Origin of the sequence: Pantoea phytostimulans (assembly GCF_046118715.1) — a bacterium.
Lineage (GTDB): Bacteria > Pseudomonadota > Gammaproteobacteria > Enterobacterales > Enterobacteriaceae > Pantoea > Pantoea phytostimulans.
Genome location: NZ_CP173699.1, coordinates 343126 through 400796 on the forward strand (window position 1 = coordinate 343126; position 57671 = coordinate 400796).

The following is a 57671-nucleotide window of genomic DNA, read 5'->3' on the forward strand; positions in this document are numbered from 1 at the left end:
GCCAGACGATTGCTGTTAACAGGTTGATGATAAATATCAAAATTGGGCTGAAAACTTAAAAGGTAAGTGGGCCAATAAACGTAAATTTTCCTTATGTCTCTTCATGTCATTTTTAACCATAAAAACGCATTTGCATGAATGAACGTTATGCTTAATTAAGATGTTTGTCTCGTTTAATCGGTGCGGGGTTTAATTTTATTTACATGAAGTTAAAGAGTCGGGCGTAGCTTCATTGCTTAACTGAAAATAATTTAATTTGTCGGTGCTGTATGGGGCGGGCATTTTTCGATAGGCGTATTTTGTAAATAAATAACGTCTACATTTAAGTAACTAAGTATTTTATTCGAGGCGGGTATGTTTCTTAACTACTTTGCGCTAGGCGTTCTGGTGGTTGTTTTTCTGATCATCTTTTATGGAATTATCATTCTTCATGATATTCCCTACCTGATTGCTAAATCGCGTAATCATCCCCATGCCGATGCTATTCACGTTGCGGGCTGGGTTAGCTTGTTTACCTTGCATGTCATTTGGCCCTTTTTGTGGATTTGGGCCACTCTTTATCGGGCGGATCGTGGCTGGGGAATGCAAAAACAAGAGGCGTCACTGGAACAACTGCAGCAGCGGGTGGCGGAACTGGAGCACAAATTAAGCGGTATCAAGGCGCGTTCACGGGAGTAACCCTATGGATTTACTCATTATCCTCACCTATGTTGCTTTCGCCTGGGCTGTCTTCAAAATATTCAAAATCCCGGTAAATAAATGGACAATACCCACTGCCGCATTAGGGGGTGTTTTTCTGGTTAGCGCACTGATCTTGTTGATGAATTATAACCATCCTTACACCGCGTTGGCGCAAAAGGCGGTAATTGCTATACCTGTCACGCCTCAGGTGACAGGGATCGTTACGCAAGTCACTGATAAACAAAACGTGCGAATCAGCAAAGGCGAAATGCTGTTTAGTTTAGATCGAACCCGTTTTCAGGCCAGAGTCGACAGGCTCAAGGCCGATCTGATGACGGCTGTTCATAACATACAAGCGTTAAAAGGCCAGCTAGAAGAAGCCATCGCGAATACTTCACACGTTTCGGCTGAAAGAGACCGCTTATTCAAAGATTACCAGCGCTATGTGGCGGGAAGTAAAGCCAAGGTAAACCCTTTTTCTGAAAGAGATATTGATAATGCGCGTCAGGATTTCTTAGCGCAGGATGCCTTGGTGAAAGGCTCGGTGGCGGAGCAGGGCCAGATTAAAAGTCAGTTGGAGAGCGTGGTCAACGGAGAGCAATCGCAAATTGTCAGCCTGCGGTCCCAGTTGACCGAAGCGCAATATAATTTGGAACAAACAGTGGTTCGCGCCCCAAGTGACGGCTATGTCACACAGGTATTGATTCGGCCCGGAACCTATGCGGCAGCGCTTCCTCTGCGTCCGGTAATGATTTTTATACCGGAGCAAAAACGGCTGATCATTGCGCAGTTCAGGCAAAATTCGCTGCTGCGCTTAAAGGCAGACGATGAAGCTGAAGTTGTTTTTAATGCATTACCGGGTCAGGTTTTTTCCGGCAAGCTTGTTAGCGTATTACCGGTGGTGCCGGGCGGTACTTATCAGGCTCAGGGTGTACTGCAATCGTTGAATATCGTGCCCGGCTCTGACGGGGTCCTGACGGTGATTGAATTAGATCCAAACCATGATGTAGACGCGCTCCCCGATGGAATATTTGCGCAAGTGGCTGTTTATTCCGATCACTTTAGCCATGTTTCCGTTATGCGAAAGGTTTTGCTGCGCATGACCAGCTGGATGCATTATCTCTATCTTGATCATTAATGATAGAGACCCGTTATCCTTCAAGCTTCACTTGTTCACTCCTTTCATTGACCACGGTAAGCTGCGTGGGACTTACCTGCTTGTCGTCTTTATGAAACTCGAATAATTAGGGTATATGCACGTAATAAATGATATGCCTTCATATTAAATAGCATGAAAGACGGCGTGCTCAGCGCTGAGTGAGACGAATACAGAATGAGCCATAGAGAGTGATTTATATTTAGCGACGGGGATAAAGAGAGAAAAAAACTATTCTCTAAAAAAATAAACGGCCCTAAAGCCGTTTGTTGTATTGTATGGACCCGCTTATTTCTTGGTTTTCGCTGCACCGAGGCAGCGGGCAAGGTAATTATCTACCAGCCACTCCACCACTTGGCTACGATTCATGCCTTCTTTATTGCCATAAGATTCTATTTTGCGTATCACGGACAAACGCAAAGATAATGAAACAGGTTTTTTTGCCTCTTTGTCCAAAATAACAGAAGAGGTGCTACCAATAGGGGCCGATTTCTCATAAACAGCCAGCGCTTCACGCGTATAACGCACCACTTTTGGGGTAATGTCGCCCAGTGTGGTGAGTTGATACTTGTTGGTGCTCTTCAGGAAGCGTACTTCAGCTTTATATTCATCCCGTAAATTTCGCAAATCGCGGTTAAAAGTGGGTTCGGAACAATCCAGTTCCTTGATAAGCGTCTCCTTACCTACTGGCTTTCCGGTATGCAATAAGACAATCAGCTTAAATTGTCTGTATTGTTTTGCGCTCAGGGACATTTCACACCATTTCTCAAAAGACGCTCACGGTTTACTGGCGTGAGGCGTAAAGGACATTGTTAAACTGCTTAGCGATGCCGCAATATTTTGACCGCTCCAGCACATTGACAGCCCAGCTGCGATGGGTGGCAGGTTCGCACATTGCTCCCTGAGACTTAAACACCGCCTGGGTAGAGTTGAGGATACGTAACGCGTCTTCATACTCGTCAGGTTGAACCTCAAGCGCGCGGTGAATAACATCTAAATGGGTAGGATGGATGGCAGTTTTACCCACAAGCCCATGCGCAATATCAAGTGTGAGTTCACGTTGCAGTAACTCAACATTGTCTATTTGCTCACAGACGGGGGCGGTCAAAGCAAATCCACGTGATGCAAAGACGGCTACCAGCATTTTCACTACATATCCCATCGGGCCATCGTAAAGTGTCATATTTCGCGGATGGCGCAATGAGATAACACTCATAAGATCGTTACCGCCAATTCGTAATGCAATGATGCGGGCACGACAAGCGTGTTTTGTGAGTTCGTTTGCCAGCGCTGTCATGGCATTCACATCAAACACATCCTGTGTTTCTAAGGTAGGCATCATATGCAGATCAGTACCGGAGATGATGTCCCACCAGCAGGATAAATTAGCCAAGGTAAACTTCGGTAAAACAAACCCGTCGATGCCTTCAAGCGAGTGATCGCTGATCAGCTTTGCGGCCATTGTTTCATTACGTGGGCGAATAAAAACCAGCGGACGCCTCTGTTCTTGTGGTTCTGACGCGGTGCAGGCTAATTCAGCCAAAAGCTGGTGTAAATTCTGTAACGCATACTCAACTTCTGAATCGCTCACGGCATCTTCAAGACAGACGACCAGCGAGCGCAGCTCAGGAATTTTATCGTTGAGGATGATATCAGCCAGATCTGTGCGAGTCGCTGGCATATAAAGCGTGGCACCCAGCATGTAGGGTGAAAGAGCTGTTTTCATCTCAGGCCACCTTTTTGATAATAGTCACAGCCCTGTATTGATCGAGCGCGTCGCCGACTTCCATGATTTCAATCCCTTTTTTCTCAGCAAGATAGACCAGCAGAGAAACATCAGGATCAGATTTATGTCTCACCAAGACATAATCGGGGACACGTCTGAGCACGGCGCGCGTCGCTTCAGCGATGCCGGGTTTAATGCGATTAATCGAACTTATTTCAAATTGCGCGGCAAGATTTGCAACCACTTGCTGGCTCCGTTTCCGCTGTTCTGCCTGTTGTGTGAAGAGGGGAGAGGCGGGTTTGATTTCGGCAATACTGAGCCGTCGACGCCATGCGTCCACCGCATCTACCAGCATCACACTGCATTCAAATTCTTTTAAATGATCGCAGTGAACGCAGCCGTGATAACCCTGCTCAGTCCAAATCGAACGGGAAACCAAACCCGATACGGGCGCACCCATAATGCCGAACGGAATTAACCAGTCATCGTCTGATGCAGCAAGCCAGGCACAACCGGCCGGATCAGCCAAAACCACCAGCCTTGGGCTTTCAGGGTAATCCGGACGACCTGCAAGGCTTTGAATCAGCTGACCCGTGATTGCGCCTTTACCGGTCCAGCCATCAACAAACACGATGTTTTCCGCACCATGTCGGCGTTCAATGTAATTGAGTGCTTCAGTGTCGATACCCCGGTCGCGGATGATACTGATGCCATAATGGTGCGATTCAACACCCATATCCTGCAGCGCACGCTGTAACATCACACCAAGTGGCACGCCAGCGCGAACCAGGCTGACCAGCACAATGGCTTTATCGCGCAATTCAGTAGCAAGCCCTTTCGCCAGCATCACAACTTCGCGGGCCAAACGTGGCCCTTCGATATCAAGCGCTTTATGAAAAAGTTCCAGATGCTGCTCTGTTGGCGCAGGTTCCTGGCTCAACATATCGGAGTAGTGTTTCTGTCCAGACTGGATCAGTAGCTCCTTCTCCTCAACCGGTGTCATTTCAATCTCAACTGGCGTCAAAAGAAATTCAATGTCTGAAGGAGAGTATGAGCCGCTAAAGTGGCTTTCTTTTTGAATTGTCATGCCCACTTCTCCTAAAACAGCTTTTGTTGAATGGCTTCGGAAAACTGGCTACGCGATGGCATGCCGAACCAGTGACAATGCTTCATGAAGGTGTAATCACTCAAGCTGTCTCCCAGCCCCATCACTGGGAAAGCGCCACGATCGCTACGCAGTTTTTTCAACAGCCAGTCCACCGCTAATCCTTTTTGGATACAAAGCGGAAGCCAGGCAACATTGTTGCCGTTCTGGTGAATATAGAAATCGGAGGTATCCAGCACTGCCATCATCTGCTGGTTAAATCGGTAAAGCTCTTCAATGCGGGTGCTGTCGCGATGTTTCATCACGAAATAGACCGACGTGCCGTCATATTCATGATTCATGCGACACCAGGCATCAATGCCACTCTGCTCAAGTGCATCGCTGATTTGCTGGCGGTAATTGATCAAACGTTTCTGTAAAGGCCCAAGATTGCTCAGCACGTGCGCAGCCCATTCAGGATCAAGGCTGCCATCCGGGCGGGTGATCACCGCACCGTGAGTCATGACTTTCCAGGAGGTAAACGGCACCGCAACGCGGCTTGTCTCCTCTGTTCCGCGAGCAGTAACCGGGATCAATTCAGCGGTGGCCATCATCCAATCCACCAGCATCGCTTGCTCTTGCGACATGAAGCTTCGCGGCTCCATTTGTCGATCAAATGCCCCTACGCGAACCGGCTCCTGATGTGTTTCATCTTTCATTTTACGCAGCGTTTGAAACAGCGTGTCATCCAGATCGCAAAGTACAACCGGCAGATTCACAGGCTTATTCATAAGTCAGCACCTCAACGTGTGGTGCAACGTTTGCGAGCTGCTTAAGCAGCGCAGGGCAAACCGTTTCAGCCGGGGTTTCAACACAGACAATAATGCGATCAAATTTTTGATGAGCCACGTTGTAGACGTAATTAGGAATGCCAAGCCCATAATTATCACTGAAGGCGATCACGGACTCGATAGCCATTCCTGTTGCAATCGGAGAACGCGTTAGCGAACTGAAGCGGACATCTGAACCCTGCTGCTCAAGTCTCTCTGCCAGCAGAAAGGGTTGCCAGACAAACTCACCCGATCCCAACACCAGCACTTTTTCACCTGGTTCAGCCACAATATGGGTACCAATACGGCATTCGGTTTCATCCATACCGAGACGGCCCCAATCCTGATACGGAGAAAGGCGAGAAGTACCTGATGCGGTGACATTGACAGAAGGCATGACCGGAACAGGCGCGTCAGGGCGCGGGGTCCAACTCCAGCGACCTTTAACCAAGGCGACTTCATCGACGGGCAAAGGGCTACGGTTCGCAATGTCACCGTTGCTCCAGTCGGTTATCGTCACCGTCACCACCCGTTCAACTTCATCAAGGCCAGCTTCACGCAAAGCCTGCAAAAGGTTGAGGAAGGTGTTACCGGTTGTCGCTTCGTCATCAACAAGCACCAGTGTTCGGGCGTTAAGCGCCCGGCTGCGCAGTTCAGCATCTTCTGGTTGATAGATCAGGTGATCCGTTGCGTGGCTGTGATTCTCTTTGAATTCACAAAGCAGTTCACCTGACACTGGGTGGCGCGTGCTGGTAAGAAAGACCGGTTGAGCCAGTTGCTTTTTGGCTTCCTGGAAAACGCCTGCGGCAAGGCCAACCGCGGTTTCAGCCATCCCAATAAAGAGCACTGGCTCGGGTAAATCCTGCGGAATCTGTGCGGCTAACTGGCAATAGGTTTGGCGCATGGTCGCAGGGGCAATCGGGATATGACGACCCAGCACTTTGCTTACAAAGAGAAAGGCCCGCTTAGGGTTTTTACGCTCCGCTACGCCAAAGAGTGACGTGAGCGGAAGTGTGTCATGGGTGACAACAGACAGCGTGCCGCCAGCCATTTCAAAGCCAGCGGTTTGGGGAGGATTATTAGTCATTATTATATGCTCTCAGTTTTCGCCGAAATCTCATGAATGATGTTGACCGTGCAGGCCGGAATCGGCTTAACAGCATGGGTCGGTGTAACCTGAACGCGGGTGAAGCGGGCTGCGTGAACAGCAATGTCGTGCTCATTGATAAGATCGAGCTGACGTAACGCAAAAATACCGGGAAGATTCACCCCAGAATGAAGCGTGAAGCCAATTCCCCCCGAAGGGCGCAGGTTAGCCTCAAGCAAGACAGGTTCACCGCTGTCATTGGTTCGCGTCTGAACATTGATAAGTCCATCTGCTTTCATGGTCTGCGCACATTGGCAAGCAAGGTCAAAAGCCGCGCCGCTGTTTTCCAGCGTCTGAACCGATCCACTTTTACTGCGTGATACGGCCAAAAGTACGTTTCCCTTCTCAACCAGCATGTCCACTGAACATTCGGGTGAAGAGAGGAAAGGCATAACGATTTGCTTCGGCAGGCTTTCACCTGCGGCTTCGGCCATTTTCAACGTATTGATCAAGACCGAAGGATGAACGATGCGTGAATCCGGGTGATTTAAAATCTGCATAATTGGCGCGGTTTTCTTAAGGATCCAGAACCCCATGCCGTATATACCCCTTACGGGTTTAATACAGGGAAGCTTACCCGCGTGTTCCAAACGGGAAAGGGCTGCCAAAACTTCTTCAGATGACGCGACAACCTCTGAAGGCACAGCAGCAAGGCCTTGCGCAAGCATCTGCTCACTGAACGCAGCTTTATCATCGGCCAGTAAAAAGGTTGCTGGATGACTGGCACCGGTGATTAAACGCACGCCCAACGCTTCGATTTCCTGTCGCAACCCTTCATACAGCGCGCCGCGTTTGCCCGCATGAATGGCAACAACGTTGTGTTTCTCGATCACCGCTTTCATGAACGGGATCAGCGCGTCGGGATTCTCTGGCTCAATGTAAGCATGGTCAGCTTCAGAGAGTATTTCCGGGCGGTGAGATCGATGCGAAGCTACCGTGACAAAGTTATATCCACCTGCCGCACGCATTTCACTCACTGCATTCAAGATATCTTTTTGCGAAGACACGCCTTCCATAAACCATACGGATTTGGTTTTGACCATTTTTTTTGAGCCCTGAAAAGTTTGCCGGAGGACGAGAAAATGCAGTGTAAGCACCCGCTTAAAATAATTCAATCATAACATGATATTATTGACTATAATTTGAACAGGCTCTGTTTTGGTATAGTATTTTTTGTAATTCAAAACGGTAATTTTGATTATTTGTCTTTAAAAACATGTAAATAATAACTTTACAATATCATACGATGATTTTTATGTTGTAGGGAAAAATCTCATGTTATGATTGCCGGGCTTTCAAATTGATCGCCTTTTTTTACTGCAGCAAAACACCAATCAGTAAGGAGATATGATGGTATCTTTAAGTAAGAATCAGACGATTTCGCTGGCTAAATCCAGCAGCGCAATTTCCCAAATTCAGTTCGGCCTCGGCTGGGATCCTGCCAAGAAAAAGGGATTTCTGGGTGGGCTTCTGGGTGGAAACAGCTCAAGCATCGATCTTGACGCAAGCTGCATTCTTCTCGACAGCGCCGGTAACGTTCTGGACACCGTCTGGTTTCGCCAACTGAGTTCAAAAGAGGGTTCCATCCGCCACAGTGGTGACAACCGCACCGGTGAAGGCGATGGCGATGACGAAGTCATCAGCGCGGATCTCTCTCGCTTGCCGTCTAACGTTGAACATCTGGTATTGACCGTTAACAGCTTTACCGGTCAGACCTTCAAAGATGTTGATAATGCATTCTGTCGCGTGGTCGATCAGCAAGGTAAAGAACTTGCCCGCTACAAACTGGCTGAGCAAGGCTCACATACAGCCGTAGTGATCGCGTCTCTACGCCGCAGCGGCGGAGAGTGGAATTTCACTGCACACGGAAACATCTCCCGTGGCAGCACCATTAACGACATGATCCCCGACATCAAAGCCGCGGTAGGTTGCTAATGAACCTGACGCCAGGGGGCAATGCCCCCGTTCCTAATCAATCGCTGGTGGTTCGTGTCTCTTCCGGCATACCGGTCGATGTTTCATCATTCCGACTTCACGAAAACGGAAAAGTACGCGGTGATGCGGATATGGTTTTTTATGGCCAGCGTGAGAATGACGATAAAACCATTCGTCTCTCCTCTTCTGGTAACGAAACCATGTTCACGGTGAACGTGCCCCAGCTGCGTCAGGACGTGCAAAAAGTCGCTTTTACGGTGACGTGTGAGGCAGGTAAAACTGTCGCACAACTTCAGCGTCTCACGATTCAGGTCGAATCAGTCGGCAATGTCTTGCTGACCTGCGACGTCGATGTTGCGGGACGTAGCGAAGCCGCATTGATTTTGGGTGAGCTTTATCGCCGTAACAACGAATGGAAATTCCGCTTCGTTTCGCAAGGCTTCAACGGAGGTCTGCAACCGCTTGCTGAGCACTTTGGTATTGATGTGGCTGATGAGGCATCACCGGCTCAGGCTCCTACGCCAGCGCCAGCGCCAGCGCCAGCGCCAGCACCAGCACCAGCGGTGAATCTGAGCAAAGTCAGCCTGACTAAAGAAAAGCCCGCCATCAGCCTGAAAAAGAAAGATGATTACGGTCTGATCCGCATCAACCTGAACTGGAATAAACGCTCCAGCGAGCCCAGCAAAAAAGGCTTTTTCAGCGGCGTGTTCAATAACAATAAAGGCATCGATCTCGATCTTGCCGCCTATGTTGAACTTGCCGATGGGCAGCGCACCATTATTCAGGCGCTGGGTAATAACTTCGGCAATTTAGACGGTTCGCCCTATGTAAAATTGCAGGGTGACGATCGCACCGGTGCTGTCAGCGACGGGGAATGGATCCACATCAACGGCGCTGAGTGGAAAAACGTGCGTGAGGTGTTGGTGTTCGCCTTTATTTTTGAAGGTGTACCAAGCTGGGAAAACACAGATGGCATCGTCACGATGCATGTGCCTGGCCAGCCACCTATCGAGACGTTGCTGACCGAAGGCAATAATCGCCAAACCATGTGCGCCATTGCGCGCCTGGTCAACGAATCCGGTGCAATCCGCGTTGAACGCATCAATCGCTATTTTGGTGGTCATCAGGATATGGATCAGGCTTTCGGCTGGGGATTCCGCTGGAAGTCAGGCTCTAAGTAACTAAGAGGGTATTTTAATGAGCTTTTTCAACAAGCTGAAAGAGAGTTTTAACTCTGGCCGCGCCGAACTGACCAAGCAGGTTGGCCGCTATAAGAACCGCGCTTTCCTTGAAGGTACGGTAGCCGTATGTGCCCGAATTGCGATAGCAAGCGACGGCGTCAGCCCGGAAGAAAAACAGAAAATGATCGGTTTCCTGCGTGAGTCGCCAGAGCTGAGCATCTTCGATACCACGGAAGTCATCGACTTTTTCAACAAGCTGGTTACCTCTTTCAGTTTCGATATCGAAATTGGCAAAGGCGAAACCATGAAGTACATCCTTGCGTTAAAAAACAAGCCCGAGCAGGCGCAACTTGCTGTCCGCGTGGGCATTGCTGTGGCTAAAAGCGATGGCGACTTTGATGAAACCGAAAAAACCAACGCGCGCGAAATCATTGAAGCCCTGGGCTTCAAGACCAGCGAATTTGGTCTGTAACGGTTACTGATTTTCAATCCCTGGAGTTAAATGCATGCAATCCACCCACATTGGCTTTCCGATTGAGACGGTAGCAGTATTCCTGCTGTTGTCTGTCGGTGCCATTTTTATTGACCTGTTCATGCACCGTCATGACAAGCCAATCTCATTGAAAAGCGCGGCCGCATGGTCTGTTTTCTGGATATTTATGGCGCTGGCCTTTGCGGGCTTCCTGTACATTCATCACGGCCCCGAAGTCGCTAGCCTGTTTGTTACCGGTTACGCCCTTGAGAAGGTGCTGTCCGTTGATAACCTGTTCGTGATGATGGCTATCTTCTCCTGGTTTGCTATCCCCGATCGCTACCGCCATCGCGTGCTTTATTGGGGCATCATCGGTGCAATCGTCTTCCGTGGCGTGTTCGTTGCCATCGGTACCGGTCTGCTGGCGTTAGGCCCGTGGGTGGAAGTTGTGTTTGCCATCATTGTAGGCTGGACAGCAGTAATGATGCTTAAAGGTGGCGGTAACGATGATGAGATCGAAGATTACTCTCAGCACCTCGCCTACCGTATGGTGAAACGTTTTTATCCTATCTGGCCGAAACTCAAAGGCAATGCGTTTGTCATAAGCCAGAAGGAAGTGGATGAAGAGCTGGCAAAACCTGAGAACGCAGATGTTCAAATAGGTCGTGTGGCCAAAGCAGCCCGCTATGCAACACCAATGCTGTTGTGTCTGGCTGTCGTTGAACTTTCAGATGTTATGTTTGCTTTCGACTCGGTACCGGCGGTGATCGCGGTAAGCCGTGAGCCATTGATTGTTTACAGTGCGATGATGTTCGCCATTCTGGGGCTTCGTACCCTGTACTTCGTGCTTGAAGGCCTGAAGCAGTATCTGGTGCATTTGGAAAAAGCCGTTATTGTTCTGCTGTTCTTTATTGCAGTGAAACTGGGCTTGAATGCAACAGAACACTTCTTCCATCACGGCTATTCGATCGGCGCAACCGCCAGTCTGTATGTCGTCATGGGCGTACTGGCGTTGGGTATCATTGCAAGTCTGCTTTTCCCAGGAAAAGAAGAAGAGAAAGAAGAAGGGCGCGAGTAAGTCGCGCCTCTAACAGAAGCATACGCAGTATGCACAATGAATTGATGAGGAAAACAACATGGCAGTGACTCTCTCTAAAGGCGGAAACGTCTCTCTGGCAAAAGTCGATCCTTCACTGAAAAACGTGAAAATCGGCCTCGGCTGGGATACCCGTTCCACTGATGGTCAGGATTTCGACCTTGATGCTTCCGCATTCCTGTTAACTGATGCGGGCAAAGTCCGCGGCGATCAGGACTTCATTTTCTATAACAACTTACGTTCTTCTGACGGCTCAGTGACCCACACCGGCGACAACCGTACCGGTGAAGGCGACGGCGATGACGAATCACTGATCATCGAACTGAATAAAGTCCCGGCTGAAGTGACCAAAGTCGTGTTTGTTGTGACCATCCATGACGCCACCACGCGCCGTCAATCTTTTGGTCAGGTTGCTAACGCCTTCATCCGTTTGGTCAATAACGACACCAACGTTGAAGCCGCACGCTATGACCTGTCTGAAGATGCGAGCACCGAAACCGCAATGCTGTTTGGTGAGCTTTACCGCCACAACGGTGACTGGAAGTTCCGCGCGGTAGGCCAAGGTTATGCCGGTGGTCTGGCTTCTGTCTGTGCTCAATATGGTATTAACGCATCCTAACATTAGGGTGTTTTAAGCAGTTAAATCCTGCCCGGAGAGTGACTCCGGGCCTAAGTGAAAAGCAAAGAGGAATAACACAATGGCAGTGAATCTCTCGAAAGGCGGTAACGTTAACCTGTCCAAAGAAGCCCCAACCATGACCAAAGCGATCGCGGGTCTTGGCTGGGATGCTCGTGTGACTGACGGACAGGCATTCGACCTCGATGCATCAGTATTTCTGGTCGGTGATGACGGTAAAGTACTGTCCGATCAACACTTCGTGTTCTTCAACAACGCGACCAGCCCAGATGGCTCAGTTGCGCACCAAGGCGACAACCGCACCGGTGAAGGCGAAGGCGATGATGAGCAGGTTAAAATTGCACTGAACAACGTCCCTGCAGAAGTGAAGAAAGCGGTTTTTGCCGTCACTATTTATGATGCAGAAACGCGTAAGCAGAACTTCGGTATGGTTTCCAATGCCTATATCCGCATTGTTAACGAAGACAACAACGCCGAAATCGCGCGTTATGACCTCTCTGAAGACGCCAGCACTGAAACGGCAATGGTGTTTGGCGAACTCTATCGCCACAACGGTGAGTGGAAATTTAAAGCGGTTGGTCAAGGTTTTGCGGGTGGCTTGTCAGCACTGGCATCACAGCACGGTGTCTCTGTTTAAGTCATCTTTTGTATCAGGCCCTGTCCAATAGGACAGGGCTTTTTTATATCTACATCCTGCAAAAGTGGATTCTGCGTTAAACAGACAACCGGCCTCAGGGCCGGTTTTTTATGTTTATAAGGGAAGCTATTTTTTAGAATCCTTTGATAAATCGCATAGCATTGCGTTCCAAAAACACTGCATATTATTGTTTTTAAACATACTAACAGTGAAGAGTAAGGTTTTAACTCACACTTTCAATTAGCCACGCTTCCAGCTGATCAAGTTCATTGTGTTGTTCTGGAAACTCAGCTTTTAATTGCAGCATCTGTTCGGATAAAGCGTCTCGACGATACATCACGCCTTGTAGCCGCACCGCCAGCGTTTCAAGCGGCGTAGGATTGAGGCTATCGGAAAATATCTGGCACCGACTGACAACCCCACGTTCCACATCAAAGTGAATTTCCACGCCGCCCCAGCTAAAACGCGTATCTAACAAATGAGAAAAGTTCGGGGCGTTGCCAAAATTCCATTCCCAGCTGCTTTGTTTGGCGAACTGCTGTTCAAAACCAGGCAAGTCAGGCAATGCATCGGGTGAAATATATTCGGGTGCGCATTGCTCACCAAAATGTTCAAAATAGGCATCAATGATGGAGGAACAGATCTGTTCATAACTGATGCCGGGCGCCAACTCCTCAAGGTTCGCTACGCGAGAGCGTACAGAAGTGATGCCTTTGGCCTGTAATTTTTTGATATCAGGATTAAGGTAATCCGCCAGGCGCGAAAGATCGGCATTCATCAAAATTGTGCCATGGTGAAAACCGCGATCGGGGGTTTCACGATAGGCAGAACCTGAAATTTTACGCATCCCATCCAGTGTGTTAACCACTAAATCGTTACGACCAGAGGCTTCCGCAGGCACACCCAGCGTTGTCAAAGCACGTAAAATGATGGCGGTAGAAACGCTTTTATCGTACTCCGGCTTGCCCGCCATAAAAGTAAAACAGCAGTTACCCAAATCGTGAAACACCGCGCCCCCGCCGCTGCTGCGACGCGCTAGCTTGATATTGTCTTCCGCCATTCGTCGGGTGTTGCACTCTTTCCACGGATTATGCGAGCGACCAATCACCACGGTCATAGCAACCAAATCACACATGATAATGAATATCATTTATATTGGTTTGTCTGCTTCGCTTATTGATTTTGAGCAAAGATAAAAGAGTGGAGTACGCTTCAGAAAACCAAGCTCTCATTAGTTTTTTACAAAGGATATTCGAGTTAAGGTGATTTCTAATAAGTCTTTTTTAGCAGTAAAAGAGACTAATTGCACTTTTAGATAGTAGCTTTTTGATAAATCATTTCCAGTACTTATTACCTTTTAGATAAAGTCTGAACTGTTGAAAGAAATATCGACTTATTTTAATTTTGATATTCTGAAAATAGTTGCAACTTTTCTTGATCTAGGCTTATTCGAGCCTGTAGGATGTTTTCACCGCAACGAACGGAGACGCGAAAATGAGATGAGTTAAATTTTAATTAAGACCAACAGGAAATGAAAATGACAAACCAATTTATTAATGCCAACCCTATAGCTTTGATTCATCCTGAAGATTTTGAAAGTTATTATGAAGAATTATCAGAACTTCAACCCGGTGACTCAGTAGAAATTAGTACTGATCAGGGAAAACTTTGGGTGATTATCACTAAGGTTAGGGGGGAAGAATTCAAAGGTACAGTTAATAGCTATCTCTCAATGATTGACCTAGATATAGGAGATGAAGTAAGTTTCAAGGTGTCTAACATCTTCGACTATACACAATCATTTGCGAATCAATAACTTCCTCTTTTATTAAATAAAAAGTAAATAACTATATAAAGAGAGGTGTTAACTATGTTCGACTATCTAATTACAGCATTATTTCTAATAATGGCATTTTACCTAATGATTAAGTGGCCTATTACCTTCTTTACTATCTTTAGCACCTTCGTAGTGTTAGTTATAGTAGCGAAAATACTAAAGCGTTTAGGCTGTCTGAACTCAGATGATAGTGAGGAAGATGATAAATAAAGTACCAGTTAGATTTGTGAAACGATAAATAATAACATGGTATAATATAATATATACAAAGGTTGGTCACTGCCTAAACGTGACAAAATTATAACCTCCAATCTTTTTAACCCCTAAATCTTTAGGGGTTTTTCTCTTATTGGATTTTTACGGAAATTATTACAAATGAAAAAGGAAAAGAAAAATAACGTTGCGACAGTACGGTTCACCGACACGCAGCACGATTTCTTACAGAAGCTAATAGCAGATGGGAAAGCCACAAGTACGGCACAAGCTCTACAGTACTTGATTAACGCAGCAATGATAAAAGGGGCTTGATCATTCCACCTTAGAGAATGATTAGAACAGGCAGGAAGCCAATACAAGTAAATGGAATTACGAAATGGAACAAAACTATCAAAATATTACCCTACAAGGTTGTGAGGGTTATCAAGTCAATCAATTAGGTCAGGTACGCAACGCTAAAACAGGACGCGTACTAACAGCTACAATTCGAAGTGGTGGATACTATGCGGTTAACATTCGTGGGAAAGCATACCACATACATGAAATAGTATGTGTAACGTACCACGGACAGAAACCCAGTACTGATCACCAGGTTGATCACATTGACCGTGATGAATTGAATAACCATTCAAGTAACCTAAGATGGGTAACTAAAGAAGAGAACAGAGCGAACAAAGATAAGCCTACAGAGTACCGTAAACATTTAACTTATTCAGAATGGGTTGAAATAATTGAGTACTTCAAATCAGGCGATTATTCGAAGAATGCCATATCAAAAATTGTAGGTGTCAGTCGCTGTAGTATTATCAATATTTTATATGGTAAGACATACAGTAAATGGTTTAACTCATACCTAAGCGAATCAGACCGCGTACTTATTCAGTACTCGCATAGCAAATGGGGGCATAACAACTAATAAAAAAAGCCCGGTAAATGTCACGGTACCGGGCTTTAACTATAAGGAAATTACATATGAAAACTATAACTATAATCTTCAAGGGTATTTATCATGGTAAATAAGGAACGGACTCACGACAACACAGCAGTACAGGCAGCATTACGCAACCTATCAACAGTGGGTGCTCTATCAGACGAAGCAAAAACAGTGCTACGCAATTTAATTCAGAATGCTACATATCTTGGCAAAAACAGAGTAGATGAATCGGACGTATACGCGATTGTGCGTAACAGTGATGAAATCAGTTTAGAGGAAACCCGGCGGTGCTTGTACGTTGCGAGGGGAGGTCTGGAGAGCAATACACCATCAAGTAGATCTTCTATCGAAAAGTACAAACGCATAGCTTTAGAGGTGTCTACGGGGTTTCAGGAACTCATAGCGAGCGGTACACCAATGTCATTCACTGCTAAGTTAAAGCCTAAACATCACATGAATGAAGAACAGAAGTTGATGATGGTTGAGTTAATCAACGCAGGAACAGCTACGCAAGAACTTATCGACTTACTCGCAGAAATGAAGAAAGGAAAATGATTAGCGTAATGGGAGAATACGCTAATTATAACTTGTTGATTTAATTGCTATTGATTAGCGTATTTTTTAGTGTGCTAATACGCTAATGGTGATTCAATACGTTATTTTAACTATTGTAACTAGCTGTTTTATAGGTTTTTTGGACGGTTAATGTACGATTAAACCATTAGCGTAACTTAATATAATATAACCCATACCCATTAACTTTAAGTATATCTGACTTACTGACAATTTAGTCTCAGAGAGCCTAACTTCGCTTTGCTCGTTAGTCTCTACAAAACTCAATGGTTAGATCAGAACTCGCGTTTTCTCGGCAGTAAACTACCTCAAAGAACGCCGTATTCGTTGCTCGCTTTGCTCGGACACTCATTAGTACTTAATAAGGAACAACTGGCACAAAGTAATTTGCAAGTAATCGACGAGTTGAGCCACGCCGCACCAGTCCAATACGCCAGTCGGTAAGAACATGAACCCGCCGATTGCCAACTCGAGCTACAAAATGATCATTTTATAAGTTTCATAATCAATGCCTAGTTGGACATATTCAGCAGAACCTCCTGTATCATTATTCATACAGTTGATTATTTCTTTCAACTCTTCGCGATTCTCAGATGAGATTTGTATACCTCCATACACTTTACCTATTTGGATTCTATCAAATTTAACGACACCATCTTTTCCTTGAACATCTCTTACTTCTTGTTCGTATTCCCAGTGTTTAGTCTTGTGGAATAGTATGTCATATGATTGTACTGCTCCATCTACTCTTGGCATATCCCCTTCATGATAGTATTCAACTTTACGCGGATGAATCTTTTTGTATTCATTGTTGGTGTGCGTTTCAATAGGAAGATCATCTGTAGGTTTGAACTCTATAACAACACCCATATGTTGAGAGGCATAGTGATACCACATGGGTGGATTGAAGGGATCTAAACTAAAACACGTTACGCCTAAATTTGAGCAAGCCATTTCTCTAAGTAAACCTTGCTGTAGAATAGGAACCATATTAATACTTCTGCTTGCATGGTCTGAATCAATATCCTGATTACCATATTGTTTAAAAGATGCTTGTACATCTTTTATAAGTTGCTCTGGGGTGTAAACTGGATTACAGTCAAATGGGTCATTAAAATTAAGGGGGTTGTTATAATAGACTGTACCTCCCGTTAATATTCTCTTTGCAATATCAATGGAACCATATTTATAAAATGAGAAGTCTGTTCTACTCATGTCTTTAACCTTTATGCTGAGATTGGGATTTTTAATTATTTTTATATCTAAAGTAATTCTTTAAATGTTGACCGGAGCTCAAGTATAAATTAACCGCATCGATAGTTTGATCGTATGTAGTACTCTCTTGTGGATTATATAGTTTTCTTTGAAAGGACACTAATTTTTTAACCAAAAATTCAATATCTTGATAGCATGGTGGGGAAGATGGTTTGACTGGATCGTGAAAATTTATAAAATCATTATCAATTCTGGGGCTAAAATCAGGACGCTCTCTACTCATGATCTCTGATAAGTAAATTACAATATTATGTATATCTGTAAATAGCCGATCTCCAATATTCAACGCATTAATTATTTGTTTTTTTTGTGAGGTAAAATCTCCCATCCATAAGTTTCAATGTTTGTCATGGTTCTAATTATTTCATTTTTTAAGCGACGATTTTCTTTCAATCGTTTTTCTAAATCATTTAGATCGACTAGCAGAGTCTGTGGAAGGTAGCTCTGTTCATCTTCATCTTGAAAAACTCCCGGGCCTCCTGCTATATACGATGGTACTTCAATATCAAGTAAGTTAATAGAAGATAAATTAAGATTGTATTTATATTTTGGAATTAGATCCAATTGAAGGATCTTTATCTGTTCATAACCATCTTTCTTAATTACATCGGTGAAATAATCTTTAGCAAAAACAAATGCTCTATACGCAGCATAAGCCATAATAATATTGCATGAAGCACTAACCCAATCCGATAAGTTACCTATATCTTTTTTGGATGCTGCACCGATCACAAGCCACAATGAAAGTACTAAAAGTACTGTTATTGCTAATTTAACAAAGACGTCATAAAGCTTAAGAATCATGGTCTTATCCCTTAACCCAAAACATGATAAATACCATAAAATTCAGAGGAATAACACTATGAAAATCGATAAATTCACAATAGGCCGTTTTGGGCTTACCAATACTGATGGAACAATTCGGTACTTCATCGATGGTGAGGAAGTACAGTTTGCGGAACTTGAATATGGTTCGCCAGAGCGGATAACTATAGAAGTACTCTGAGAGAAGTACGATCATGAATGCCGTGATAATGGTTTGAAGTGGGAATGACTTAGTTGAGATTTTTTTGGGATATGAGTATTCTATATTGACCACTTTTAGAAGGAAATCCGTATGGATGGATTCATTAATAAAATACCATTCCTCACAGTCTTAACATTTTTATCTTACATAACATACTTTTCATATAAGGCGGGAGAGTCATATTTTTACGGATATCCAATATCATTAATTCAAGTTGATTTTAGTACTTTGATTTTTACTCTTATGAGAGTGTCGATTTTCCTGTTGTTTTTCGCCGGTATTATGTGGTTTTTTATAGCATCAAAAAGTACTTTTTGGGATTCTTTAGTTTTTTCAACGTTTAGCTATGTTTTTGTGCAAGTGATGGACTATTTTGCAAGGGGAGAGTTTAACTTTAAATCCATGGTTGTTTCTTTATCACTTTTTGTTGTGGTATTTGCATTATGTCATTTCAACAAAACGTTACTAAATAAAGAAATAGCCACAAGTCAGAAGAAAGGTGCGGCTATCGGTTCTCTTTTAGGATTGGTTGCGATTTCCTTTTTTACTGGTAATTATTTTGGGCCGCTTTTGAGTGTTATGGAAGATAATGAGGGCAACGTGATAATATCAGAATTCAAGGACGGATTTCTAACGCTAAAATGTCATAATAACCTTTCGAAAAGTTTTACAGTGATAGATATCAAAGATAAGAAACTCAGCAATATTAATCACGAGTATCTGGTGAGACGATTTATGGCGGGAGAATGCAACCCAACTTTGAAATATGATTAGTTATGTTAAAATAGATTTTCTCGCCCTGAACCGTCACTACGAGAATTGTTCTGCAAAACTTTTCGTGGTTCAGGGCGTATCTATCAAAACGGCAATTGACCCTGCATATCACAGAACTCATCAAGATTACCGTCATGTGCATTGATCATCGCTTGCTGATGCCTGTACCAGCTATCAACATCATAGATTGATACTGGCTCTTCCAGTACAAACCAATAGGCAGTTTTAGTAACCCTTCCAAACCAAAACATACGTTGACCATCGACGGGTTTTGTCTCAATTAACAGTACTTCACTTGGTTCAATATGCGGCAAATAAGCCCCATTTCGATGAAGCACTGTTACTCGTTCATTAGTCCAGAAGTATTGAACCCCAGAAGTTTGAGCGGGATTAAACGTGTTTTTATTTCCCATAGTGAGCACCTCACCAAATTATTAGTACTGTAAGGATATACAGTGATAGTAAGGCTAACAAGAGGTGTTACTTAAAATTAGATAAAATAATTATTTTCAACAAGTTACCTTGATAATTTGGTGCTATAGACTCTTTTATAGATATCGAAAACGATCAATTACTGATCACCAATTCATTTTGGATATCAAGTAATGGATGCTTTTTTGACAGTACTGCACACAGAAGACGGCAAGATCATTAGGCTGCAATATCAGGGTCAAATTGAGAATACTGATCAGTTCATAAGTCTTTTGCATTCTATTGAAGGTAAGGCCAGATACATTGAGCGGCATAATCTCTTACTGGTACTGCCTATAGGTTTTGTTATTGGTTCAGTACTCAGCTATGAAACGAACATCAGCAAATTACTCGACACATATCCCTTCATACGCTTGATGATCAGTAAGGAGTTCCCAATCTGATTGATGGACGTAAGAACCGGCTTCTCGATCAACTTTGCCAGTATGGCTTGGCAATCTTGGCAATCTTGGCAGCGGTGCACGTACAAACCTGATTGCTGTTATGGAAGGGTGCTTTGACGGTTTGATACTCGATGAGCGATTTACTCAAGGGAATAGGGACAAAGTAATCTTTTCGGCAGTACTGAACGAAATGAGCAAATACACAAACAACCTGATTGTGCCTGGTTTCAACACTGGCAGGTACAGACCTGTACGTCTGTCGCACATAGAATAATTAATGTAGGAATAATAAAAATGAAAAAACTATCAATCGCCGCACTGTTTGCCTTTACCACTGGTTGTAGCTCACACCATACATGGATGGACAAAGCCTATGTTGGCTATGTAGATAATCAGGCTGTAGTGATGTTTGATGAAGGCACACGTAACGGTGCTAATTATTACCGTCCACAGTTTCAAAGCCAATGCCATTACAACAAGGCGTACTTTGATGAACAGTCCAGTACTGGTTGTGTGATCAATGAAGCTCGAATTGCAGACCTTCACCCTTACAGTGAACATGTAGAGCGTGTGCGGAAGGGTGGTAGTACTCAGATCAGTCATGAGTTCTTGGAAGGGGTGAATAGTACGATTCAGATTACAGATGGGTCTTAAAAAGATTGTGAGTTATTCACCATCATCGATTTCATTTAGATACTGTGCCAGTACATCGCTATGACAAGCATAAGGTTTGCAATGACATCCTAAAATATGGCCTCTTAATGCCTTCAGCTTTTCTTTAAACTCTATGCCACCTTTAAGATAATCGCGGTCAAAGTCATACTTGAACTTTCTTATTACTTCATCACGATCACCATCAGCACCTATAGCGTAGGGATTGCCCCAAAGAGTACCTCTACCGCAATATGTGTCGAAATGCTCACCTCTATCTTTGTTTGATACGTAAGTGATTTTGTCTTTGATATATCGAACTGGTATCTTTTCAGATAGGACTTCGTGAGGAACAATAAATTCAGGTTTTAATGCAGAATCAAAGATGACAGCATGAGTTAAGTCAACAGAGAAAGGGTCAGCTAAAACTTCAGGAGCAAGCTTGTTCAACACATCAGCAGTAAAAAACTGACTGATCAGATTATGATGGTCTTCAAAATAAAATACTTGATAGTCATTTGACTTAGAGAAAATGCGAGAAAGTTTACGCTCAAACTTTCCCCTTGATGCAAAGTCAAGATGATACATTATCAGTACTTTCATCATATCAAGTGCTTAACCTCAAAATCAGTATCCCAATGGCTGTTCAAGTACTCTATCACAAGACGACGATGACAGTGATGGGGTTTGTGTTCACTACATAGCAAGCAGCTATCTTCAATGACTAATTTGTCAATACGTTCAATGTTTCTTTTTGCCATCAAGTTCAAGAAGTTACCTTCATAAACTTCCCATGAAACATTGCCTTTTTTATAGGGGTCTAGCATTTCCTTAGTTGGGGCGAGGTCAGGCATATGAACATAATCTACATTGCATAGTTCCTTTAAGAAGTACTTCAGATCATTCTTCTTTGCGAAGCCAGCAAGCTGAGAGACATTATTAAGCCTCACATCAACTAAAGTTCTCAGGTCTGGCTGCGATTTTATTAAGTTAAAAAACTTTTCAGCAGGTTTTTCAGTGAAGCCAATTGAAAATACTTTCATTAATCGACCCTTATGATAGCTGCTGCAATTTTCCAATAATGTTGTAAGTATTCACCCGCTAAACTGACAGTCATGTATGCATTGAGGATTTCATATTCACCATTTTCATGATCTTTAAACTCTTCAAGAATACCAGCATCAGTAAGTGAAAATATGTATTCAACACTATTATAAAAGAAACGTGCTCTTACTTTCCTACGAGGATTACCAAAAGCCTCACCTTCGGTTGCTATATGGATAAAAAGTCGCGTAGGTCGAATAAAATAAAGTGACTGCCTAGCGTGTCGGACAGTATTGACTGGTACTTTATCATTTAATCCTTCAGTACTATGCGTACCATTTTCCCACAAAGAAGCAGGCGTTTCTAAGAAAGGGGCTAAGTATTCATGCGATTTAGGATATGGTGATATGTACTTCCATTTAATCCCATGATTAAAAAAGATATTCTCTCGTTGCATGGGATGATTTTGATTTTCACCCAATTCAATCTCTACTATTGATAGCTTAACTGCTGTCTTACTATTATCACAAATGCGATCAGAGTCGTGTACTTGTCCTTGACCAGAGGAACATACGGGCCTAACCCATCCGCTACATACATTGTCAACTAACTCAATGCCAGCTACGCAACGCCCATCAGGGCGATAGGAACATGCCAAAAGTACCAAACGCCTAATCATAGGAAAATCATTTTGCAAACGAAATTAGGATTTATCTTAACTAAAAACTTACGTTATCAAAATGAAATAATTTCATGGTTCCTCATAGGCACCACATCAATCGAGGAGTTTCGCAGCGGGCTTTATAATTTGTGTGTGATGTTTTTGAACGTACCCGCACCGCACAACCTTAGATGACCGCAAAACCTAGCTTGTTATCTTCACAGCCACAATCAACATCATCTGAGCAATCACAGAGTTTGATTACTTCATGGTATCCATAATCCCATTTTTTGACGTAATCATTGATTTGCGAAACACTTCGTTCAGTACAGTTTCTATGAAAGCCTACACACCAAAAGGATCTTTGCTCATAAATGCAGGCTTTGAGAGCATTTATTTTGGTAATATCTCTTTCAAAGCCTCTTATTAAATACGGAACACTGTTAGTACATTTTAATTCTAAAAAAATAAATGAGTTTTGTCTGGTTCTTTTCTTGCGAAAAGCCAAATCAATATACATCTTATAGCGATCCTTAAGCATTCTATTATCAGGGAATGCTTCTATTTCTCTATCAACTTCTATACCGTCTAAGTTACACATGAAATATTCAAGTTCTAACTGTAACCATTTTTCCCAATCATTTCTTTCCTTTTCACAAATAAAACGCAACTTCTTTTTTACCGTCTCATCTTTTACGAATTGATCCATTATGCCTCTAACTGTAATGGCATCGGCTTTTAGTGTCATTGTTACATCCAGAAGATTAACTGATAGTTGATAGCGTTATCGGCAGGAAAAATAAATACTTTAAACTATGAGAGGTGGTGAAAATGATAAACATAAGAGCGATAGCAAACCAGTACGGATACGATGAAAGTACTATCCGGCAATCATGGATACTGAAAGGGCTTGATATGTCTTGGACAGAAGAAAAGATATGAACCTGGATAGTACAGAAAGTACTAAAACCACTACGAGATACCGATCTACGCGAACAGATGGATCGCGAGAAGCTACGCAAACTACAGGCAGAAGCGAGTCAGGCAGAATTAGAACTTGATCGCCAGCTTGGGCAAGTAATTGATGTTGAATACCTTGAGGCCAGCCTTAGTGAGTACTTCAGCCAGCTCAAAAACTACTTACGCACAATCCCACAGAAGCATTACTAAATGGAAGCTTGGCACTTGCGGGTGTTCAACCATTAATGAATAGCTATATGTATCACCCAACAGAAATTGCACCAGAGTTCCACACAGGTGATCATAAGGTTAACCCTAATGCGGGAATGTGTATGAATATCGCATTCATGGACGGTACTGAACCAAATGATTTAAAACTAGGTCATTTCATTACCTGGACGCGATACGATGAGGAATGGCCTTGCAGGGTCTTACGTAAAAGAAAAGTATTCATAAAAGGCGTTTGGGTTCAGTTATTCGTTATTCAATTAAAGGAGCTAGTTTAAATTTTTGGATCAGGGACAATCATAGATTTAGTGAAAACCGCAGTGGATTACTTCAATAAGAAGCAGGAAAGCAAAGAAGAGTTAGAAGCAAAGAACTCAGAACAACAAAATGAGAACACACTAGATGAAACACGTAAGGGCTTTACATGGGGTCAGGCATTGGGCTATGGGCTAACGTTCATCGTCGCATGGAACTATATAGCGATTCCAGTACTGCCATTGTTTGGTGTACTACTTCCCATAATCCCACTTGCTTATGTGTGGAGAGTATTGTTAATCTTGCTTGGTAATTAATACTTTTAATCCGAAAGGCTCCGGTTATGCAAAAATGGGTTGCTAGACAAAAACGACGCTTTGATAACGATTCCCAAAATAAAAAATATGCTAATCACAATTGGATTGTTCATAAAAGTATAATTAAGTCTCATTTGGATGAGTTTAATAGAATTGCTCATGGTCTAGGTTTTAATCTTATCGTTGATGATTATTCAATCGAGAAGTCAGGGTTAGGATATGATGGTTTGTCTATTCAATTTCAAACAAGTTTTACTGGGAATATGATTGAATTAAAGGAAGAGAACTCTAGGGTATTTAATTATCATAAGCAGAAAGGAGCCATTCTTCATGTTACTTTTAGTGGAACAGGAACGGTTCAGGTTTTTTTGGAACCATCAACTTCTGAAGATTCTATGGCAATTCATAATGCCTTACTGTTGTATTATACCCCAAATGCAAAAAGTATAACTCCAGAGATGATTGATCGTTGGTTAAAATTTTTATTTGCATATCAACGAGTGACGGGAGTTCTACACACTCCTTCATTAATGGATAAGGTGACGGTATTTTGGTGTAAGGGTAAATCTTTTTTTATGATGTATGATACGCCAAAAACCAAGTTCAAAAGATATGCGGGGATTTACATTCCTGGGGTTACATTGCTGGTTTCTTTATTAGTTTTGATTCTCACAATATACACTTTAACTCTGCAACCACAGTGCTAACATATCGAGAAAGCCTCAAGAGAGGCTTTTTGATCAATCTAAATTTTAAGGTAACATATTATCAAAAAATGGTAACATTTCACGTAGTGCTAAAATAGGATCACCTTGTTTCAGTAATAATCTTTCCTGATTATGTAGTGCATTATTTAGTTGTTCTTGGTTATACATATCTGTTCTGATAAGTGAACTGATATAGTTTTTTTCAGCACTCTGGATTTTTTCAATATTTATGCATCTCTCTATTTCATCGACTGAAGTTGTTTTGCTTTTAATTTTAGAGAATATTTCTGGTTTCTTTATTTTTAAATAAACTAGGATGGCTGTTGCGTATTGATATACCCTAGCTGGTGAACCGCCGCTAGCAGCTATGATTAAAAGAGTTGAATAACACCTTTCAGCGTCTCTTAAAGAGCAATTGTTTAAAGTCAAAATTTCAGCCAATAATGGCAATGATTCATTGTAATCACCATTAGGAGGAGTCGTCTTATTGATGTGATTAATGAAAGTAGAAATTGTTTGAGATCTGGATTGATTATCATAATGATTAGGAAGGCTGAACCAAAAATGTATGAACTTACTTAGATATGTCTCAGCATCAATATTGCCATATCTTTTTTTTATTACGTTGATAAATTGCGATTTGTTGATTGCCAAGATGAAAAATATATTTTTTGACTTGAAGACATGTTTTATCTTTTCTATCAGGTCTAAGGAAAAATCTGGTCTAGCTCTATCAAGCTCATCAATTATAAATATTATTTTTTTGTTCTCGGCTGCTTTAGTGATTGCGGTTTTAAAATGATTTAATACTTCAACTTCTTTTTCAGCATTCAATAGTTTTTCTTCAATAAAATTTTCGATAGGTTCATTTAAAGAATCTTTTATCTCGTTGGCTGCTTCTTCATAACCGATTTCTTTTACTGCTCCAAATGTTAATGCACTGATTGCAACTTTCGCAGTGGTTTTAAATAAAAAAGCCCCAGCCTTTTTGGTTGCTGCTAAATAATTTATTTTTTGTTCTTTACTTTCAATTGACGGATAAATGGCTGACGATAATGCAATAAAAGCATCCTCTTGATAATCATTTTTAAAAGCATCAAAATAAATGACTTTTAGATTACTTTCATTATCGTTTTCTATTTGAGCTTGCCAAAGTTTGAGGAAAGTACTTTTACCTGTTCCCCATTCATCATTGATAGCTAAAACCAAACTGTCATCACTAGATCTTTGAACAATACTTTCTAGTTGTTTACTAAGCGGTTGTCTTAAAAATATATCATTATTAACTGAAAAACCCTCTGAGTAATCTATCTCAGGAAGAATTAACCTCATCATTAACCCCCTAACGGATTTCATTTAAGAAAATATTAAATTAAAACAAAGATTTACTAATTAATCACATTTCCAAATCATATTTTTGGGCACTTTGTCCGGCTGGTAACTGAGGATTCATATTCGCACTATGTTGATAAGTTACTCTGGACTTTCCATATTGAGTACATGCAGCATTCAACGTTTTCTGAAGACTATCTAAGCCGTACCATGCATCAGATTGTATGCTTACCTTTCACCAACGTTATACTCTAATTGAGCACATCCTGCTAGGAGAAGGGCAAGTTCAAAATGAGAGATTTTTTCATTATTAATAGGCTATTTGCTTAATTTATGATGGATGTGGTTGAACCATAACATTTAAAATAGTGTTCTTGACCAGCTAAAGTTAGTTGTTTTAAGGATGGAAGGAGCATCGTATATCTAAGAGTAATGGCATGGTACAAACGTAGTCTGTGAAGTCGTAACTGTTGAGTACTGTCGGTAAAGCCAGCCCATGTCGGGCTGGCTTTACTAATTTGATGCAACTATGTTGAAGTTTTCTTTTTGGTACATTAATTCTACAATCCACTGTTTCCCTTTTACTGTACTTAGGTAGTTGGCGAGTAGGGCATAATCTTTTATCTCAGCATTATATATGTCCGAGAAAGTGCAGGTTCCATCATCAAGATTTTCACTTATAGAAAAACTTTTAGTCGTGTAATCGATTTTGTTTCCGTTGGACTGAATGACAATTTCATGCTTAAACTCATTTAACTTCTTATTGGAAATTAAAATGTGCTTATAGATATCATTCTTATATAATATTTCAATTAGGTTGTTTTCACCAATGCTCTGGAATGTTATTTTATCAACAATCTGAAGCAAGTGCTTTCTTAAGCTCATTCGAAGTTCAACGTTGGTTGAGTCCATTAGTTTATCAATGTCATACATTTCTATTCTTACTAATGGCTCATCTATTTCTAAACCTTTTAGATTTTTTTGTAGTTCAGAAATTCTATCTTCAATATCAGTAAGAGAACTTTCAAGTCTGAATGATGGCGTTTTTTTTGTTTCTTACGTGCATCAATTTCAGCAATATAATTCTCAGCCTCATTTTCTAAGGCGAAAAGTTCACTTTTTATTAAATTTGCCTTCAACGCGTCAACCTTTTGAAAAGTAAATATTTTTTCTAAATCTATTTGCTTGATGTGGTTAATGATTACTTTTTCAAGAAGCTCTAACATTTTGCTGCTTTGTCCACAGATTCTGAAGTTTAATCTGTTACGGCACACTACATACCTTACCCCTCGTGAATTCTTAGATGTTGTGACTTTTGAGCCGCATTTACCACATCTAATCAAGCCAGTAAGTATATTATGTACTTCGCGGTTTACATTATTTTCTCTTGGACGTCCTTTAGTACCTGATGCGTTTACTTCTAATATTCTATTAGCTATCTCAAAAAGTCCATTTTCTATTACTATCGGAAATACGTTAGGTATCAGTGTTTGACCATTGTTACGTTTAAGATTACCTCTTAACCTCTCGTCCTTGATCAGCTTTGTGACAGTATTGGGCCTCCACAAAGAATCACCTGTAGATTTAATACCTTCTTCATTTAACCGTCTGGCTATCATGGGACTCGTAAGTCCGTTTGTATACTCTTTAAAGATACGTTTTATTATCTCAACTTGATCGGGAATGACTTGATAACCATTTTCATCGGCAGATAACCAACGTGGCAACTTTCGTGTAAAAACCGTTCCCTGTTCAACTGTTTCCCTTAATCGCTTTTCCCAACCTGCAACAGATCGTTCTGCCTTGATTTTACTTTCGTTATTCCCTCGGGTTACGAGCAGCTCCATTATGATTTTCGAAAATGGATCATCACGACTCAAGAAAACCGGAGTTGAAACGTCATGGATGTTAACGCCATTTTTCACCACTTTCTGAATCGTATCTTCATCCCAAGATGAACGTCGTGATAAGCGATCTAAGCTATAGATCACGAGGGCATGGCCTTGACCAATTTCACTTGATTCAACCAATTTTACAAACTCACCTAACTGACCATCAAGAATGTTTTTGTTCCTGTAAGCACTAAGGCCAATGTCTTGCCAGTATGTGATGTTTTCATCTTATAGTTCGGGCTTCGTTTCTATGTACGACTTTATACGAGCAAGTTGCTCATCAATACCGCTTCCTTCCTGCTGTGAACTTTTTGAAATTCTTGTGCATACGTGAACTTTGTACGCTGCCACCACTTCACCTATTGATAACTGTTCTCATGTGTGGGTTATAACAGTTAACCACGGTATCTGCATTTCGCCATAAAAACAGAACCCGTTGCGTCGCGGGCATCTGGCGGAATATGCACTCTTCAACGGCCAGGTTGAACCAGGGATCATTCGACTCCGATAACAGTAAACGCAATGTGGACATATATCACTCCAGTTCCTTGAGAGAGTAAGTGTTGCAGAACGCACGGATGAGTCCGGCGTGCCGCCATTATCATGCTTCACCCCTTTTGGCCGCGAATAATTTTTCAAAAGAGATCGCTGCTCAACAACTTGGTGCAAATTTGTGAAGTAAATCGACTGAAAACCCTCCATAAAATAATCGCGCAGCTAACTGCATTGGATTAAAAAACGGTCGGCCATGTACCGCTGCGCTTTTCGTGTGCCAGAAATAACGGGGCTTCTGCTGCTCTTGCACGCTTTGTGAAGCACATCCCAAAAAACAACACCTGCACATAATTACGCTTGCTTATTATTTGGGTAAAGGTAGATTTTATATAACTTCACGGGATGTCGTGAACTTGGAAAGTACATCACAATCTAATTTTGAAGGGTTAATCCTTATGTCGGAACTGAAATTTGCTACACGCCTTAACTCGTTTGCCTCTGGAGCAAACCTTTACTGGCCAGACCTACAGGGAAAGCCATCAGTCCTGCAGATGATTGCTCGCGCCGGTAAGGTCAAAGGATTAACACATCTCGACCTGAATTATCCGCAACATATGACCACCGATATCAAAACCATGCGACAGGCAATCGAAGATGCAGGCCTGGCAGTGAATGGCATGCAGATGCGTTGGGATGCGCCGCAGTTCAAAATTGGTGCATTCACTAACCCGAACCCGGCAATTCGTCGTGAAGCGATTGAACTGACCAAGCGTGGCATTGATGCGGGACGTGAATTTGGCTCAACGCTAATGACCTTGTGGATGGGGCAAGATGGTTTCGACTACTGCTTCCAGGCGGATTACAAAAAAATCTGGGAAGACGCGGTCAGTGCAGTACGTGAAATCGCTGAATATGCGCCAGATGTTGATGTCAGTATCGAATACAAACCCAACGAGCCGCGCGCCTACAGTATCTTCCCGAATGCCACCACCTGTTTGCTGGCGGTGGAAGAAGCGGGCTGCCCGAACCTCGGTATTACCCTGGATTTCGCCCACGTGCTGTTCGCTAATGAAATCCCTGCTTATGCCGCTGCGATGGTTGCCCGTCGTTCACGACTGTTAGGCCTGGATCTCAACGATGGCTGGGGCAAACGTGATGATGGCCTGATGGCGGGTTCTGTAAATCCACGCGCCACGCTGGAATTCCTCTGGCAGATGCAGCGCGATGGTTATAAAGGCGCTTACTACTTTGACACCTTCCCGGATGCCAGCGGTCTGGATCCAATCCGTGAAGCGGAAACCAATATCACCACGGTGCTTCATTTGCTGAAGTTGTGTGAAAAACTGCACGATAACCCGGCGCTGCTAGACGCTATCAGCCGTCAGGATGCCGTCGCCTCGCAACAGATCGTTAATGACATTATGTTCGCCAAATAAACATGCTCTGCTCGTCATAAAGAGAAAAGCTGTACCCCACATGCTGAGACTAAAAGGCTGAAAAATGAAGAAATTATTACTCTCTGTACTTGCCTCATCACTGCTCTGCTCAACAGTTTATGCTGCTGAGTTGGCACCCTTAAAATCAGACACCGAACCGGATCGCACAGACTGGTCGCAACTTGAAAGCAAATATGGCGCGCTGCCGAAAGCAGATAAGACATTGAAAATTGGTGGCGTATCAAAAACGCTGACCAATGAATATTGGCGCTCGCTGGGTCAGGGTTATCAGAACGAAGCCAAAAAACAGGGATTTACCGTGGCGTATCAGGCGGCCGCGAATGAAGACGATCAGATGGGACAGTTATCCATTGCGGAAACGCTGATTTCTCAGGGCTTCAATGGATTGCTGGTTTCGCCGCAAACAGACATCAACCTCGAACCCGCACTGGAAACGGCCAAAAGTAAAAATATTCCGGTGATAAACGTCAACGATGCCGTGATGCCAAATGCACAGCACTACGTCGGTAACGTGCAAAAAGACAATGGCGTTCGCGTGGCAAAGTGGTTTATTCAACACCATCCGCAAGGCGGCAAAGTGGCGGTGATTGAAGGGCAGCCGGGCGTGTATGCGGCTGGCCAGCGCACCGGCGGTTTCAAAGAAACGCTACAAGCTAATGGCAAATTCAACATTGTTGCCAGCGTCCCCGCCAACTGGAGTCGTGAGCAGGCTTACAACGCCGCGTCCACCCTTTTGCAGCAGCATCCTGATCTGATTGGTTTTTACGCAAACAACGACACCATGGCGCTTGGCGTAGTGGAAGCCGTGCGTTCGCTGAGCAAATCTGAGCAGGTTGCGGTATTTGGTACCGATGGTATCTCAGACGCCTATGCATCCATCAAACGCGGTGAGCTAACCGGCACCGTCGACAGCTTCCCGGTATTAACGGGTGAAGTGGCAATGGACGTCATGATTCGTCTGATCAACGGTCAGAAAATCTCTCGCGTTGTCTCTACGCCTCAGGCGCTGATCACCAAAGAGAATGTTGAGGCGTTTTCGACCAAAGATAACAACACGTTGCGCCAGCTTCTGGCCCAGCAATAAGTCAGGCGGAGAGGGTATGGAACAGTATCGCTTAATGATGCGCGGCATTACCAAAACCTATGGCAGTGCTGCTGCTTTACAAAATGTGGATTTTTCTGTGAAGCCCGGTGAAGTGCATGCACTGATTGGTGAAAACGGCGCGGGGAAATCAACGCTGCTGAATATTCTTTCTGGCGTTCGTGCGGCTGACGGTGGCGAGATCAGCGTTAACGGCCAAACGGTACAAATGAAGAATCCGCTCAGCGCCCGTCATGCTGGCATCGCCATGATTCATCAGGAGTTACAGCATGTTCCAGAACTCTCTGTTGCCCAGAATATGTTTCTTGGCCGCCCGTTGACCAAAGCAAAAGGTTTATGGGTTGATAAAAAAGCGCAGCTGGCGCGCGCCAAACTGATTTTGAAGCAGTTGGATCCGAGCATCGATCCCAACGAGCCAATCAAAAATCTCAAGGTATCGCAGCAGCAGATCGTAGAAATAGCCCGCGCTATGCTGGATGACGCCAAAATCATCGCGATGGATGAACCGACATCGAGCCTGACACCCCGTGAGTTTGATCGCCTGGCGGAGCTGATTGCCGATTTAAAAGCGATGGGCGTGTCGCTGATTTACGTCTCGCATAAGATGAACGAGATTTTCAAAGTCTGCGATCGCGCTACCATCATGCGTGATGGCAAGCAGGTTGGCGTGGTGAATATTTGCGATGAAGATGAAGAGAGCATTGTCGCCAAAATGGTGGGACGCAAGATTGAGAGGCTCGATCACAACTCCTACGTGACCGATCAGGAAGTGTTGCGCGTTGAGAACCTGGCACGCGGCCATGATGTTTTGTCGGCCAACTTCAGCGTTAAAGCGGGTGAAGTGCTTGGCATTGCCGGTTTAGTGGGCGCAGGCCGTACCGAACTGTTGAAGCTGATCGCCGGCATTGATAAGCGCAGCAGCGGCAGCGTGCTGGTGAATGGCAATGCGGTGCGCAATCACAACGTCAGTGCCGCCATCAAAGCGGGTATTGGATTAGTACCGGAAGATCGTAAGAAAGAGGGCATCATCAAAGAGCGCGCCGTAAAAATGAATATGGCGTTACCGTCAATGGGTAATTTCACGCTGGCGGGCCTGATTAATAAAAGCAAACTGAACCGTGTGGCGCATGAGGTCATGAATGATCTGAAACTGCGTCCTATGGATATTGAAAAAACCATCGGTACGCTCAGTGGCGGCAACCAGCAAAAAGTGATTATTGGACGGTGGGTCGCCGCCGATGCAAAAGTCTTTTTATTTGATGAACCCACCCGGGGAATTGATATTGGTGCCAAGTCCGAAATCTATAACCTGATTGAGAAGCTGGCGAAAGCGGGTAAGGCGATAGTTGTTGTTTCCTCGGAAATGACCGAAATCATCCGTATTTCTGACCGCGTTCTGGTGATGAGAGAAGGGAAAATCACGAAAGAATTACAGGGTGATGCAATAACGGAAGATAACATTGCCCGTTTTGCGATTAAAGATGTAGACCAAACTGCCTGAGTTTTTCACCTGCATTTATTTAAAGGCCATGAACATGATGACACAAACAAATAACCGGGCTGTTCCGCACTCATCGTCGCTGTTTAAGTTTAATGTGCGCGATGCCGGTACCTTGATTGGATTATTAATTATTATTGTTACGTTCTCATTTTTGTCACCGGTATTTTTTACGGTGCCAAACTTGCTCAATATTTTACAACAATCCTCGATCAACGCCTTAATTGCATTGGGCATGACGCTGGTGATTATTTCGGGCGGAATCGACTTATCCGTCGGGCCAACGGCGGCACTTTCTGCCGTATTAGGCGCAACCTTGATGGTAGCAGGCGTGCCAGTGCCGCTGGCCGTTATGGCCACCTTGGGAATTGGTGCAATCTGCGGGATCTTTAGCGGCACACTGATCGCTTACGCCGGTTTGCAGCCTTTTATCGTAACATTAGGCGGCTTGTCGCTGTTCCGTGCTATCGCCTTGATTTATACCGGCGGCAGCCCGATTTTCGGCATTCCGATGGAATTTCGTAGCATTATCAACAGTACGCTGTTGGGTGTGCCGACGCCGATTGTGATTGTTGCGGTGATTGCGCTGGTGCTGTGGACCGTGATGAACAAAACCCCGCTGGGTGAATATATTCTGGCAATTGGTGGCAATGAAGAAGCGGCGCGTGTTGCGGGTGTGCCGGTTAAACGCACCAAAGTCACGGTGTATATTATCTCTGGCGTGCTGGCTTCGTTGGCCTCGCTGATTCTAATTGGACGTTTAGGTGCAGCCGAACCAACGATTGGTAATTTATGGGAATTGGATGCGATTGCCGCTGCGGCCATTGGTGGCGCATCTTTGATGGGCGGCAAAGGCAGTGTGTTTGGCACCATCATCGGCGTCATTATTTTGGGTGCGTTACGTAATGGATTGACTCTGCTAAATATTCAGGCCTTTTACCAATTGCTCGCGACTGGCCTTATTATTATCATAGCGATGTTGATTGACCGAGCGACCCGAGGCAAATAATGAAGCAAGATCCGCGAGCCATTGGTGCTCAAATCCGTATGCGTTTGCCCCAACTCACGCCCTTAGAACGACGAGTGGTTGAGGCAATTACTGCCCGAACTGACATTACTGAGCAAACATCTTTAAAAGAGATCGCGCAGGAAAATAATGTCTCGGAAGCGATGATTGTTAAGATTACTAAAAAACTTAACTTCACCGGTTTTAGAAACTTCAGAAGCAGTCTGGTTTATTACAACGAATCTGAAGTGGCAGGATTGCATGCTGAAATTGAGCCTGATGATTCTTCGGAGCAATTGCTGGCAAAAGTATTCAGAACGTCTATTCAGGCAATCGAAGAAACCATGTCGATTCTTGATATTTCTGAATTCAACCGTGCGGCGGATATTATATTTAAAGCGCGTCACATCGATTTATATGCCGTGGGCGGTTCTGCCACGGTAGCCCGAGATTTATCGCATAAGATGCTTAAGATTGGCATTAAATCGACGGCCTACGATGACGCCCATATTATGTTGATGTCCGCTGCCGTGTTATCTGACGATGATGTTGTCATCGCCATTAGTCACTCGGGTGCCACGCGCGCGGTAAATGATCCCGTGAAACTGGCCATGCGTAATGGTGCCAAAGTGATCGCCTTAACCAATTACGCCGAGTCGCCCATTGCGCGCCACGCGCATGTCGTGCTCAATTCAACCTCTCAGGGATCGCATCTGTTAGGTGAAAATGCCGCGTCACGCATTGCCCAGCTTAATATTCTGGATGCACTGTTTGTGGCCATCGCTAAAAAAGATCTCAAGCGAGCGGAGAGAAACCTGATGAAAACACAGCATGCGGTTCAGGACCTTCGGGAATTCTAACCATGAGTAAAATTGTTGTCACCGGCAGCCTGCATTACGACATTATGCTGGATGCCCATCATCGCCCGGAGAAAGGCGAAACCGTAATGGGCAGCGCTTGCCGCTATAAGTTTGGCGGTAAAGGTGGGAATCAGGCGGTATCTGCCGCCAGAGCAGGAGCAGACGTCGCTTTTGCGGGTGCGGTCGGTGCAGATGAGCAGGGAAAATTTTTGCTCAATGTATTACGGCAGGCGGGCGTTAACACCGATGCTGTCGCCGTGATTAACGATATTCCTTCAGGCATGAGCGTGGCGATCACCGACGCCGAAGGTGATTACGGCGCGGTCGTTGTGTCGAATGCCAATCAGCACATCGCGGCAGAAACCTTCGACAACGAGGCCTTTTGGCAAGATGTAACGATGTTAGTGCTGCAAAATGAGGTGCCCGAAGCGGTCAATTTACACGCTGCACGTGCAGCAAAGCAGCGGAATATCCCAGTTTGCATTAATGCGGCACCTGCACGCTTACTCACGCCGGAGCTTGAAGGCTGCATTGATCTGCTGGTGGTGAATGCCATTGAAGCGCGAGATATGAGCAATGTGACCGTGCATGATTTGGCTTCAGCCGTGCTCGCAGCGGAAACGCTCGCTACGCGTTTTTCCAGCGTGGTGGTTACTGCGGGTGAACATGGCGTGGCCTTTATTGAGGCGGGGCAAGCCAGCCACAGTTTGCCAGCCAAAAAGATTACTTTAGTGAGCACGCACGGTGCGGGAGACTGCTTTATGGGCGTGTTGTGTCAGGCGTTGAGCCTCGACAGCAATCTGGCCCATGCCGTCGCTAAAGCCAATGATGCTGCGGCGCTGCACGTTTCACAGAAAATGGCCTGAACCCTTAACCGATGACAGAACAGATAACAAAGCCGCCGCTCGCGAATGTGAACGGCGGCTTCTTTTTTTAACACAGACCCTTAGCGCTGATCCTGCGCTGCGAGCGGCTGAGGATTCCTGATCAGCAACAGCACGCTACATCCGCCCGCAATCAGGCAAAGCGCCGCAAGTACAATCGCCTCGTTTAAAGAACCAAAGAGCGCAACGCTTGCTGATGAAACCAACGGGCCGACCAGCTGCCCGGTGGCGTAGCCCGAGGTTAAAATCCCGACGGTTTTGGCCACGGATCCTGATGATATTTCACGCGCAAAGCGCATCGTCAGCTGCATAATCGACAGAAATCCCAATCCGGTCAAAATCGTTGAAATCAGCAAGCCCGCCGCGTTATGCACGACAACCGCTGCGGCCACGCCCAGTCCCTGCAAAATCATCGCTGTCGCTAAACTGACTTGCGTATTATATCGCGCTGAAAAAAGAATAATCAGCGCAACGCCTGCAACCGCAGACAAGCCAAACAGCGGCCAGAAAAAGGCCGCCTGATTGCCGTCAGGAAAGGCGCTATGCGCCATCTGAGACAAAAACGTTGCTGGCAAAATGTAACCAAAGCCGGCCAGAGCGTAGATCACCACCAACTTTTTCAAATTGGCACTGATGGGTTCATGGCGCGCGACCTGCGATTTAGCGGGACCAAATTCAGCGGGAAGATTCCGGCTAATAAGTAAGCTCACGATCAGCGCGACCGCACCATAGACATACCAAGAGGCGGAGGAGTGAAAATGATACGTTGCCATCAACCAGGCCAATATCCCGGATAACATGATACCCACGCCGGGGCCGGTGAATACCGCGGCAGAGAGGCGAGGTGCATTATTGCCAGCCAGCGTCATTTGCGTCCATGAGGTCACGATGATCAGCGCCCATGCGCCACCGACACCGGCAATCAGGCGGAACAAGCACTGAATCGCAAACGAACCGGTGGTGCCAGAAAGTAGCGTAACCAGCACCGTCGCCATGATACCCGCCTTTAGATATTGCGCATGGCTGTGCTTAATACGACTGACATGAATCGCTCCCGCCAAATAACCGATGTAATTCATGGCAGCCAGGATCCCCGCACTCGAAAGCGTCAGATAACCATCATTCATCATCACCGGGATTTGCGGTGTCAGAGAAAATCGCCCAATTCCCATCACAGTGACCAGTGTCAGAAGGCCAGTAAGCATGGTTTTAATACTGCTGGTGCTGCTCGTACTCATTTTATTTTCCAGTAGATTGTCTAACGGCATTGATAAAAAACGAATTTAGCGTGTTGAAAACGGGACTTATCAGCAAAGTTTGCGGCATCATAAAAGCTGTATGCCTGGCGAAAAAGAGGGCGGGTTATCCTATGACTTCAGGTCATACCCAGGAGTGAGCATGTCAAGAAACGCAGATATCAAAAATTTTCTCGTCAGACACCGGGCGAAATTGAATCCGGCTGATTTCGGGTTCAGCGCGCAGAATCGACGTGTTGACGGATTACGAAGAGAGGAAGTCGCACAGCTGGCGGCAGTGAGCGTCAGTTGGTATACATGGCTTGAACAGGGAAGAGATATCAGCATTTCGCCTGCGGCTCTCAAGCGAATTGGTAAAGTGCTTCAACTGACGATGATTGAACAGCAATACCTCAATGCCATTGTCTTCGGTGGCGGGGCATCTAATGAGGATAACGCTGAACTTTCACCTGAAGTGATCGCTATGGTGGATGCCCTTCATCCGCACCCTGCCTTTGTCCGGCGTGCGAACATGGATATCCTTTACTGGAACCGCGCAGCGGCAACCCAGATTTTTGACTGGTCTTTAATTGCGCCTGCCGAGAGAAATTCACTGAAACTGATGTTCCTTAGCGATGCGTACCGTAAAAAGATTTTTGAATGGGAAAAGGCCGCCAGACACACCATTGCGGCTTTCAGAGCCTATCAAGTCGCAGAGCGCTTTACGGAAAACTTCGAGTCGATAATCACAGAGCTGATTGAGAAAAGTGATGAATTTCGTGAAATGTGGGATTTCCACGATGTAAGCCGCATTGGTGCCGGTAATAAAGCCATCATTGATGATAAAGGCAGTATTTCTCGTTACACCTATACCTCGTTAGAAGTCGAAAACTCACCGGGAATCTATCTTATTTTCTATCTTGAAGATCATAAACCAGCGGGTAAAAACGCCTGACAACGACGTGTATTGCTCTCAGAATGCCGGATTACTGTTCAGCGCGCCCAGGCGCACCGAAGACGCCGGCAGAGAGTTAACGTTGCTGGCGTCCTGCCAGACCGGGCCGTTGTGCTTCGTATAGCCCGATGCTCAGTGTTAATCGGCCCGACGCCTCGGCTGACTGCCAATGCCTTTGACATAAGCAGTAGGGCAGAAAAGTGAGAAAAAACTATTAAGTAGGTTAAGCCATGTTAATCATGCCTTAAAACCGCTTAAGGCGAACCCCATGCTGCGTTATGCAGCACAACGCGATAGCCATCAACGTCCACAAAGGTCACGCCGTTATTGTTCCAGTAAGGATTGAACGATCCCAATCGGGAAAAGCCCGCATCGTCCATTCTAGCGCAAGCGTTGTGCCAGTCGATTTTATCGGGGATATAAAGCACCAGTAGATCCTCCTGTGAAGGTGAAGGAAGAATAGGGTGGCTATGACATACCGTAAATTCCAGATGCCAGGACAAATCATCGCGGCCCAACATGCATCCGCTGAAACCGTCATGATCGCTGAATTCGCCCACTTTTTTTAGGCCAAGCCCTCTGCAATACATGCCAGAACTTCTCTCTAATTCGCTGACCGGCCTGGCAATACGTAAGTGATCAAACTTCATATTTATCTCCGCCTTTGTGTCGTTTACCCGGAAATGACAAGGTAATGAATATGTTCAGCATAGAATCAAAAATCAAAACAGGACATTTAGCATCAACCGCAGCTTCATCCCACCGTTAAATTTACTTAACTCCTTCTCTTTCATAATAATTTACTCTGACCTTAAGCCTCATATTCTCTGGTGGAGCGCACAGCACCATGCTATTAACTCGTTGTGCTTTTTCCAACTTCACCTGCCCGGAGTTAATGATGAACAAGAGCCTGTCCGCCCTGTTAATGCTTTCACTTGCTGCGTTCAGCTGTGCGGCATCTGCACAGCAAACCTTACGCTTTGGCGTAGATCCCACGTTTCCGCCGTTTGAATCAAAAGCATCCGATGGCTCATTGCAAGGTTTCGATATCGATCTGGGTAATGCCCTGTGTAAGCAGGCCAAGGTGAAGTGCGAATGGGTTCAAATGGGCTTTGACGGCACCATCCCGGCACTGCAGGCGAAAAAGTTTGATGCCATTCTCTCGGCGATGTCGATGACGGACAAACGCCGCCAGCAGGTCCTGTTCACCGACATGCTCTACAACACGCCAAGCGCATTACTTGCACCTTCAGCCAGCAAACTCACTGTCGATATCAGCACCTTACGCGGCAAAAGCATTGGTGTCGCTCAAGGTACGATCCAGGAAACCTACGCGTTAACCAAGTGGGCACCTGAAGGCGTAAAAGTGGTCTCTTATGCTAATCAGATGGAGGTCTATCCCGACCTGATTGCAGGACGTCTTGATGGAAGCCTGACCAATGCGGTATCGGCTGAGCAGGGTTTTTTGAGCAAAGCGGAAGGTAAAGATTACGCCATTAAAGCCACCATCATTGATAACAAGATCTTTGGTGATGGTGTCGGCATTGCATTACGCAAAGGTGACACCGCAAATCAGCAATTGATCAATCAGGCGTTGGCGGAGCTGCATAAAAACGGAACCTACGATCAGTTAGCAAAAAAATACTTCAATTTTGATGTCTACCCACTGGATTAACGACGATGGCACAACGTGAATTACCTCAATACAGTGTGCAGCGGGCACGTTTTATCGCTGCGGTAGAACGTAAAAGTGGCACGCTTACTTCGTATCCACATCCCCTTTCTGGCCCCAACAATGAAACGCTCTATACCGATGTTGCGCTAATTGGCAGTGCACAGGCCAGCCGCGTGATGTTGATCATTTCTGGTACACACGGTGTTGAAGGTTATTACGGTTCAGACAGCCAAATCGGCTGGCTTGATGCACTGGATGTTTCGACCCTGCAAGCTGATACCGCGCTGGTATTTATTCATCTGCTGAATCCGTGGGGTGCAGCGCATTTGCGGCGGGTAAATGAAGACAATATTGATTTGAACCGAAACTTTATCGACTTCAGTCAACCTGCACCTGTAAATGCCCAATATGGGCAATGGCACAGCATTTATCACGGCGAGCGAGCCAGTGCTGACCGGCAACTGGCAGCCGCGCTGGAAACCGTTGGCTGGTCTGCCGTGAAACCGGTGGTAGAGGCGGGACAATACAGCGAACCGACCGGGTTCTTTTATGGCGGCGAACGGCCAAGTTGGTCCTGTTTGACGATGCAAAAGATTATTGCAACGCACCTTAGCGAAGCCAAAACCCTCCTCAGCTTTGATCTTCACACCGGGGCGGGCGCTTGGGGACACCCGATGCTGCTTTCAATTGCCGAACAGCGCGTTGCTGCGCACAGCTGGGGGGCAGAGATCTATGGAGAATGGCTAACGCTGCTGCTCACCGGCAAAGATAGTGACAGTGTCACTGGCGTTACGGCTACCGCGACAGGCTACCTGTCACAATATTTGCTGACATCGCTGCCGCAAACGCGAATGCTTCCACTGGTTATTGAATGCGGTACGTATTCAGGCGAGGATATGCATCGGCGGGTACGTGAGGATCACTGGCTGCATCTGTATGGAAACCCAGACAGCCCGCAAGGCCGTGACATTAAGCGCGATCTGGTTGAAGGATTTTGGCCTGCCGATGATGACTGGCAGGCATTAGTGGCGTTTCGTACGCAGCAAATTTTCCGTCGAGGTTGGCGTGCCTTAACCGGCACACCCACCGCTTAAAGTCGCCCGTAAAAGGTCATACGAGCGGTTTCTGACAGGGCAATGTCAGGTTGCGTGTTATAAGCCAGGACGGCAAGCATGCGGGTGATGTCGCCTTCAGTTGGTGTTACGCGATGCAGCGAATTACGGCCACGAAACAGCACCAAATCACCCGCTTCAATCGCCAGGTCATCAACGGCCTGGCGTTCATCCAGTACCGCCGCAACGCCGTTAAAATTCATCTCACCCGCGTCGGCATTTCGAAGATCCTTCACGTATTGAAAAATGCCGCCTCCACGGGGTTTTTGTACCAGCAGCGTGATGGCAAACGATGAATTATCAAAGTGCCACCCCAATTCCTGGCCGTGCGGGGCGTAATGAAGATTGATGGATGATAAAGGATCGGCGTAAGGATAAAGCGCAGCTTCACCCAGCACATCGCAGAGGAAAGCCTTAAACGTGTCATTGTTATAGAGCTGACGTAACGGTGAATCGGCCGCGATGACATCATCAGTGATACACCCTTTGGTGCTGATCACGTCACGATTTCGAGGATGGTCGGCGCTGAAATCGGCATCGGGTTTCATCAGAAAAACGTTATGTTTGCTGGCAGTATGGTAAGCCAGATGGCGCTGTGCATCGCCTTCCGCCTTGATTGCCGCCAGCACCTCAGGCTGCAAAAAGGTGCGCAGTACCAGCGCACCTTGCGTGTTGAGCTGCTCGCGGCAGGAACGACGCCATTCGATGTCATCCAAAGGATGCAGGTCCAAACGTACAAGTGATCCAGGCATGGGTGCAATTCTCTTGGTTGGCAGGTTTCAACTTACTGTAGCCCGCTAAGCCAATGCCGAATAACGATAAAAATTTAACGCTTTGATAAGGATAACTTAATGCCTATGCACACATCGCGTTTACCCAAAATTAGTGTTATTCACGCCTTTAAAGTGGCCGCCGAGCTAGGAAGTTTGGCAAAAGCAGCGGCACAACTGGCGCTGACGCCCGCAGCCGTTAGCCAGCAAATTCGACAGCTTGAGGAGCAACTCGGCAGCACGCTGTTTGTACGGACGCAAAGCGGCGTCATGCTCACTGAAACCGGTAAAGAATATCTGCGCTACGTCACCGAAGCCTTTGATATTTTGCACCTTGGACAGCAGAACATTCGACATGCAGCCGCCACGCCGAAACTTACGCTCTATGCGCTGCCTGCCTTGGCGTCAAAGTGGATCATGCCGCAGTTATCTCAGTGGCGTGAACATTGCCCAACGGTTGACCTTTGTCTGCATGGCACCCATGCACCTGTGGATTTCACCGCCACGCCTGCTGATTTTGTTATCTGCTTTGGCGAGGATCGCTATCCGCAACTGGACAGGCAATGGCTGTTTACTGATGAGGTCATTCCTGTTGCCAGCCCGCTGTTATTAACGCGCTATCCGCAGGCGGCATTACTCAAGCATGCTCCTTTAATTCACCTCGACTGGGGAAACGAAGGGCGATTTTTGCCTGACTGGCGCAGCTGGTTTCAGGCCAGAGGCGTGCCTGAACCTTCGCCGCAGCCCGCCTTCAGCTTTAACCTGACGTCGCTGGCCATTGATGCGGCAGTCGCGGGTGCGGGCGTTTTATTAGGACAGCGGCGATTAATTTCAGCTGAGCTATCGCGAGGGGATCTGGTGATCATTGACGAGATGAGCCTGCCGCTCAGCAAACCTTATATGCTCGCCTGGCCGCAACGAACACTGAATCAACCTGGCAGCGAAGCGATGATATCCTGGCTGACGCAGCTAGCAGCAGAGCGCGCGACGTGATCTATGTGGGAATAAAAGCCGAATGGTTGAAAAAAAGAGGCGGCCCGAAGGCCGCCGAAGACCTCAATCACAGAGAGCATTGAGGAAGCAGTGGCAATAACACAATGATGATCGTTAGCCTTTCACACCGCCTGCAGTGAGGCCGCTTACCAGCCAGCGTTGAGCCAGCAAGAAAACCAGTGTGATCGGAATGGCGGAGAGCACCGCAGCTGCGGCAAAGTCGCCCCATAAATAGTTTTGCGGGTTGAGATATTGTTGCATCCCCACCGCCAGGGTGTAGCTGTTGACGTCGCGCAGCAATAGCGAGGCAACCGGCACTTCAGTCACGGCGGCAATAAACGCCAGAATAAACACCACCGCTAAAATCGGCACGGAAAGCGGCAGCAATACCAAACGGAACGCCTGCCACGGCGTGGCACCGTCTAAGGCGGCCGCTTCTTCAAGCGATCCATCAATGGTTTCAAAATAGCCTTTGATGGTCCAGACATGCAGAGCGATGCCGCCAAGGTAGGCGAAGATCACCCCGCCATGGGTGTTTAAACCGATAAAGGGCAGATACTGTCCTAAGCGATCAAACAGTGCATAAATAGCCACCAGCGACAGTACGGCGGGGAACATCTGAAAAATCAGCATCCCTTTTAACAAGCTGGCGCGGCCGGTAAAACGCATTCGAGCAAAGGCGTAAGCGCAGGTGGTCGAAAGAGCCACAATGCCAATTGCGCTAATAGCAGCAATTTTTATTGAATTCCAAAGCCAGAGCAGCACCGGAAAGGGCGGCGGTGTGACGCGTCCATCAGCGTGCTCCACGCTAAAGCCCAATGCCAGCTTCCAGTGTTCCCACGAGATTTGATCCGGGATCAGGCTGCCTGTCGCAAAATTACCGGCACGCAACGAGATCGCAATCACCATCATCAGCGGAAACAGAATCGCGGCGATGAAGGTCAGCAGCAGCAGATGCGTTAGCAGCAGACGCAGCAGCTGCGATTTAGGTTGAACCATTGCCATAACTGCTCCTTAATCAAATTTTAAGCGTGCTGCTTTCAGGTTTATCACCGCAAGCGCACCCACCAGCAGGAAGATCAGCGTCGCGATAGCGGCAGCCAAACCAAAGTCCTGCCCGCCGCCGCCTTCAAAGGCGATACGCCAGGTGTAGTTCACCAGCAAATCGGTATAGCCCGCTGGTGTGGTGGTGCCGAGGCGATCGGGGCTGCCGTTGGTCAACAACTGCACCAGCACAAAGTTATTAAAATTAAACGCGAAGCTGGCGATGATCAGCGGTGTCAGCGGTTTAATCAGCAACGGTAAGGTAATAAGAAAGAAGTTTTGCATCGGTCCCGCTCCGTCCATCGCGGAAGCTTCATACAGATCGTCCGGGATCGCTTTTAACAGTCCCATACACAAAATCATCATGTAGGGATAGCCGAGCCAGGTATTCACCAAAATCAGCATGGCGCGTGCCAGCGTAGGATCGCTGAACCAGGCCGGTTTGAAGCCAAACAGGGCGTCGAGCATCACGTTGATTTCACCGAAGCTTTGGTTGAATAAGCCTTTGAAAATCAAGATGGAGATAAACGCCGGCACGGCGTAAGGCAAAATCAGCATGACGCGATAGATAGCTTTGCCTTTCAACGCCTCCCATTGCACCACGCAAGCCAGAACCATGCCAACCGCGACGGTGAGAACCACTGTCAGCAACGAGAAGATCAGCGTCCAGGCGAATATGGCGAGGAAGGGTTTTTGAATGCCTTCGTCAGTGAAGACGCGCAGAAAATTTTGCCAGCCGGTGTTGATGGTATAACCGGGACTCAATTTCTCACTGCCCCAGCTGCCATCGGCATTCAACACCTGATAAAAGCCGCTCTCAGCGTTAGGGCGATAAACAGTGCCGCTCTGCTGGTTTTTTAAATCGCCGTTACTGCTTTCTACATACAGCGGTCGCGTGCCTGAGAATTGGCGCAGCGAACTCATGACGAGCTGCCGACCATCGGGCAGTTCAGCGCTGATTTGGCTCAACGCTTGTCGATTACCGGTAATGGTACGCAGCGTTGCGCGTTTACCCGTAGGCGGCGTCGCGATGGTCATTTTTAACTGCTGCTTTTCACCAAAAGTGAAAGGTGGAGAAACAAACGTTTGACCATTTTCGCCGTCTGTCAGCACCAGTAGCCAGCGATCCCCGGAAGGGAACAGTGAAAAATTTACCGCGTTACCGGCCTGATACTGACGACTCAACAGCACCTGCTGCGCGCGCTCAAAAGTAAGCTGGTTGGTGCTGCTGTAGTTGGTAAATGCGATAGCGACGGTACACGCCAAGGGAAAAAGCACAAACAGCGCCATCCCGGCAATGCCCGGATAAACATAGCGCCATGCATAGGCGCGGCGATTGGAAAAAATCCAGATGCCGAGTCCACTGACAATCAGCGTAAGCAGCGCAAACAGATATTCGCCTTGGGCATACATTAAAATCAGCAGATAGCCGACCAGCAGACAGCAGATCCCGACGAGTAAGCCCTTCAGCACTGCGCTGTGCCGCCTCGCTTTCGGTTTTCCTGACATGATTCGGTTTTCCTTAACAGCGGTAATGAGCCGGACAATTCCGGCTCCAGGAGAGGATTACTTGTTCAGACGCGCTTGGGCATCTTTTAGCGCTGCATCAACGGTTTGCCTGCCGCTGAACGCATTAAGTGTGGCGGTGCGCATGGCGTACCAGAACGCGGCCATTTGGGGAATGTTTGGCATGATGTCACCGCTGCGCGCGTTGTTCATGGTGGCGGCGATGCGGGGATCTTTCTCCAGTTTTTCCTGATAGGACTTCAGCGCGACTGCGCCCAGCGGCTTATCTTTATTGACGGTTTCGAGACCCGTATCGGTCAGCAAATAGTTTTCAAGAAACTCTTTCGCCAACTCTTTGTTAGGACTCGCAGCATTGATACCGGCACTCAGCACGCCGACGAATGTTTTTGATGGTTTGCCTTTTAACGATGGCAGCAGCGTCACGCCATAATTGATGCCGCTTTTATCAATGTTGCTCCACGCCCACGGACCGTTAATGGTCATCGCGGTTTCGCCCTTGTTAAAGGCTGCTTCAGCAATGGAGTAATCGGTATCCGCATTCAACGTTTTTGCCTTCACCTGATCAACCAGGAATTGCATACCCGCTTTGGCACCGGCATTATCAACACCGATATCTTTCACGTTATAACCGCCATCAGTGGGTTTGTAGGCGTAAGCGCCGCCTGCTGCCAGCAGCGGCCAGGTAAAGTAGGGCTCTTGCAGGTTAAACATGATGGCGCTTTTGCCTTTTTCACGCATTTTCTTGTCGATGCCCGCAATCTCTTCCCAGGTTTTTGGCGGCGTTGGCAACAGGTCTTTGTTGTAGATAAGCGACAGCGCTTCTACGGAGATCGGATAGCCAATCAGTTTGCCGTTAAAGCGAACGGCATCCCAGGTGAAGGGGAAAATCTTCTCCTGAAAAGCGCTATCGGGAGAAACGTCTGCCAGCAGGCCAGATTGTGCATAGCCACCAAAGCGGTCGTGCGCCCAAAAAATGATGTCTGGGCCATCACCCGTGGCGGCAACCTGCGAATACTTCTCTTCCATCTTGTCAGGATGTTCAACCGTCACCTGAATACCGGTCTCTTTTTCAAACTTTTTGCCGACCTCGGCGAGTCCGTTATAACCTTTGTCGCCATTGATCCAGATAACCAATTTTCCCTCTTCTATTTTTGCCGCGGCGGAAGCCGAGAAGAGTGCGGCCGTAAGGGCTGAAAGTGCCAGGATTCGGGTGCCGGTTTTCATCATCATAACTCTATCCTTTTAGCGGAAGCGGTAAATGCTCTACCCGCTACATTGTGTTTATCTGCTTCGACTTCTCATCCTCCTACGCTCTACGCCTTCGCCAACCAAGCTGTGATCGGCTTAGCAAAACGAACCCGTTATACCGGTCAGGCGCACAAAAAACTCACCTTCGGTCTGCGGCTGCGATCACAAAAATGGCTTCATTCACTTGAACAACGGTGACGTGCCCGCTTTCTCCTCCTCCCGACTCCTCCCCCAGTCTTCACACCTGTTATGGAGGATGTTGCCGGTTGTTTCCTTGCCCATAGTGGTCGCCGGGGTCTGTCTGCCAAGTGGGTGGGCAAGGATAAGCAAGCTGAGAGGAAAAGCATCATGGCGAGCGTCGCGTTACGCAATGTCACCAAAGCCTGGGGCGAGACGGTGGTATCGAAGAATATTGATCTCGATATTCGCGAAGGAGAGTTCGTGGTTTTTGTCGGTCCTTCTGGCTGTGGAAAATCAACGCTGCTGCGCATGATTGCAGGGCTGGAAACCATCACCAGCGGTGAGCTGCTGATCGGTAATAAACGAATGAATGAGGTGCCGCCAGCAGAGCGCGGCATTGGCATGGTGTTTCAATCTTATGCGCTTTATCCCCACCTTTCGGTGGAGGAGAACATGTCTTTCGGCTTGAAGCTGGCGGGTATGAAGAAAGCTGAGATTCACCAGCGCGTTAATCAGGTGGCGGAAGTGCTGCAATTGGCACATCTGCTGGATCGCCGCCCTAAAGCCCTTTCCGGCGGGCAACGTCAGCGCGTCGCCATTGGCCGAACGCTGGTGGCTGAACCGCGCGTGTTTCTGCTAGATGAGCCTCTTTCCAACCTCGATGCAGCGCTGCGTGTGCAAATGCGCATTGAGATATCACGTCTGCATAAGCGCCTGAAGCGCACCATGATTTACGTCACACACGATCAGACCGAAGCGATGACGCTGGCTGACAAGATCGTGGTACTGGACGCCGGCGTAGTGGCGCAAATCGGCAAGCCCCTTGAGCTGTATCACTATCCCGCTAACCGCTTTGTGGCCGGTTTTATCGGCTCGCCAAAAATGAATTTCTTGCCCGTCAAAGTCACCGCCACCGCGATTGATCAGGTGCAGGTCAGGTTGCCCAACCAGCAGTTGGTCTGGCTGCCGGTTGACAGCGCAGGCGTGCAGGTTGGCAGCAACATGTCGTTAGGCATACGTCCAGAACATCTGCTTCCCAGCGATATCGCTGACGTCACCCTTGAAGGTGAAGTTCAGGTGGTCGAGCAACTGGGGCATGAAACGCAAATCCACATCCAAATTCCCGCCATTCGTCAAAACCTGGTTTACCGCCAGGAGGACGTCGTGCTGGTAGAAGAGGGCGCCACATTAGGTATCGGCCTGCCGCCAGAGCGCTGCCACCTGTTCCGTGAAGATGGAAGCGCCTGTCGCAGGCTGCATCAAGAGCTTGGTGTGTAACCCCCAAAACAAGAAAAGCAATGACCTCAGGAGATAGAAAATGTTAACTCTGCGCAAACTTCCCATCGCTGTTGCCGTCGCGGTGGGTACGCTCTCTGCACCAACGATGGCGGTAGATTTTACCGGCTACGCGCGTTCCGGCATCGGCTGGACGGGCAGCGGTGGTGAACAACAATGTTTTCAGGCGACCGGTGCACAAAGTAAATATCGTCTGGGCAACGAGTGTGAAACCTATGCTGAACTGAAACTGGGGCAAGAAGTATGGAAAGAGGGCGATAAAAGCTTCTACTTCGATACCAACGTTGCCTATTCCGTTTCTCAGCAAAACGACTGGGAAGCGACGTCTCCCGCCTTCCGTGAAGCCAATGTGAAGGGTAAAAACCTGATCGAAGCGTTGCCGGGTTCAACCATCTGGGCCGGTAAGCGTTTCTATCAGCGTCATGATGTTCACATGATCGACTTCTACTACTGGGATATTTCAGGTCCCGGTGCCGGCCTGGAAGATGTTGATTTAGGCTTCGGTAAGCTCTCGTTTGCTGCTACGCGTTCATCCGAAGCGGGCGGTTCCTACACATTCTCTAACGATCAGATTCGTGATTATGCCACCAGCACCGCGAATGACGTGTTTGATATGCGTCTGGCCGGACTGGAAACCAACCCAGATGGCGTGCTTGAGTTAGGTGTTGATTACGGTCGCGCAAACGCCCGTGACGGTTATCGACTGGAAGACGGTGCGTCGAAAGATGGTTGGATGTTCACGGCTGAACATACCCAAAGCATGATGAAGGGCTATAACAAATTCGTGCTGCAGTACGCTACGGATGCGCTGACCTCTCAAGGCAAAGGCTTGCCGCAGGGCACTAACATCAACAACAACGGCAACATGTATCGCATCCTCGATCACGGGGCGATCACCCTGGCTGACCGCTGGGATCTGATGTACGTCGCCATGTATCAGAACACCGATCTCGACAACAATCGCGGAACCGAGTGGTACACCGTGGGTGTGCGCCCAATGTACAAATGGACGCCAATCATGAGCACCTTGCTGGAACTGGGCTACGACAATGTGAAGTCGCAGGAAGTCAGCGAACGCAACGGCCAATACAAAGTCACGCTGGCTCAACAGTGGCAGGCGGGTGACAGCATTTGGTCACGTCCTGCACTGCGCCTGTTTGCAACCTACGCAAAATGGGATGAGAAGTGGGGCTACAGCAAAGACTCTGCAGGCGATCTGACCTCATTTGCCTCGGCTGACAGCACCGGTAACGGTTTGCTGACCAGCAGCCGTGGCGACAACGATGAGTGGTCATTCGGCGCGCAGATGGAAATTTGGTGGTAAGAGATTTCACGCTAAAAAGAGGCGAAAGGCAGCGATAAGCGCCGCTTTTCGCCTCTGCTATGTCAATTTGGTCGCGGCACGCTATTGCCTGGCTAACGCCGCTGCCTGACAGTCTTTTTGAGGTAACCATAATGAAAATGACAAAAACGCTGGTCGCGTTCTGCCTGAGCGCTGCGCTCCTGGCGGGACAAAGCTTCACGGCTCACGCTGATATCAATCTGGTGCCGCAGGATCTCTCTGCTGCACCCACGCTTTCTGCTCAAAGTATCCAGTCACTGACCTGGCAACCTGTTGATCCTTCACGCACGCAAATCACAACGCTTGCGAACAGCGGCCAGCGCTTGAATGACGCGGAGTTGGCCGGCCCGGTTGCGGCATACAGCCTGCCAGCCAATATCGGCGAACTGACCCTGACGTTGACAAGTGAAGTAGAGAAGAATCAGGTCTTTGCGCCTAACGTGTTGGTACTGGATGAGAACATGCGGCCCGCTGCGTGGTTTCCCAGCCGCTTCTTTACCTATCAGCAGCCGGGCGTCATGTCCGCCGATCGACTGGAAGGCGTGATGAAGCTGACGCCTGCGCTGGGTCAGCAAAAAATCTATTTGCTGGTTTTCACTACCGAAAAAGATCTAACCCAAACCACTACGATGATCGATCCCGCTAAAGCCTACGCGAAAGGAACGGGAAATGCGGTGCCTGATATTCCCGATCCGATTGCTCACCATAGCCGCGAAGGGACGCTCAAGCTCAAAGTGAAAACCAGTGCAGGTTCATCCATTTTGGTTGGGCCGCTGTTTGGCTCATCGGGTCCGGGACCGGTAACGGTCGGCAACTCGCCAGCGGTCGCGCCTGCGGCGTATACCGCTGCGCCCGCGCCAACACCTGCGGCTAAGCGTGAACCGATCATGAATGATACTGAAGGTTATTTTAATCAGAGTATTAAACAGGCCGTCGACAGCGGCAACATTGATAAAGCGCTGAAGCTGCTGGATGAGGCGGAACGTTTAGGTTCAACCTCTGCGCGCAAAGTTTTTATCAGCAGTGTAAAAGGCAAGGGGTGAAGTTACCCCGACAAGGCTGAATTTGCTCCATCTGGTGCGCTTCGGCGCACCCTTTTTAAAACCTATTTCACTGCATTGAAAAAACCTCACCGCTAAGCAGTGAGGTTTTTTTGTGTTTTATTTTTGACGTCGGCGACCATCGAGATCGCGCAGCAACGTGGTGATCTCTGGATCACTGAATATCTGTTCCAGCGATGCGCTTAGCTTGCGCCGCCAGTTAGGATATTCGTTACACGTGCCGGGAACGTTGACCGGTGCGGCCATATCCAGCCAGTCTTCGGGCTGCAATCCCAGCAATGCGCTGTTGCTGTCAGCCAGATAACGCTGCATAGCACGATTCAGGGATTTACCCATTAAGGTGCGCTGCGCCTGACGCCCGGCGCGTTTTGGCAGGCTACCGGTGCGATGCAGGCTGTGTAATAACGCCTGCTTAGCGGCCAGCCGTTGCTGATAAAGCCCCGCCAGGATCAGTTTATCGGGATAAAGCCCCAGTTGATTACCTAGGGTTAAATCGTCGCTTTGCCACCAACCGCGCAGTGTGGGCAGATCGTGTGTAGTGGCGACAGCCATTGCCTGGCGTGGCCAGTTTGCTGGCGCACGAAAACTTTGCTCATTCGCCTGCTCAAAATAGAGCACCTTGTAGGAGTACACGCCACCATCACGCAGCTTTTCGACGATGGCTTCGGGCACCGTGCCGAGATCTTCACCAATCACCATGCATTGATGGCGTTGGCTTTCCAGCGCAAGGATAGCCAGCAAATCGTCGATAGGGTAATTGACGTAAGCGCCATGCGCAGCGCTTTGTCCTACGGGGATCCACCACAATCGCAGCAGCGCCATCACATGATCGATACGCAACGCTCCGCAGTCGCGCATATTAGCGCGCAGCAGCGCAATCCAAGGGTCAAAGGCGCGTGCCCGCATGATCTGCGGATCCATCGGGGGTAAACCCCAATTCTGACCCAGCGGTCCGAGAATGTCAGGTGGTGCGCCAACGCTCGCCTGAAGGCAGTAGAGATCACGTTCGCTCCATGTTTCTGCTCCGCCTTGCGCGACGCCAACCGCTAAATCACGGTAAAGCCCGATCGGCATCGCCTGCTGCTGACAAACCTGCCAGCACGCCGCGAATTGCTGAGCCGCCAGCCACTGTAGCCAGAGATAAAAGCGCACCTCGTCGGCGTGCTGTTGCGCGTAAGCGCGTACCGCGGGGTTGTCGGGATGCTGTAACGCCTCAGGCCAGGTTGGCCAGTCTCCGCTTGCAGGATTTTCTGCACGTTGTTTGGCGTGCAACGCATCAAACAAGGCTTGATGCCGCAGGCTTTCACCGCCTTCGTCGATGAATGCCGCAAAGGCTTTCACGTTATCGTCGTTAAGCGCGCGCAGTTTGAATTGCTTCCACGCCAAACGCAACGCAGCCAGTTTCAACTGTGTCACAGCGGTATAGTCGACGTCCTGACATTCACGCGCTGCGGTGAGTGCCTGCTGCGTAGCCACTGACAACCACCACGCTTGCGCTTGCGGTGATTGTTGGAAATCGGGCAATGCTGCTACGTCGATATAGAGCAAGTTGAGCCAGCGTCGCGACGAAGGGCTATAAGGGCTGGCGCTTTCAGGATCTGCCGGAAAAAGAGCGTGAATTGGGTTGAGGCCGATAAAGGCCCCACCGCGCGGGGCCAATTCTTGCAACATCCTTTGCAGATCACCAAAGTCGCCTATGCCCCAGTTATCATCTGAGCGCAGCGTGTAGAGCTGAACGCAAGCGCCCCACAACGACTTGCCAGCCACCAGCGCGGGTGGCTCATAACAGCGTGACGGTGTCACAATAATACGGCAGCGTCGGGTCTCATCTTTTTGTATCAAGGTAAATTCGTGATATCCCATGGACAGCGCGGGCAAACGGAGCGGCTGATTCCCATGACAACGACCAGACCAATGCTCGCCTGCTTCGCTCACTAATTGCCACTGCGCCTCTGAATCGATGATCGGGTGCAGAATCAGCGGCTCACCGTCGCGGAAAATCGTGACCGGAGGAAGCGAGGTCGCTGGCGCTGTTGGCGGCTGCATCATCGCCAGCAAACGCTGGCGGGTCACCAGTGGGATCGCCTGCGGCTGACCATGTGCATTAATGAACTCGCTCGCAATAACGGCCTCAGCAAAGCCATCAAGATGGTTTTTCGGTTTCATAGCGATCCTCAGCGTGATGCCTGCCAGATACGATGCTGATAATCGCGGATAGCGCGATCGGAACTGAACATGCCACAGCGTGCGGTGTTAAGAATCGCCGCACGCGTCCAGGCATCTTGATCGCTCCAGAGCGCTTCTGCCTGGGCTTGTGCCTCCAGATACGCACGGAAATCAGCCAGTACCAGATAAGGATCGCCGCCTTTGGGGCCGATGCTGTGCAACAGCGACTCAAACGCTTCGGTATCGCCGTTGCTGAAGGTGCCGTTCTCCAGCGCCTTTAGCACCTGATCAAGCTGTTTGTCTTTTTTGCGCCACGTCTGCGGTGCATAGCCCGCTGCCTTCAGCGCACTGACTTGTTCTACGGTGTGACCAAAGATAAAGATATTGTCGCTGCCGACCTGTTCGGCAATCTCAACGTTTGCGCCGTCCAGCGTACCGATAGTCAAGGCGCCGTTTAAGGCCAGCTTCATATTGCCGGTGCCTGACGCTTCTTTACCGGCCGTTGAAATTTGCTCGGAAAGATCGGCGGCAGGGATCAGTCGCTCAGCCACCGAAACGTTGTAATCGGGGATAAATACCACTTTCAGGCGGTCACCAACGCGTGGATCGTTGTTAACCGTTTCCGCCACTTTATTGATGGCATAGATGATATTTTTAGCCAGATAGTAGCCCGGTGCCGCTTTCGCACCAAACAACACCACGCGAGGAACCCGGTTAGCCTGCGGATCGCTGACGATGGTTTGCCAAAGCGCAATAATATGCAGCAGTGTCAGATGCTGGCGCTTGTATTCATGCAGGCGTTTGATCTGGACATCGAACATGGCATTGGGATCAACATGAATGCTGGTACGTGCGGCTATCCAACGCGCCAGTTCTTCTTTATTTTGCTGCTTAATCGCGCGGTATTCAGCGCGGAACGCCGCATCGTCGGCGTAATTCTCCAGCGCTTTCAGCGCATCAAGATCGTTGATCCACGGTTTCTGCAGCGTTTTGTCGATAAGCGCCGAGAGCGCAGGATTACACTGATTGATCCAACGACGCGGCGTAATGCCATTGGTGACGTTGTGAAACTTCTGTGGCCAAAGCTGGTGGTATTCCGGGAAGAGATCCTGCACCACCAGTTTAGAGTGCAACGCAGCTACGCCATTCACCGCAAAACCGCCGGTGACGCAAAGATTCGCCATACGCAACTGGTTGTTATGTACCAGCGCCAGCTTGGCCCATTTTGCCTCATCGCCTGGCCATTGAGCGTCAACTTGCTGTTTTAACTGCGCATTGAGCGTATTGATGATCATCATGTGGCGCGGCAACAGGCTGCGCACCATGCGTACATCCCAGCACTCTAGCGCTTCTGGCATTAAGGTATGGTTGGTATAGGCGAAAGTGCGCTGGGTGATTTTCAAGGCTTGATCCCAGCTCAGTTGATGTTCATCAAGCAGCAGGCGCAGCAGTTCAGGAATCGCTAAAGTAGGATGTGTATCATTGAGTTGAATCACTTCATAGTCGGGTAGCGTTTCAATGGTGCGTCCTGCCTGATGGTGGCGGCGCAAAATGTCCACCAACGTACAGGCGCACTGAAAATATTGCTGCATCAGACGCAATTTCTTGCCGGCCTGATGATTGTCATTAGGGTAAAGCACCTTGGTCAGTTTCTCTGCATCAATGCCTTGCTGTTCGGCCCGCAGAAAATCGCCGTCGTTGAAACGGCTGAGGTCAAAAGGTTGTGCATGTTTTGCCTGCCAAAGACGCAGCGGCTGGGTGACACCGTTTTGATAGCCAACAACCGGCAGATCCCAGGCTTCACCTAACAGTTGATACGCAGGTTGCCAGCGTGATTCGCCATTCTCTTTGATGATCTTGCCACCCAAACCGACCTGAACATTCAGCGCAGCGTTGTGGTTGAACCAAGGGTAGCGATCGCGCTGCCAGTCATCGGGTGATTCATGCTGTGCGCCGTCAACAAAGCGTTGGCGAAACAGGCCGTATTGATAGTTAAGCCCATAGCCGATAGCGGGTTGGCCTACGGTTGCCATTGAGTCGAGGAAACAGGCGGCAAGTCGGCCCAGGCCGCCGTTACCCAAGGCGGGATCGGTTTCACGTTCCAGAATATCGCTGAGCGTGACATCAAAAGTGGAAAGGACGTCATTCACCCCGTTATACCAGCCGAGGTTCAGCAGATTATTGCCGGTCAAACGCCCAATCAGAAACTCCATCGAAAGGTAATTTACGTGGCGCTGCGGGGCAGACGTTGGCGCTGTTACGGCAGGTTGTTCCGCCACACTCTCTGCGAGCGCGCCGCTAAGGGCTTGCCACCATTGCGTGCGCGTCATTTCGCGGGCATCGCGTAAACCAAAGCGTTGCCACTGACGTGTCAGGGCATTCGTGAAGCTGGAGGGATCAAATTGATGCTGTGTCATGGCTAGGTTGTCCTGTCAGAGCGGTAGGTCAGAATGCGTACCAGTTTGCCCGTCCAGCTTGTACCCATCCTCCTCCTCCTCAGAATTACGCAGGGAGGATGAGCAGGGTGGAGAAAGCTAAGGCTAATCTGAAACCGGCGCAGGAGTGTGATTAACCCCACTTTTGTAAAGATCAGTTAATCGGTCTGCTTGCATTCAGTACCCGAATGTTTGAACGTGTGAGGATTAATTACGAAGCGTAAAAAAATGATGCGTTAATCCTTCCTGGAGTTGTATACGCCAATGTTAATACCCTCAAAACTGAGTCGGCCCGTGCGCCTCGAAAGCACCGTGATACGTGAACGCCTACTACAAAAACTCACGGCAGCCGGTAACTATCGTCTGGTGTTAGTCACCAGCCCGGCAGGCTATGGTAAAACGACACTCGTATCACAATGGGCAGCCGGCAAAACGCATCTCGGCTGGTATTCACTGGACGAGGGCGATAATCAGGCAGAACGCTTTGCCGATTATTTGATTGCCGCCTTACAGCAGGCAAGCAATGGCGGCTGTCCACGCAGCGAGGCCCTTGCTCAGAAGCGGCAGTATGTCAATCTCAATGCGTTGTTTTCGCAGCTGTTTATTGAGCTGGCGGAGTGGCAACAGCCGCTGTGGCTGATCGTCGATGATTACCATCTCATCACGAACAGTGCGATCCATGACGCGATGCGTTTCTTCTTGCGTCATCAGCCAGAAAATCTCACGTTAATTTTGCTGTCACGTAATCTGCCACAGCTTGGCATTGCCAATCTGCGCGTGCGCGAGCAGTTAATTGAATTGGGCAGCCAGCAGTTGGCGTTTACCCATCAGGAAGCGAAACAGTTTTTTGATTGTCGGTTGCCCTCACCGCTGGAAACCGAAGAGAGCGGTCGCTTGTGCGATGACGTCGCGGGCTGGGCCACAGCTTTACAGCTTATTGCACTATCTGCCCGCCAGGGCGCGAGTTCAGCGCAGCACTCGGCGCGCCGTCTTTCAGGAATTAATGCCAGCCATCTCGCCGATTATCTGGTTGAAGAGGTGCTGGATAATGTCGATCTGCCTACACGTAACTTCTTGTTAAAAAGCGCTTTGCTGCGTTCAATGAACGATGTGCTTATCGCGTGTGTGACACGCGAAGAGAATGGCCAGATGCGGCTGGAAGAGATTGAGCGTCAGGGGCTGTTTTTACAACGGATGGACGATTCCGGCAGTTGGTTTAGCTATCATCCGCTGTTCGGCAGTTTTCTGCGTCAGCGTTGCGAATGGGAACTGGCTGCCGAACTGCCTGCGATTCATCGTGCGGCGGCGGAAAGCTGGATGGCGCAAGGCTTTCCCGGTGAAGCGATTCATCATGCGCTGGCTTCTGGCGATGCCAGCATGCTGCGCGACGTGTTATTGGAACACGCCTGGACGTTATTCAATCAGAGCGAACTGGCGCTACTTGAAACCTCACTCAAGGCGCTGCCGTGGGAGATGACGCTAGAGAACCCGAAGCTGCTGCTGCTGCAAGCCTGGTTGATGCAGAGCCAGCACCGTTTTTCTGAAGTAAACAGCTTGCTGGCACGCTTCGAACACGCCTCCAGCTGCGAAATTGATGAAGCGCTGCGCGGCGAATTTAACGCGCTGCGCGCGCAGGTTGCAATCAATGATGGCGATACGGATGAAGCCGAGCGCCTGGCGAGAGTGGCGCTTGAAACCCTGCCGGCTACGCGCCACTACAGTCGCATTGTGGCGACATCTGTGCACGGTGAAGTGATGCACTGCAAAGGCGATCTGGTGAATTCACTTAAGCTGATGCGCCAAACGGAACAGATGGCGCGCCGCGATGAAGCCTGGCATTACGCGCTTTGGAGTCTAATCCAGCAAAGCGAAATCCTCTTTGCTCAAGGATTTTTGCAAGCGGCTTATGAAACCCAGGAAAGGGCCTTTGTACTGGTGAGCGAACAGCATCTGGCTCAGTTCCCGTTACATGAATTTTTGCTGCGCATTCGTGCACAATTGCTCTGGGCGTGGGGACGGCTTGATGAGGCGGAGCACGCCGCGCGCGAAGGCATCAAGGTGTTAACCGGTTATCAGCCGCAGCAGCAAATCCAATGCCTTGGCCTGTTGGTTCAATGCTCTTTAGCGCGCGGTAATCTGGATAATGCACGCAGCTACCTTAACCGACTTGAGAATTTGCTTAACAACGGCAGCTGGCACAGCGACTGGATCGCTAACGCTGACAAAGTGCGCGTGATCTACTGGCAGATGACGGGCGATGAACAAAGCGCCGCTAGCTGGATGCGGCAAACGCCAAAGCCCGCCTTTGCCAACAACCATTTCTTGCAAGGACAGTGGCGCAATATTGCGCGTGCGCAGATTCTGCTGGGGGATATGAACCAGGCCGAAGTGGTGCTTGAAGAGCTGAATGACAACGCACGTGCGCTGCGGCTGATGAGTGACATGAACCGCAACCTGCTGTTGATGAACCAGATCTATTGGCAAACCGATCGCAAAGTTGAAGCTCAGCGTACGCTGATTGAGGCGCTTCAGCTCGCGCGCAGCACCGGTTTTATCAGCCATTTTGTCATTGAAGGGGAAATGATGGCGCAGCAGCTGCGTCAGCTGATTCAGCTAAACACCCTCAATGAGCTTGATAGTCATCGTGCCCGTCGGATCCTGCTGGAAATTAATAAATATCATCGTCACAAATTCGCCCATTTTGATGAAAGCTTTATCAGCCGTTTGCTCAATCATCCTGACGTGCCTGAATTGATTCGCACCAGCCCCTTAACCCAGCGTGAATGGCAGGTATTGGGGCTGATTTATTCGGGTTATAGCAACGATCAGATTGCCGGAGAACTGGCGGTGGCGGCGACAACGATCAAAACCCATATTCGTAATTTGTATCAGAAACTGGGGGTCACGCATCGCGCTGAGGCGATGAACCGTGCGCAGTCGCTGTTGAGGATGATGGGCTACGTTTAGCCTGACTGAGACGATTTTGTGCCGGCGATATAAGGCGAATCTCCTTCTTGCCAATCGGTGTAATAATGCGGTCAGTTATTCACCGATTAAACAATCCTGCTTCTAAGGATTATTTCTATATAAAGCTGATTTTACGTCTGTTATTAAGCGCAAGCGGCAGAAAATAAAAGCCGTAATAGTGCTTTTTTTAAGCGGAAATATCACAAGGCTTTGCAGGATAAAA

54 protein-coding genes and 2 pseudogenes are annotated in these 57671 nt (G+C 47.4%); 30 read left to right on the forward strand and 26 right to left on the reverse strand.

Features of this window, described 5'->3' with window-relative positions; translation table 11 throughout:
- The first annotated feature begins 354 nt into the window (after window positions 1-354).
- Together ACF2G4_RS20110 and ACF2G4_RS20115 are read left to right on the forward strand one after the other, a co-directional pair.
- A complete protein-coding gene (locus ACF2G4_RS20110) occupies window positions 355-678 on the forward strand; it encodes a DUF3302 domain-containing protein (RefSeq protein ID WP_409076047.1) in 324 nt (107 codons plus the stop codon).
- Between the two features lie 4 nt (window positions 679-682).
- Window positions 683-1819 (forward strand): HlyD family secretion protein, encoded by a 1137-nt coding sequence (locus ACF2G4_RS20115; RefSeq protein ID WP_409076048.1) that lies wholly within the window; start codon window positions 683-685, stop codon window positions 1817-1819.
- 306 nt (window positions 1820-2125) lie between these two features.
- Here ACF2G4_RS20115 and ACF2G4_RS20120 read toward each other — a convergent pair whose 3' ends face one another.
- From ACF2G4_RS20120 to ACF2G4_RS20145, 6 genes are read right to left on the reverse strand one after another with little or no spacing between them, the layout of a single operon-like run.
- Complete coding sequence (locus ACF2G4_RS20120) at window positions 2126-2590, reverse strand: tellurium resistance protein TerW (RefSeq protein WP_409076049.1); 465 nt, start codon at window positions 2588-2590, stop codon at window positions 2126-2128.
- Between the two features lie 31 nt (window positions 2591-2621).
- Window positions 2622-3563 carry an HpcH/HpaI aldolase/citrate lyase family protein gene (locus ACF2G4_RS20125; protein WP_243079163.1) on the reverse strand — a complete coding sequence of 314 codons (942 nt, stop codon included), beginning with the start codon at window positions 3561-3563 and terminating at the stop codon, window positions 2622-2624.
- A 1-nt stretch (window position 3564) separates the two neighbouring features.
- On the reverse strand, window positions 3565-4650 hold the full coding sequence (locus ACF2G4_RS20130) for a cysteine protease StiP family protein (protein WP_409076050.1): 1086 nt from the start codon (window positions 4648-4650) through the stop codon (window positions 3565-3567).
- A gap of 11 nt (window positions 4651-4661) precedes the next feature.
- Window positions 4662-5426, reverse strand: a complete 765-nt coding sequence (locus ACF2G4_RS20135) for a hypothetical protein (protein WP_243079427.1) — start codon at window positions 5424-5426, stop codon at window positions 4662-4664.
- A gap of 4 nt (window positions 5427-5430) precedes the next feature.
- Entirely contained in the window at window positions 5431-6567 is a 1137-nt protein-coding gene (locus tag ACF2G4_RS20140; protein WP_409076215.1) for a phosphoribosyltransferase domain-containing protein, read from the reverse strand.
- Window positions 6567-7667 (reverse strand): ATP-grasp domain-containing protein, encoded by a 1101-nt coding sequence (locus ACF2G4_RS20145; protein ID WP_409076051.1) that lies wholly within the window; start codon window positions 7665-7667, stop codon window positions 6567-6569. Before ACF2G4_RS20145 ends, ACF2G4_RS20140 begins: the two co-directional genes overlap by 1 nt.
- Window positions 7668-7974: 307 nt before the next feature.
- Between ACF2G4_RS20145 and ACF2G4_RS20150 the strand changes: the two genes are divergently transcribed.
- The 6 genes from ACF2G4_RS20150 to ACF2G4_RS20175 all read left to right on the forward strand — a co-directional run bounded on the left by ACF2G4_RS20150 (window position 7975) and on the right by ACF2G4_RS20175 (window position 12582).
- On the forward strand, window positions 7975-8559 hold the full coding sequence (locus ACF2G4_RS20150) for a TerD family protein (RefSeq protein WP_243079426.1): 585 nt from the start codon (window positions 7975-7977) through the stop codon (window positions 8557-8559).
- Window positions 8559-9740, forward strand: a complete 1182-nt coding sequence (locus tag ACF2G4_RS20155) for a TerD family protein (RefSeq protein WP_409076052.1) — start codon at window positions 8559-8561, stop codon at window positions 9738-9740. The genes ACF2G4_RS20150 and ACF2G4_RS20155 overlap by 1 nt, the downstream gene beginning before the upstream one ends.
- A gap of 16 nt (window positions 9741-9756) precedes the next feature.
- Window positions 9757-10212 carry a tellurite resistance TerB family protein gene (locus tag ACF2G4_RS20160; RefSeq protein WP_243079159.1) on the forward strand — a complete coding sequence of 152 codons (456 nt, stop codon included), beginning with the start codon at window positions 9757-9759 and terminating at the stop codon, window positions 10210-10212.
- A gap of 34 nt (window positions 10213-10246) precedes the next feature.
- Complete coding sequence (locus ACF2G4_RS20165; protein WP_215848667.1) at window positions 10247-11290, forward strand: TerC/Alx family metal homeostasis membrane protein; 1044 nt, start codon at window positions 10247-10249, stop codon at window positions 11288-11290.
- Between the two features lie 58 nt (window positions 11291-11348).
- Window positions 11349-11927 (forward strand): TerD family protein, encoded by a 579-nt coding sequence (locus ACF2G4_RS20170; protein ID WP_215848668.1) that lies wholly within the window; start codon window positions 11349-11351, stop codon window positions 11925-11927.
- A gap of 79 nt (window positions 11928-12006) precedes the next feature.
- Window positions 12007-12582, forward strand: coding sequence for a TerD family protein (locus tag ACF2G4_RS20175; RefSeq protein ID WP_215848669.1), 576 nt, complete (start codon window positions 12007-12009; stop codon window positions 12580-12582).
- Window positions 12583-12805: 223 nt separating this feature from the next.
- On the opposite strand, the pseudogene ACF2G4_RS20180 reads toward ACF2G4_RS20175, so the two are convergent.
- Window positions 12806-13702, reverse strand: a pseudogene (locus tag ACF2G4_RS20180) (lipoate--protein ligase); the annotation flags it as partial.
- Between the two features lie 417 nt (window positions 13703-14119).
- Between ACF2G4_RS20180 and ACF2G4_RS20185 the strand changes: the two are divergent.
- From ACF2G4_RS20185 to ACF2G4_RS20195, 3 genes are all read left to right on the forward strand, one after another.
- On the forward strand, window positions 14120-14398 hold the full coding sequence (locus ACF2G4_RS20185; RefSeq protein ID WP_409076053.1) for a hypothetical protein: 279 nt from the start codon (window positions 14120-14122) through the stop codon (window positions 14396-14398).
- A gap of 613 nt (window positions 14399-15011) precedes the next feature.
- The gene (locus ACF2G4_RS20190) at window positions 15012-15551 is read left to right on the forward strand and encodes an HNH endonuclease signature motif containing protein (protein WP_409076054.1); all 540 of its coding nucleotides are present in this window, start codon (window positions 15012-15014) and stop codon (window positions 15549-15551) included.
- Window positions 15552-15644: 93 nt separating this feature from the next.
- A complete protein-coding gene (locus tag ACF2G4_RS20195) occupies window positions 15645-16124 on the forward strand; it encodes a hypothetical protein (RefSeq protein ID WP_409076055.1) in 480 nt (159 codons plus the stop codon).
- Between the two features lie 492 nt (window positions 16125-16616).
- Here ACF2G4_RS20195 and ACF2G4_RS20200 read toward each other — a convergent pair whose 3' ends face one another.
- A complete protein-coding gene (locus ACF2G4_RS20200) occupies window positions 16617-17357 on the reverse strand; it encodes a DUF2971 domain-containing protein (RefSeq protein WP_409076056.1) in 741 nt (246 codons plus the stop codon).
- 354 nt (window positions 17358-17711) lie between these two features.
- Window positions 17712-18221: a hypothetical protein gene (locus ACF2G4_RS20205; protein WP_409076057.1), complete on the reverse strand. Its 510-nt coding sequence runs from the start codon at window positions 18219-18221 to the stop codon at window positions 17712-17714.
- 58 nt (window positions 18222-18279) lie between these two features.
- Between ACF2G4_RS20205 and ACF2G4_RS20210 the strand changes: the two genes are divergently transcribed.
- Both ACF2G4_RS20210 and ACF2G4_RS20215 read left to right on the forward strand, forming a co-directional pair.
- Window positions 18280-18423 carry a hypothetical protein gene (locus ACF2G4_RS20210; protein ID WP_409076058.1) on the forward strand — a complete coding sequence of 48 codons (144 nt, stop codon included), beginning with the start codon at window positions 18280-18282 and terminating at the stop codon, window positions 18421-18423.
- A gap of 111 nt (window positions 18424-18534) precedes the next feature.
- Window positions 18535-19218, forward strand: coding sequence for a hypothetical protein (locus tag ACF2G4_RS20215; RefSeq protein ID WP_409076059.1), 684 nt, complete (start codon window positions 18535-18537; stop codon window positions 19216-19218).
- 83 nt (window positions 19219-19301) lie between these two features.
- On the opposite strand, the gene ACF2G4_RS20220 is transcribed toward ACF2G4_RS20215, so the two are convergent.
- On the reverse strand, window positions 19302-19631 hold the full coding sequence (locus ACF2G4_RS20220; protein ID WP_409076060.1) for a hypothetical protein: 330 nt from the start codon (window positions 19629-19631) through the stop codon (window positions 19302-19304).
- Window positions 19632-20387: 756 nt separating this feature from the next.
- Here ACF2G4_RS20220 and ACF2G4_RS20225 point away from each other — a divergent pair.
- The gene (locus tag ACF2G4_RS20225) at window positions 20388-20747 is read left to right on the forward strand and encodes a hypothetical protein (RefSeq protein WP_409076061.1); all 360 of its coding nucleotides are present in this window, start codon (window positions 20388-20390) and stop codon (window positions 20745-20747) included.
- Between the two features lie 12 nt (window positions 20748-20759).
- Here the strand turns inward: ACF2G4_RS20225 and ACF2G4_RS20230 are convergent, their stop codons facing one another.
- From ACF2G4_RS20230 to ACF2G4_RS20245, 4 genes are all read right to left on the reverse strand, one after another.
- Window positions 20760-21350 (reverse strand): DUF4326 domain-containing protein, encoded by a 591-nt coding sequence (locus tag ACF2G4_RS20230; RefSeq protein ID WP_409076062.1) that lies wholly within the window; start codon window positions 21348-21350, stop codon window positions 20760-20762.
- Window positions 21347-21787 (reverse strand): DUF488 family protein, encoded by a 441-nt coding sequence (locus ACF2G4_RS20235; protein ID WP_409076063.1) that lies wholly within the window; start codon window positions 21785-21787, stop codon window positions 21347-21349. The genes ACF2G4_RS20230 and ACF2G4_RS20235 overlap by 4 nt, the downstream gene beginning before the upstream one ends.
- A complete protein-coding gene (locus ACF2G4_RS20240; protein WP_409076064.1) occupies window positions 21787-22467 on the reverse strand; it encodes a dual OB domain-containing protein in 681 nt (226 codons plus the stop codon). Before ACF2G4_RS20240 ends, ACF2G4_RS20235 begins: the two co-directional genes overlap by 1 nt.
- A gap of 169 nt (window positions 22468-22636) precedes the next feature.
- The gene (locus ACF2G4_RS20245) at window positions 22637-23197 is read right to left on the reverse strand and encodes a hypothetical protein (RefSeq protein ID WP_409076065.1); all 561 of its coding nucleotides are present in this window, start codon (window positions 23195-23197) and stop codon (window positions 22637-22639) included.
- Window positions 23198-23945: 748 nt separating this feature from the next.
- Here ACF2G4_RS20245 and ACF2G4_RS20250 point away from each other — a divergent pair.
- Both ACF2G4_RS20250 and ACF2G4_RS20255 read left to right on the forward strand, forming a co-directional pair.
- A complete protein-coding gene (locus tag ACF2G4_RS20250) occupies window positions 23946-24209 on the forward strand; it encodes a hypothetical protein (protein ID WP_409076066.1) in 264 nt (87 codons plus the stop codon).
- Between the two features lie 26 nt (window positions 24210-24235).
- Window positions 24236-24916 carry a hypothetical protein gene (locus ACF2G4_RS20255; protein ID WP_409076067.1) on the forward strand — a complete coding sequence of 227 codons (681 nt, stop codon included), beginning with the start codon at window positions 24236-24238 and terminating at the stop codon, window positions 24914-24916.
- A 45-nt stretch (window positions 24917-24961) separates the two neighbouring features.
- Here the strand turns inward: ACF2G4_RS20255 and ACF2G4_RS20260 are convergent, their stop codons facing one another.
- The 4 genes and pseudogenes from ACF2G4_RS20260 to lplA form a co-directional block, all read right to left on the reverse strand.
- Window positions 24962-26251 (reverse strand): P-loop NTPase fold protein, encoded by a 1290-nt coding sequence (locus ACF2G4_RS20260; protein ID WP_409076068.1) that lies wholly within the window; start codon window positions 26249-26251, stop codon window positions 24962-24964.
- Window positions 26252-26761: 510 nt separating this feature from the next.
- Window positions 26762-27181 (reverse strand): hypothetical protein, encoded by a 420-nt coding sequence (locus tag ACF2G4_RS20265; RefSeq protein WP_409076069.1) that lies wholly within the window; start codon window positions 27179-27181, stop codon window positions 26762-26764.
- Between the two features lie 38 nt (window positions 27182-27219).
- On the reverse strand, window positions 27220-28359 hold the full coding sequence (locus tag ACF2G4_RS20270; RefSeq protein ID WP_409076216.1) for a recombinase family protein: 1140 nt from the start codon (window positions 28357-28359) through the stop codon (window positions 27220-27222).
- A gap of 178 nt (window positions 28360-28537) precedes the next feature.
- Window positions 28538-28672, reverse strand: a pseudogene (lplA, locus tag ACF2G4_RS20275) (lipoate--protein ligase LplA); the annotation flags it as partial.
- Window positions 28673-29090: 418 nt separating this feature from the next.
- Here lplA and ACF2G4_RS20280 point away from each other — a divergent pair.
- The 6 genes from ACF2G4_RS20280 to ACF2G4_RS20305 all read left to right on the forward strand — a co-directional run bounded on the left by ACF2G4_RS20280 (window position 29091) and on the right by ACF2G4_RS20305 (window position 35424).
- The gene (locus tag ACF2G4_RS20280; RefSeq protein WP_243079157.1) at window positions 29091-30071 is read left to right on the forward strand and encodes a TIM barrel protein; all 981 of its coding nucleotides are present in this window, start codon (window positions 29091-29093) and stop codon (window positions 30069-30071) included.
- Between the two features lie 64 nt (window positions 30072-30135).
- Window positions 30136-31176 (forward strand): substrate-binding domain-containing protein, encoded by a 1041-nt coding sequence (locus ACF2G4_RS20285; RefSeq protein WP_409076070.1) that lies wholly within the window; start codon window positions 30136-30138, stop codon window positions 31174-31176.
- A 16-nt stretch (window positions 31177-31192) separates the two neighbouring features.
- Window positions 31193-32695: a sugar ABC transporter ATP-binding protein gene (locus ACF2G4_RS20290; RefSeq protein WP_243079155.1), complete on the forward strand. Its 1503-nt coding sequence runs from the start codon at window positions 31193-31195 to the stop codon at window positions 32693-32695.
- A gap of 34 nt (window positions 32696-32729) precedes the next feature.
- A complete protein-coding gene (locus ACF2G4_RS20295; RefSeq protein ID WP_243079154.1) occupies window positions 32730-33701 on the forward strand; it encodes an ABC transporter permease in 972 nt (323 codons plus the stop codon).
- Entirely contained in the window at window positions 33701-34558 is an 858-nt protein-coding gene (locus ACF2G4_RS20300) for a MurR/RpiR family transcriptional regulator (protein ID WP_215848674.1), read from the forward strand. Before ACF2G4_RS20295 ends, ACF2G4_RS20300 begins: the two co-directional genes overlap by 1 nt.
- Before the next feature lie 2 nt (window positions 34559-34560).
- The gene (locus ACF2G4_RS20305; RefSeq protein ID WP_215848675.1) at window positions 34561-35424 is read left to right on the forward strand and encodes a PfkB family carbohydrate kinase; all 864 of its coding nucleotides are present in this window, start codon (window positions 34561-34563) and stop codon (window positions 35422-35424) included.
- 80 nt (window positions 35425-35504) lie between these two features.
- Here the strand turns inward: ACF2G4_RS20305 and ACF2G4_RS20310 are convergent, their stop codons facing one another.
- The gene (locus ACF2G4_RS20310; RefSeq protein ID WP_409076071.1) at window positions 35505-36680 is read right to left on the reverse strand and encodes a YbfB/YjiJ family MFS transporter; all 1176 of its coding nucleotides are present in this window, start codon (window positions 36678-36680) and stop codon (window positions 35505-35507) included.
- Between the two features lie 100 nt (window positions 36681-36780).
- Here ACF2G4_RS20310 and ACF2G4_RS20315 point away from each other — a divergent pair, with 100 nt between their 5' ends.
- The gene (locus ACF2G4_RS20315) at window positions 36781-37632 is read left to right on the forward strand and encodes a helix-turn-helix transcriptional regulator (RefSeq protein ID WP_243079151.1); all 852 of its coding nucleotides are present in this window, start codon (window positions 36781-36783) and stop codon (window positions 37630-37632) included.
- A 254-nt stretch (window positions 37633-37886) separates the two neighbouring features.
- On the opposite strand, the gene ACF2G4_RS20320 is transcribed toward ACF2G4_RS20315, so the two are convergent.
- Window positions 37887-38282, reverse strand: coding sequence for a VOC family protein (locus ACF2G4_RS20320; RefSeq protein ID WP_332627003.1), 396 nt, complete (start codon window positions 38280-38282; stop codon window positions 37887-37889).
- 248 nt (window positions 38283-38530) lie between these two features.
- Here ACF2G4_RS20320 and ACF2G4_RS20325 point away from each other — a divergent pair, with 248 nt between their 5' ends.
- Window positions 38531-39307: an ABC transporter substrate-binding protein gene (locus tag ACF2G4_RS20325; protein ID WP_243079425.1), complete on the forward strand. Its 777-nt coding sequence runs from the start codon at window positions 38531-38533 to the stop codon at window positions 39305-39307.
- 5 nt (window positions 39308-39312) lie between these two features.
- Window positions 39313-40401 (forward strand): DUF2817 domain-containing protein, encoded by a 1089-nt coding sequence (locus ACF2G4_RS20330; protein ID WP_409076072.1) that lies wholly within the window; start codon window positions 39313-39315, stop codon window positions 40399-40401.
- On the opposite strand, the gene ACF2G4_RS20335 is transcribed toward ACF2G4_RS20330, so the two are convergent.
- Entirely contained in the window at window positions 40398-41171 is a 774-nt protein-coding gene (locus tag ACF2G4_RS20335; RefSeq protein WP_409076073.1) for a 2OG-Fe(II) oxygenase, read from the reverse strand. The two genes, ACF2G4_RS20330 and ACF2G4_RS20335, sit on opposite strands and share 4 nt — an antisense overlap.
- A gap of 99 nt (window positions 41172-41270) precedes the next feature.
- Here ACF2G4_RS20335 and ACF2G4_RS20340 point away from each other — a divergent pair, with 99 nt between their 5' ends.
- Window positions 41271-42182 carry a LysR substrate-binding domain-containing protein gene (locus tag ACF2G4_RS20340; protein WP_215848679.1) on the forward strand — a complete coding sequence of 304 codons (912 nt, stop codon included), beginning with the start codon at window positions 41271-41273 and terminating at the stop codon, window positions 42180-42182.
- A gap of 114 nt (window positions 42183-42296) precedes the next feature.
- Here the strand turns inward: ACF2G4_RS20340 and malG are convergent, their stop codons facing one another.
- From malG to malE, 3 genes are read right to left on the reverse strand one after another with little or no spacing between them, the layout of a single operon-like run.
- Complete coding sequence (gene malG / locus ACF2G4_RS20345; protein WP_215848680.1) at window positions 42297-43187, reverse strand: maltose ABC transporter permease MalG; 891 nt, start codon at window positions 43185-43187, stop codon at window positions 42297-42299.
- A gap of 9 nt (window positions 43188-43196) precedes the next feature.
- Window positions 43197-44735, reverse strand: a complete 1539-nt coding sequence (gene malF / locus ACF2G4_RS20350; protein WP_409076074.1) for a maltose ABC transporter permease MalF — start codon at window positions 44733-44735, stop codon at window positions 43197-43199.
- Between the two features lie 57 nt (window positions 44736-44792).
- Window positions 44793-45983 (reverse strand): maltose/maltodextrin ABC transporter substrate-binding protein MalE, encoded by a 1191-nt coding sequence (malE, locus tag ACF2G4_RS20355; protein ID WP_243079145.1) that lies wholly within the window; start codon window positions 45981-45983, stop codon window positions 44793-44795.
- 366 nt (window positions 45984-46349) lie between these two features.
- Between malE and malK the strand changes: the two genes are divergently transcribed.
- From malK to malM, 3 genes are all read left to right on the forward strand, one after another.
- Window positions 46350-47459, forward strand: coding sequence for a maltose/maltodextrin ABC transporter ATP-binding protein MalK (malK, locus tag ACF2G4_RS20360; protein ID WP_215848682.1), 1110 nt, complete (start codon window positions 46350-46352; stop codon window positions 47457-47459).
- 40 nt (window positions 47460-47499) lie between these two features.
- Window positions 47500-48801: a maltoporin gene (locus ACF2G4_RS20365; RefSeq protein ID WP_243079144.1), complete on the forward strand. Its 1302-nt coding sequence runs from the start codon at window positions 47500-47502 to the stop codon at window positions 48799-48801.
- A 131-nt stretch (window positions 48802-48932) separates the two neighbouring features.
- On the forward strand, window positions 48933-49862 hold the full coding sequence (gene malM / locus ACF2G4_RS20370; RefSeq protein ID WP_243079143.1) for a maltose operon protein MalM: 930 nt from the start codon (window positions 48933-48935) through the stop codon (window positions 49860-49862).
- A 117-nt stretch (window positions 49863-49979) separates the two neighbouring features.
- Here malM and malQ read toward each other — a convergent pair whose 3' ends face one another.
- Together malQ and malP are read right to left on the reverse strand one after the other, a co-directional pair.
- Window positions 49980-52046, reverse strand: a complete 2067-nt coding sequence (gene malQ, locus ACF2G4_RS20375; RefSeq protein ID WP_409076075.1) for a 4-alpha-glucanotransferase — start codon at window positions 52044-52046, stop codon at window positions 49980-49982.
- 8 nt (window positions 52047-52054) lie between these two features.
- Window positions 52055-54463 carry a maltodextrin phosphorylase gene (gene malP, locus ACF2G4_RS20380; protein WP_243079141.1) on the reverse strand — a complete coding sequence of 803 codons (2409 nt, stop codon included), beginning with the start codon at window positions 54461-54463 and terminating at the stop codon, window positions 52055-52057.
- Between the two features lie 282 nt (window positions 54464-54745).
- On the opposite strand from malP, the gene malT reads away from it, so the two are divergent.
- Window positions 54746-57448 (forward strand): HTH-type transcriptional regulator MalT, encoded by a 2703-nt coding sequence (malT, locus tag ACF2G4_RS20385; protein ID WP_243079140.1) that lies wholly within the window; start codon window positions 54746-54748, stop codon window positions 57446-57448.
- Window positions 57449-57671: the final 223 nt, after the last annotated feature.

Excerpts from the sequence above, each read along its gene's own strand:
- ACF2G4_RS20110 (WP_409076047.1), top strand. The coding sequence starts at position 355 with ATGTTTCTTAACTACTTTGCGCTAGGCGTTCTGGTGGTTGTTTTTCTG.
- ACF2G4_RS20115 (WP_409076048.1), top strand. The coding sequence starts at position 683 with ATGGATTTACTCATTATCCTCACCTATGTTGCTTTCGCCTGGGCTGTC.
- ACF2G4_RS20120 (WP_409076049.1), bottom strand. The coding sequence starts at position 2,590 with ATGTCCCTGAGCGCAAAACAATACAGACAATTTAAGCTGATTGTCTTA.
- ACF2G4_RS20125 (WP_243079163.1), bottom strand. The coding sequence starts at position 3,563 with ATGAAAACAGCTCTTTCACCCTACATGCTGGGTGCCACGCTTTATATG.
- ACF2G4_RS20130 (WP_409076050.1), bottom strand. The coding sequence starts at position 4,650 with ATGACAATTCAAAAAGAAAGCCACTTTAGCGGCTCATACTCTCCTTCA.
- ACF2G4_RS20145 (WP_409076051.1), bottom strand. The coding sequence starts at position 7,667 with ATGGTCAAAACCAAATCCGTATGGTTTATGGAAGGCGTGTCTTCGCAA.
- ACF2G4_RS20150 (WP_243079426.1), top strand. The coding sequence starts at position 7,975 with ATGGTATCTTTAAGTAAGAATCAGACGATTTCGCTGGCTAAATCCAGC.
- ACF2G4_RS20155 (WP_409076052.1), top strand. The coding sequence starts at position 8,559 with ATGAACCTGACGCCAGGGGGCAATGCCCCCGTTCCTAATCAATCGCTG.
- ACF2G4_RS20160 (WP_243079159.1), top strand. The coding sequence starts at position 9,757 with ATGAGCTTTTTCAACAAGCTGAAAGAGAGTTTTAACTCTGGCCGCGCC.
- ACF2G4_RS20165 (WP_215848667.1), top strand. The coding sequence starts at position 10,247 with ATGCAATCCACCCACATTGGCTTTCCGATTGAGACGGTAGCAGTATTC.
- ACF2G4_RS20170 (WP_215848668.1), top strand. The coding sequence starts at position 11,349 with ATGGCAGTGACTCTCTCTAAAGGCGGAAACGTCTCTCTGGCAAAAGTC.
- ACF2G4_RS20175 (WP_215848669.1), top strand. The coding sequence starts at position 12,007 with ATGGCAGTGAATCTCTCGAAAGGCGGTAACGTTAACCTGTCCAAAGAA.
- ACF2G4_RS20185 (WP_409076053.1), top strand. The coding sequence starts at position 14,120 with ATGACAAACCAATTTATTAATGCCAACCCTATAGCTTTGATTCATCCT.
- ACF2G4_RS20190 (WP_409076054.1), top strand. The coding sequence starts at position 15,012 with ATGGAACAAAACTATCAAAATATTACCCTACAAGGTTGTGAGGGTTAT.
- ACF2G4_RS20195 (WP_409076055.1), top strand. The coding sequence starts at position 15,645 with ATGGTAAATAAGGAACGGACTCACGACAACACAGCAGTACAGGCAGCA.
- ACF2G4_RS20200 (WP_409076056.1), bottom strand. The coding sequence starts at position 17,357 with ATGAGTAGAACAGACTTCTCATTTTATAAATATGGTTCCATTGATATT.
- ACF2G4_RS20205 (WP_409076057.1), bottom strand. The coding sequence starts at position 18,221 with ATGATTCTTAAGCTTTATGACGTCTTTGTTAAATTAGCAATAACAGTA.
- ACF2G4_RS20210 (WP_409076058.1), top strand. The coding sequence starts at position 18,280 with ATGAAAATCGATAAATTCACAATAGGCCGTTTTGGGCTTACCAATACT.
- ACF2G4_RS20215 (WP_409076059.1), top strand. The coding sequence starts at position 18,535 with ATGGATGGATTCATTAATAAAATACCATTCCTCACAGTCTTAACATTT.
- ACF2G4_RS20220 (WP_409076060.1), bottom strand. The coding sequence starts at position 19,631 with ATGGGAAATAAAAACACGTTTAATCCCGCTCAAACTTCTGGGGTTCAA.
- ACF2G4_RS20225 (WP_409076061.1), top strand. The coding sequence starts at position 20,388 with ATGAAAAAACTATCAATCGCCGCACTGTTTGCCTTTACCACTGGTTGT.
- ACF2G4_RS20230 (WP_409076062.1), bottom strand. The coding sequence starts at position 21,350 with ATGATGAAAGTACTGATAATGTATCATCTTGACTTTGCATCAAGGGGA.
- ACF2G4_RS20235 (WP_409076063.1), bottom strand. The coding sequence starts at position 21,787 with ATGAAAGTATTTTCAATTGGCTTCACTGAAAAACCTGCTGAAAAGTTT.
- ACF2G4_RS20240 (WP_409076064.1), bottom strand. The coding sequence starts at position 22,467 with ATGATTAGGCGTTTGGTACTTTTGGCATGTTCCTATCGCCCTGATGGG.
- ACF2G4_RS20245 (WP_409076065.1), bottom strand. The coding sequence starts at position 23,197 with ATGACACTAAAAGCCGATGCCATTACAGTTAGAGGCATAATGGATCAA.
- ACF2G4_RS20255 (WP_409076067.1), top strand. The coding sequence starts at position 24,236 with ATGCAAAAATGGGTTGCTAGACAAAAACGACGCTTTGATAACGATTCC.
- ACF2G4_RS20260 (WP_409076068.1), bottom strand. The coding sequence starts at position 26,251 with ATGATGAGGTTAATTCTTCCTGAGATAGATTACTCAGAGGGTTTTTCA.
- ACF2G4_RS20265 (WP_409076069.1), bottom strand. The coding sequence starts at position 27,181 with ATGTATGACATTGATAAACTAATGGACTCAACCAACGTTGAACTTCGA.
- ACF2G4_RS20280 (WP_243079157.1), top strand. The coding sequence starts at position 29,091 with ATGTCGGAACTGAAATTTGCTACACGCCTTAACTCGTTTGCCTCTGGA.
- ACF2G4_RS20285 (WP_409076070.1), top strand. The coding sequence starts at position 30,136 with ATGAAGAAATTATTACTCTCTGTACTTGCCTCATCACTGCTCTGCTCA.
- ACF2G4_RS20290 (WP_243079155.1), top strand. The coding sequence starts at position 31,193 with ATGGAACAGTATCGCTTAATGATGCGCGGCATTACCAAAACCTATGGC.
- ACF2G4_RS20295 (WP_243079154.1), top strand. The coding sequence starts at position 32,730 with ATGATGACACAAACAAATAACCGGGCTGTTCCGCACTCATCGTCGCTG.
- ACF2G4_RS20300 (WP_215848674.1), top strand. The coding sequence starts at position 33,701 with ATGAAGCAAGATCCGCGAGCCATTGGTGCTCAAATCCGTATGCGTTTG.
- ACF2G4_RS20305 (WP_215848675.1), top strand. The coding sequence starts at position 34,561 with ATGAGTAAAATTGTTGTCACCGGCAGCCTGCATTACGACATTATGCTG.
- ACF2G4_RS20310 (WP_409076071.1), bottom strand. The coding sequence starts at position 36,680 with ATGAGTACGAGCAGCACCAGCAGTATTAAAACCATGCTTACTGGCCTT.
- ACF2G4_RS20315 (WP_243079151.1), top strand. The coding sequence starts at position 36,781 with ATGCCTGGCGAAAAAGAGGGCGGGTTATCCTATGACTTCAGGTCATAC.
- ACF2G4_RS20320 (WP_332627003.1), bottom strand. The coding sequence starts at position 38,282 with ATGAAGTTTGATCACTTACGTATTGCCAGGCCGGTCAGCGAATTAGAG.
- ACF2G4_RS20325 (WP_243079425.1), top strand. The coding sequence starts at position 38,531 with ATGAACAAGAGCCTGTCCGCCCTGTTAATGCTTTCACTTGCTGCGTTC.
- ACF2G4_RS20330 (WP_409076072.1), top strand. The coding sequence starts at position 39,313 with ATGGCACAACGTGAATTACCTCAATACAGTGTGCAGCGGGCACGTTTT.
- ACF2G4_RS20335 (WP_409076073.1), bottom strand. The coding sequence starts at position 41,171 with ATGCCTGGATCACTTGTACGTTTGGACCTGCATCCTTTGGATGACATC.
- ACF2G4_RS20340 (WP_215848679.1), top strand. The coding sequence starts at position 41,271 with ATGCCTATGCACACATCGCGTTTACCCAAAATTAGTGTTATTCACGCC.
- malG (WP_215848680.1), bottom strand. The coding sequence starts at position 43,187 with ATGGCAATGGTTCAACCTAAATCGCAGCTGCTGCGTCTGCTGCTAACG.
- malF (WP_409076074.1), bottom strand. The coding sequence starts at position 44,735 with ATGTCAGGAAAACCGAAAGCGAGGCGGCACAGCGCAGTGCTGAAGGGC.
- malE (WP_243079145.1), bottom strand. The coding sequence starts at position 45,983 with ATGATGATGAAAACCGGCACCCGAATCCTGGCACTTTCAGCCCTTACG.
- malK (WP_215848682.1), top strand. The coding sequence starts at position 46,350 with ATGGCGAGCGTCGCGTTACGCAATGTCACCAAAGCCTGGGGCGAGACG.
- ACF2G4_RS20365 (WP_243079144.1), top strand. The coding sequence starts at position 47,500 with ATGTTAACTCTGCGCAAACTTCCCATCGCTGTTGCCGTCGCGGTGGGT.
- malM (WP_243079143.1), top strand. The coding sequence starts at position 48,933 with ATGAAAATGACAAAAACGCTGGTCGCGTTCTGCCTGAGCGCTGCGCTC.
- malQ (WP_409076075.1), bottom strand. The coding sequence starts at position 52,046 with ATGAAACCGAAAAACCATCTTGATGGCTTTGCTGAGGCCGTTATTGCG.
- malP (WP_243079141.1), bottom strand. The coding sequence starts at position 54,463 with ATGACACAGCATCAATTTGATCCCTCCAGCTTCACGAATGCCCTGACA.
- malT (WP_243079140.1), top strand. The coding sequence starts at position 54,746 with ATGTTAATACCCTCAAAACTGAGTCGGCCCGTGCGCCTCGAAAGCACC.